Source organism: Sphingomonas adhaesiva (assembly GCF_036946125.1).
In the GTDB taxonomy this organism is placed as follows: Bacteria; Pseudomonadota; Alphaproteobacteria; order Sphingomonadales; family Sphingomonadaceae; genus Sphingomonas; species Sphingomonas adhaesiva_A.
In genome coordinates, this window is record NZ_JAQIJT010000002.1 from 990001 (window position 1) to 1047220 (window position 57220).

At 69.7% G+C, this 57220-nt stretch carries 50 protein-coding genes (2 of these 50 running past the window's edge); 29 read left to right on the plus strand and 21 right to left on the minus strand.

The window, feature by feature from the left end:
• The 5 genes from PGN23_RS10935 to asd all read right to left on the minus strand — a co-directional run.
• On the minus strand, positions 1–1633 hold the 5' portion of the coding sequence (locus PGN23_RS10935; RefSeq protein ID WP_335302900.1) for an N-acyl-D-amino-acid deacylase family protein. Its footprint begins 113 nt before the window's first position; only the first 1633 of its 1746 coding nucleotides appear in the window; it begins with the start codon at positions 1631–1633; its stop codon lies beyond the left edge, outside the window.
• A gap of 27 nt (positions 1634–1660) precedes the next feature.
• Complete coding sequence (locus tag PGN23_RS10940) at positions 1661–2422, minus strand: IclR family transcriptional regulator (protein WP_335302901.1); 762 nt, start codon at positions 2420–2422, stop codon at positions 1661–1663.
• Complete coding sequence (locus tag PGN23_RS10945) at positions 2419–3303, minus strand: 3-keto-5-aminohexanoate cleavage protein (RefSeq protein WP_335302902.1); 885 nt, start codon at positions 3301–3303, stop codon at positions 2419–2421. Before PGN23_RS10945 ends, PGN23_RS10940 begins: the two co-directional genes overlap by 4 nt.
• 2 nt (positions 3304–3305) lie before the next feature.
• The gene (locus PGN23_RS10950; protein ID WP_335302903.1) at positions 3306–5045 is read right to left on the minus strand and encodes an N-acyl-D-amino-acid deacylase family protein; all 1740 of its coding nucleotides are present in this window, start codon (positions 5043–5045) and stop codon (positions 3306–3308) included.
• Between the two features lie 107 nt (positions 5046–5152).
• The gene (asd, locus tag PGN23_RS10955) at positions 5153–6001 is read right to left on the minus strand and encodes an archaetidylserine decarboxylase (RefSeq protein WP_335302904.1); all 849 of its coding nucleotides are present in this window, start codon (positions 5999–6001) and stop codon (positions 5153–5155) included.
• A gap of 145 nt (positions 6002–6146) precedes the next feature.
• On the opposite strand from asd, the gene PGN23_RS10960 reads away from it, so the two are divergent.
• Complete coding sequence (locus PGN23_RS10960; protein ID WP_335302905.1) at positions 6147–6641, plus strand: CinA family protein; 495 nt, start codon at positions 6147–6149, stop codon at positions 6639–6641.
• Here PGN23_RS10960 and PGN23_RS10965 read toward each other — a convergent pair.
• Entirely contained in the window at positions 6638–7288 is a 651-nt protein-coding gene (locus PGN23_RS10965; RefSeq protein WP_335302906.1) for a Crp/Fnr family transcriptional regulator, read from the minus strand. The two genes, PGN23_RS10960 and PGN23_RS10965, sit on opposite strands and share 4 nt — an antisense overlap.
• An 80-nt stretch (positions 7289–7368) precedes the next feature.
• Between PGN23_RS10965 and PGN23_RS10970 the strand changes: the two genes are divergently transcribed.
• Together PGN23_RS10970 and PGN23_RS10975 are read left to right on the plus strand one after the other, a co-directional pair.
• The gene (locus PGN23_RS10970) at positions 7369–8202 is read left to right on the plus strand and encodes a TauD/TfdA dioxygenase family protein (RefSeq protein ID WP_335302907.1); all 834 of its coding nucleotides are present in this window, start codon (positions 7369–7371) and stop codon (positions 8200–8202) included.
• A gap of 125 nt (positions 8203–8327) precedes the next feature.
• Positions 8328–10709, plus strand: coding sequence for a TonB-dependent receptor (locus tag PGN23_RS10975; protein WP_443019767.1), 2382 nt, complete (start codon positions 8328–8330; stop codon positions 10707–10709).
• A 7-nt stretch (positions 10710–10716) separates the two neighbouring features.
• On the opposite strand, the gene PGN23_RS10980 is transcribed toward PGN23_RS10975, so the two are convergent.
• Positions 10717–11988, minus strand: coding sequence for a PQQ-dependent sugar dehydrogenase (locus PGN23_RS10980; RefSeq protein ID WP_335302909.1), 1272 nt, complete (start codon positions 11986–11988; stop codon positions 10717–10719).
• 177 nt (positions 11989–12165) lie between these two features.
• Between PGN23_RS10980 and PGN23_RS10985 the strand changes: the two genes are divergently transcribed.
• Entirely contained in the window at positions 12166–13536 is a 1371-nt protein-coding gene (locus tag PGN23_RS10985) for a methyl-accepting chemotaxis protein (RefSeq protein ID WP_335302910.1), read from the plus strand.
• 7 nt (positions 13537–13543) lie between these two features.
• Here the strand turns inward: PGN23_RS10985 and PGN23_RS10990 are convergent, their stop codons facing one another.
• Entirely contained in the window at positions 13544–14362 is an 819-nt protein-coding gene (locus PGN23_RS10990; protein ID WP_335302911.1) for a D-alanyl-D-alanine carboxypeptidase family protein, read from the minus strand.
• 73 nt (positions 14363–14435) lie between these two features.
• Positions 14436–16094 carry an electron transfer flavoprotein-ubiquinone oxidoreductase gene (locus PGN23_RS10995; protein ID WP_335302912.1) on the minus strand — a complete coding sequence of 553 codons (1659 nt, stop codon included), beginning with the start codon at positions 16092–16094 and terminating at the stop codon, positions 14436–14438.
• 129 nt (positions 16095–16223) lie between these two features.
• Here PGN23_RS10995 and PGN23_RS11000 point away from each other — a divergent pair, with 129 nt between their 5' ends.
• The 9 genes from PGN23_RS11000 to alaS all read left to right on the plus strand — a co-directional run bounded on the left by PGN23_RS11000 (position 16224) and on the right by alaS (position 28687).
• The gene (locus PGN23_RS11000; protein ID WP_335302913.1) at positions 16224–16955 is read left to right on the plus strand and encodes a uracil-DNA glycosylase family protein; all 732 of its coding nucleotides are present in this window, start codon (positions 16224–16226) and stop codon (positions 16953–16955) included.
• A 65-nt stretch (positions 16956–17020) separates the two neighbouring features.
• Positions 17021–18766 carry a lytic transglycosylase domain-containing protein gene (locus PGN23_RS11005; RefSeq protein WP_443019811.1) on the plus strand — a complete coding sequence of 582 codons (1746 nt, stop codon included), beginning with the start codon at positions 17021–17023 and terminating at the stop codon, positions 18764–18766.
• A 75-nt stretch (positions 18767–18841) separates the two neighbouring features.
• Complete coding sequence (locus tag PGN23_RS11010) at positions 18842–20452, plus strand: tetratricopeptide repeat protein (RefSeq protein WP_335302915.1); 1611 nt, start codon at positions 18842–18844, stop codon at positions 20450–20452.
• 2 nt (positions 20453–20454) lie between these two features.
• Complete coding sequence (locus PGN23_RS11015; RefSeq protein WP_335304576.1) at positions 20455–21285, plus strand: 4-(cytidine 5'-diphospho)-2-C-methyl-D-erythritol kinase; 831 nt, start codon at positions 20455–20457, stop codon at positions 21283–21285.
• Positions 21282–21992, plus strand: coding sequence for an enoyl-CoA hydratase/isomerase family protein (locus PGN23_RS11020; RefSeq protein ID WP_335302916.1), 711 nt, complete (start codon positions 21282–21284; stop codon positions 21990–21992). Before PGN23_RS11015 ends, PGN23_RS11020 begins: the two co-directional genes overlap by 4 nt.
• Before the next feature lie 104 nt (positions 21993–22096).
• Positions 22097–23170 carry a recombinase RecA gene (recA, locus tag PGN23_RS11025; protein WP_335302917.1) on the plus strand — a complete coding sequence of 358 codons (1074 nt, stop codon included), beginning with the start codon at positions 22097–22099 and terminating at the stop codon, positions 23168–23170.
• A 1303-nt stretch (positions 23171–24473) separates the two neighbouring features.
• The gene (locus PGN23_RS11030; RefSeq protein WP_335302918.1) at positions 24474–25316 is read left to right on the plus strand and encodes a class I SAM-dependent methyltransferase; all 843 of its coding nucleotides are present in this window, start codon (positions 24474–24476) and stop codon (positions 25314–25316) included.
• Complete coding sequence (locus PGN23_RS11035; protein WP_335302919.1) at positions 25313–25960, plus strand: glutathione S-transferase family protein; 648 nt, start codon at positions 25313–25315, stop codon at positions 25958–25960. Before PGN23_RS11030 ends, PGN23_RS11035 begins: the two co-directional genes overlap by 4 nt.
• Before the next feature lie 60 nt (positions 25961–26020).
• A complete protein-coding gene (gene alaS / locus PGN23_RS11040; RefSeq protein ID WP_335302920.1) occupies positions 26021–28687 on the plus strand; it encodes an alanine--tRNA ligase in 2667 nt (888 codons plus the stop codon).
• Positions 28688–29427: 740 nt separating this feature from the next.
• Here the strand turns inward: alaS and PGN23_RS11045 are convergent.
• Complete coding sequence (locus tag PGN23_RS11045) at positions 29428–30045, minus strand: hypothetical protein (protein WP_335302921.1); 618 nt, start codon at positions 30043–30045, stop codon at positions 29428–29430.
• Positions 30046–30205: 160 nt separating this feature from the next.
• On the opposite strand from PGN23_RS11045, the gene radA reads away from it, so the two are divergent.
• The gene (gene radA / locus PGN23_RS11050) at positions 30206–31579 is read left to right on the plus strand and encodes a DNA repair protein RadA (RefSeq protein WP_335302922.1); all 1374 of its coding nucleotides are present in this window, start codon (positions 30206–30208) and stop codon (positions 31577–31579) included.
• Positions 31580–31615: 36 nt separating this feature from the next.
• A complete protein-coding gene (locus tag PGN23_RS11055; protein WP_335302923.1) occupies positions 31616–31906 on the plus strand; it encodes a DUF2218 domain-containing protein in 291 nt (96 codons plus the stop codon).
• Between the two features lie 234 nt (positions 31907–32140).
• On the opposite strand, the gene PGN23_RS11060 is transcribed toward PGN23_RS11055, so the two are convergent.
• From PGN23_RS11060 to PGN23_RS11070, 3 genes are read right to left on the minus strand one after another with little or no spacing between them, the layout of a single operon-like run.
• Complete coding sequence (locus PGN23_RS11060; RefSeq protein ID WP_335302924.1) at positions 32141–32575, minus strand: cytidine deaminase; 435 nt, start codon at positions 32573–32575, stop codon at positions 32141–32143.
• Positions 32576–32583: 8 nt separating this feature from the next.
• Entirely contained in the window at positions 32584–33258 is a 675-nt protein-coding gene (locus PGN23_RS11065; RefSeq protein ID WP_335302925.1) for a GH25 family lysozyme, read from the minus strand.
• A 7-nt stretch (positions 33259–33265) separates the two neighbouring features.
• Positions 33266–33748 (minus strand): UPF0262 family protein, encoded by a 483-nt coding sequence (locus tag PGN23_RS11070; protein WP_335302926.1) that lies wholly within the window; start codon positions 33746–33748, stop codon positions 33266–33268.
• 92 nt (positions 33749–33840) lie between these two features.
• Between PGN23_RS11070 and PGN23_RS11075 the strand changes: the two genes are divergently transcribed.
• Positions 33841–35328, plus strand: coding sequence for a replicative DNA helicase (locus PGN23_RS11075; RefSeq protein ID WP_335302927.1), 1488 nt, complete (start codon positions 33841–33843; stop codon positions 35326–35328).
• Between the two features lie 224 nt (positions 35329–35552).
• On the opposite strand, the gene PGN23_RS11080 is transcribed toward PGN23_RS11075, so the two are convergent.
• Positions 35553–36020, minus strand: coding sequence for an Hsp20 family protein (locus PGN23_RS11080; RefSeq protein ID WP_335302928.1), 468 nt, complete (start codon positions 36018–36020; stop codon positions 35553–35555).
• 208 nt (positions 36021–36228) lie between these two features.
• On the opposite strand from PGN23_RS11080, the gene PGN23_RS11085 reads away from it, so the two are divergent.
• From PGN23_RS11085 to PGN23_RS11105, 5 genes are all read left to right on the plus strand, one after another.
• On the plus strand, positions 36229–38697 hold the full coding sequence (locus PGN23_RS11085; protein WP_335302929.1) for a TonB-dependent receptor: 2469 nt from the start codon (positions 36229–36231) through the stop codon (positions 38695–38697).
• 657 nt (positions 38698–39354) lie between these two features.
• Entirely contained in the window at positions 39355–40605 is a 1251-nt protein-coding gene (locus PGN23_RS11090; protein WP_335302930.1) for a lipoprotein-releasing ABC transporter permease subunit, read from the plus strand.
• The gene (locus PGN23_RS11095; protein ID WP_335302932.1) at positions 40598–41272 is read left to right on the plus strand and encodes an ABC transporter ATP-binding protein; all 675 of its coding nucleotides are present in this window, start codon (positions 40598–40600) and stop codon (positions 41270–41272) included. The genes PGN23_RS11090 and PGN23_RS11095 overlap by 8 nt, the downstream gene beginning before the upstream one ends.
• The gene (locus PGN23_RS11100) at positions 41269–41859 is read left to right on the plus strand and encodes a GNAT family N-acetyltransferase (protein WP_335302933.1); all 591 of its coding nucleotides are present in this window, start codon (positions 41269–41271) and stop codon (positions 41857–41859) included. Before PGN23_RS11095 ends, PGN23_RS11100 begins: the two co-directional genes overlap by 4 nt.
• On the plus strand, positions 41856–42335 hold the full coding sequence (locus tag PGN23_RS11105) for a glutathione peroxidase (protein WP_335302934.1): 480 nt from the start codon (positions 41856–41858) through the stop codon (positions 42333–42335). The genes PGN23_RS11100 and PGN23_RS11105 overlap by 4 nt, the downstream gene beginning before the upstream one ends.
• Before the next feature lie 37 nt (positions 42336–42372).
• Here PGN23_RS11105 and PGN23_RS11110 read toward each other — a convergent pair whose 3' ends face one another.
• Positions 42373–42936 (minus strand): HdeD family acid-resistance protein, encoded by a 564-nt coding sequence (locus PGN23_RS11110; RefSeq protein WP_335302935.1) that lies wholly within the window; start codon positions 42934–42936, stop codon positions 42373–42375.
• Between the two features lie 95 nt (positions 42937–43031).
• Between PGN23_RS11110 and dnaE the strand changes: the two genes are divergently transcribed.
• Positions 43032–46529, plus strand: coding sequence for a DNA polymerase III subunit alpha (dnaE, locus tag PGN23_RS11115; RefSeq protein WP_335304577.1), 3498 nt, complete (start codon positions 43032–43034; stop codon positions 46527–46529).
• Positions 46530–46582: 53 nt separating this feature from the next.
• On the opposite strand, the gene PGN23_RS11120 is transcribed toward dnaE, so the two are convergent.
• A complete protein-coding gene (locus tag PGN23_RS11120) occupies positions 46583–47665 on the minus strand; it encodes a PA0069 family radical SAM protein (RefSeq protein WP_335302936.1) in 1083 nt (360 codons plus the stop codon).
• Positions 47666–47803: 138 nt separating this feature from the next.
• On the opposite strand from PGN23_RS11120, the gene PGN23_RS11125 reads away from it, so the two are divergent.
• Positions 47804–48304 (plus strand): hypothetical protein, encoded by a 501-nt coding sequence (locus PGN23_RS11125; RefSeq protein ID WP_335302937.1) that lies wholly within the window; start codon positions 47804–47806, stop codon positions 48302–48304.
• On the opposite strand, the gene moaB is transcribed toward PGN23_RS11125, so the two are convergent.
• The 3 genes from moaB to PGN23_RS11140 are packed head-to-tail and all read right to left on the minus strand — an operon-like array spanning position 48279 to position 50563.
• Complete coding sequence (moaB, locus tag PGN23_RS11130) at positions 48279–48806, minus strand: molybdenum cofactor biosynthesis protein B (protein WP_335302939.1); 528 nt, start codon at positions 48804–48806, stop codon at positions 48279–48281. The two genes, PGN23_RS11125 and moaB, sit on opposite strands and share 26 nt — an antisense overlap.
• A gap of 9 nt (positions 48807–48815) precedes the next feature.
• Positions 48816–49580 (minus strand): ABC transporter ATP-binding protein, encoded by a 765-nt coding sequence (locus PGN23_RS11135; protein WP_335302940.1) that lies wholly within the window; start codon positions 49578–49580, stop codon positions 48816–48818.
• Positions 49574–50563 (minus strand): FecCD family ABC transporter permease, encoded by a 990-nt coding sequence (locus tag PGN23_RS11140; protein ID WP_335302941.1) that lies wholly within the window; start codon positions 50561–50563, stop codon positions 49574–49576. The genes PGN23_RS11135 and PGN23_RS11140 overlap by 7 nt, the downstream gene beginning before the upstream one ends.
• A gap of 73 nt (positions 50564–50636) precedes the next feature.
• On the opposite strand from PGN23_RS11140, the gene PGN23_RS11145 reads away from it, so the two are divergent.
• From PGN23_RS11145 to mazG, 6 genes are read left to right on the plus strand one after another with little or no spacing between them, the layout of a single operon-like run.
• Positions 50637–51449 (plus strand): ABC transporter substrate-binding protein, encoded by an 813-nt coding sequence (locus PGN23_RS11145; protein ID WP_335302942.1) that lies wholly within the window; start codon positions 50637–50639, stop codon positions 51447–51449.
• Positions 51450–51496: 47 nt separating this feature from the next.
• Complete coding sequence (gene metG / locus PGN23_RS11150; protein WP_335302943.1) at positions 51497–53047, plus strand: methionine--tRNA ligase; 1551 nt, start codon at positions 51497–51499, stop codon at positions 53045–53047.
• On the plus strand, positions 53047–53823 hold the full coding sequence (locus PGN23_RS11155) for a TatD family hydrolase (protein WP_335302944.1): 777 nt from the start codon (positions 53047–53049) through the stop codon (positions 53821–53823). Before metG ends, PGN23_RS11155 begins: the two co-directional genes overlap by 1 nt.
• Complete coding sequence (locus PGN23_RS11160) at positions 53820–54584, plus strand: MBL fold metallo-hydrolase (RefSeq protein ID WP_335302945.1); 765 nt, start codon at positions 53820–53822, stop codon at positions 54582–54584. The genes PGN23_RS11155 and PGN23_RS11160 overlap by 4 nt, the downstream gene beginning before the upstream one ends.
• Entirely contained in the window at positions 54578–54733 is a 156-nt protein-coding gene (locus PGN23_RS11165; RefSeq protein ID WP_335302946.1) for a hypothetical protein, read from the plus strand. Before PGN23_RS11160 ends, PGN23_RS11165 begins: the two co-directional genes overlap by 7 nt.
• 31 nt (positions 54734–54764) lie before the next feature.
• The gene (gene mazG / locus PGN23_RS11170) at positions 54765–55502 is read left to right on the plus strand and encodes a nucleoside triphosphate pyrophosphohydrolase (protein ID WP_335302948.1); all 738 of its coding nucleotides are present in this window, start codon (positions 54765–54767) and stop codon (positions 55500–55502) included.
• Between the two features lie 5 nt (positions 55503–55507).
• Here the strand turns inward: mazG and hflX are convergent, their stop codons facing one another.
• Positions 55508–56794, minus strand: coding sequence for a GTPase HflX (hflX, locus tag PGN23_RS11175; RefSeq protein ID WP_335302950.1), 1287 nt, complete (start codon positions 56792–56794; stop codon positions 55508–55510).
• Positions 56795–57220, minus strand: the 3' portion of a protein-coding gene (gene hfq / locus PGN23_RS11180) for an RNA chaperone Hfq (protein WP_335304578.1). Its footprint extends 111 nt past the window's final position; the window shows 426 of its 537 coding nt (coding positions 112–537); its start codon lies off the right edge, out of view; the stop codon is at positions 56795–56797.

Here is a 57220-nt window from a genome sequence, read left to right on the forward strand (position 1 = left end):
GCTGCTGGAGGAGGCGGGTGCCGCCGGCGGGCAGATCCTGCACGATCTCCGGCGGGGCGAGCGACAGCTCGTCGAGCGCGATGACGTTCAGGTCGGCGAGATAACCCGGCGCCAGCACGCCGCGATCGTGCCACCCCACGTGCGCGGCATTGCGCTGCGTATAGCCGTGGACCAGCCGTTCGAGCGGGGCGGACAGGCCGGACTTGCTCCCCTTCGACCACAAGGCGATGGTCGTCGTGGGGAAGCTGCCGTCGCAGATCGTGCCGCAATGCGCCCCGCCGTCGGACAGGCCGTACAGCGCATGCGGTCCCGTCATCATCCCGTGCACGTCGTCGAGATTGCCGCGCGCATAGTTGATGAGCGGCATGTAGAGCAGCCGGCGACCGCCCTCTTCCATCAATACATCATAGACATGGGCGGCCGGATCGACCCCGGCCCGTGCCGCTTCCGCCGCGATCGAATGGCTTTCGTGCGGCTCGTAGTCGACCGGGTCGGTCATGCGGAACATGCGGGTGAAGCCGCGGGTGATGAGCGCGATGAACCCCTCGCTGGCGTGGAAGGCGGCATGTTCGGCCAGGATCGCGGCGCGCACCTGCGGGTCCGCCAGCGCGGCGAGCCGGTCGGCGACGGCCGCGCCAGCGGCGATGCGGCGATAGGTCGCGCTGACGACGAAGGGGTTGGTGGTCGAGGCGAAGGACAGGATCGCGCCGATCGGGCGCGGCGCCACCTGCGTACTGACCGGCAGGCCGTCCGCCACCATCCGGTCGACCTCGGCGTAGATGCCCTTCCACCGATCGGGCGCGTCGTCGGTCTGCTGCACCGTGAAGGAGACGCGCCGCCCGCTGGTGGTGGCGAGGCGGCGGATCAGCTGCAGCTCGGCCGCGGCGAAATCGTCATCGGCGGTCAGATAGGCATCGGAAATCAGCTGGATCACGCCCGCCTCGGCATCCCGCAGCGCAGCGGCGATCCCCATCAGCTCGGGATCCTCCGCGGTCAGCGTCCCGATGTTGAGGCCGTCGCGGCTGCGATGCGCATGCGTGCGCGAGGTGGAGAAGCCGAGTGCGCCCGCAGCGATCGCTTCGCGCGTCAGCGTCGCCATCCGCTCCACCTCGCGCGCGCTCGGCCGCGCCAGATGATCGCCGCCGGCATCCCCCATGACATAGGCGCGCAGCGCCGCGTGCGGCAGATGCGCGCCCAGATCGATCGTATATTCGCGCCGGGACAGCGCATCGAGATAGTCGGGGAAGCTTTCCCAATCCCACGTCAGTCCCTCTGCCAAAGCGGAGCCGGGGATGTCCTCGACGCCCTCCAGCAGCTGGATCAGCCAGTCGTGCTTGTCGCTACGCGCGGGTGCGAAGCCGACGCCGCAATTCCCCATCGCGGCGGAGGTGACGCCGTTGATCGACGACGGCGCCAGCACCTGGTCCCAGCTGACCTGACCGTCGTAATGGGTGTGGATGTCGACGAAGCCGGGGGTCACGATGCAACCGTCGGCGTCGATCGTCTCCCGCGCGGGGCCCTGCGCATCGCCGACCGCGACGATCCGCCCGTCCGCCACGCCCACATCGCCGCGGAACCGCGCCGCGCCGGTGCCGTCGACGATGATGCCGTTCTTGATGAGGAGATCGTGCACGGTGAAGTCCTTTCCGTTTCCGGGGCGTCAGGCGTCGGCTGCATCCGCCACGGCGCGCAGGCGCCGCGCGATGGGGGTGGGGTCGGCATGGCTGCCGTTGTCGAACAGGGCGGCCGCGACGACGTGGCGCAGCGGGCCGGTGCGCTCCAGCGGCACCGCCACGCCCAGCATGCCGGCGTTGACGTGTCCGCGGTCGATCCCGACGCCGTCGCGCGCGGCGATGGCGATCTCGTCGCGCCACGCGGCATAATCGGGCGCCTTCGCCCACGGGACCTGCGCAAAGCCTCGTGCCAGCGCCGCTTCGTCCCAGTCGCCACGCGCGGCCACCAGCCGCCCCATCGCGCCCAGGAACATCGGCAGCCGCCGGCCGAGCGTGAAGGCGATCCGGATCGCCGCGCCGCAATCGGCGACATGGACCAGCTCCAGCTCGTCGCCGACCCGCCGCCACAGGCCGATCGTCGCGTGCAATTCCTGCGCGGCGGCCACCATCGCCCGCGCGGCGCGCGTCACCGGATCGTCGCGCTCGATCAGCGGCGCGGCGAGGTCGGCCAGCCCGCCGGCCAGCGCATAGCGTTTGGTGCGGCGGTCGAACGCGACCAGCCCCTCATATTCCAGCGTGCGCAGGATGTTGAGCGCGGTAGAGGGGTTGATCCCTTCCTCGCCGACGATCTCGGTCAGCCGCAGGCTGTCGTCGTGCCGCCCCAGGCAGCGCAGGATCGCGATGGCGGCGGTGACCGCACCGACCGGCTTGGCCGGCTCCGTGCGGGGTAGCGGCGCCGCGCCGTTCACCGCGGCAGGTCCAGCATCTGCGCGGCCTGCGCGGTCGTCGCGACCGGGCGACCCGCGGCGCGGGCGAGGGCGACGACCTCGGCGATCAACTCCAGATTGTGCGGCTGCCGCTCCCCGCCGAAATCCTCCAGGCCGACGCGCACGTGCCCGCCGCGGGCGATCGCGAGCGCGGCGAGGCCGGTATCGACCACATCGTCCCCGATCGCCGCCACCGCCCAGGGCAGCCCGGTGCCCTCCAGCAGCTCCAGATAGGCATCGAGCGCGCGCTCGGTCGGCGGCAGACCGAAGGTGACGGCACTCCGCCTGCCATCGAGGAAATTGTAGCGCCCGCCGAAATACAGCTTCACGAACGCCCCGCGCGGAAGCCTTCCGGCCTGCTGATAGGCCAGCACGGTGCGCAGCCAGCCGGGCTCGTAGATCGCGATGGCGGGCGCCAGCCGCTCCGCGTCGTGCAATGCCGCCAGCCACGCGATGTCCCGGTACGAGGTCGCGTAGACGAACGAGGCGCCCGGCAGGCCGTCGTCGCCATGCGTGCCGAGGTTGACCGATCCGGGATCGAACGCCCCCATCCGCACCCCGGCGCGGGCGAGGCCGCGATAATGGCCGAAGCGCGCCTCCACATCCGCCCCGGTCGCCACCGTGCCCCACAGGATCGCGTCGGGGCGCGCGGCCAGCACCGGCGCATAACCCTCCATATAGCGTGCGACCGCCGCATCGCCGGTCAGGTCCATCCGCTCGATATGCGTGTGGACGATCGCCGCCCCGGCGTCGATGGCCGCCAGCGCGGCGTCCGCGATCTCCGCGGGGGCGACGGGCACGTGCGGGTTGCGCGACCTGGGCGTGGCGCCGTTCAGCGCGGCCTCGATGATGAGCGGTGGCATGGTCAGGCTGCCAGCGCCTCATGCGACGGGGCGGGGGCGGGCTGGCGTCCGCGGATCAGCTTGCCGGGCAGCGCATCGGTAGGCTCGCCGTCCCGGTAGATGACCTCGCCCGACTTGATCGTCGCGACATAGCCGGTCGCCTTCTGCATCAGCCGGCGCGCGCCGGTCGGCAGGTCGTGCACCATGTACGGCCGCCCCAGTTCCAGCGCCTCGAAGTCGATTACGTTCAGGTCCGCGAGATAGCCGGGCGCCAGTACGCCGCGGTCGTGCAATCCCACCGCCATCGCGGTGTCGCGCGTCTGCTGGCGCACCGTGGTGGCGAGGTCGAGGAGCGGCCCGCGCGTGCGGTCGCGGCACCAGTGCGTCAGCATGAAGGTCGGCAGGCTGACGTCGCAGATCGCCCCGACATGCGCGCCGCCGTCGGACAGCCCGGCCAGCGTGTCGGGATGTTCGATCATCGCCTGCACGTTGCCGAGGTCGCCCTCGACGTAATTGTGCATCGGGAAGAACAGGAACGCACGCCCCTCGTCCTCCAGCAGCGCGTCATAGACGAGTTCGTCGGGGTGGACGCCCAGCCGTTCGGCTTCGGCGGCGATGCTGGTCGACGGATCGGGTTCGTAGTCGACGCGCTCGCCGATGCGGAACATCTTGTGCTGCGCGCCCGCGACCGAATTGACGAACGGATGGTCCTTCAGCGGGGCCTCGGCGATCAGCCGCGCGCGCAGCGCCGGGTCGCGCATCGCCGCCACCTTCTCCGCCAGCGGCAGATGCTGGATCGCGGCATAGCTCGGGCGACTGATGAAGGGGTGGACGGATCCCTGCAGCCCCAGCATCAGTCCCACGGGACGCCCCGCGATCTGCGCCTTGATCGGATAGCCCTCGGCCACCGCCTGCTCCAGCCGCCCGGTCAGTTCGCGCCACTGGTTGGGCACGACATCGGCCTGCACCATCGAGAAGCTGAGCGGCTGACCCGCGATCCGGGTCAGGTCGCGCACCAGCGAGAATTCCTCGTCCATTTCCTGAAAGTCGGATACCCACTGGATCACGCCGGACCCCGCATCCGCCAGCCCGCGCGCGATCGCCTCCATCTCCTCGCGCGCGGCGCGGACGGTCGGGGTCAGGTCGCCGTCGGCGGTGCGATGCACCATCGTGCGCGTCGTGGAGAAGCCCAGCGCGCCGTCGCGGATCGCCTCCGCGGTCAGCGCGCGCATCCGCTCGTTCTCCTCCGCGGTCGCCGGCTCGCGCCGGGCGCCGCGCTCCCCCATGACATAGACGCGCAGCGCGCCGTGCGGCACCTGTACCGCGACGTCGATGTCGTGCGGCAGGCGCTCCACCGCATCCATGTAATCGCCGAACGATTCCCACTGCCACGACAGCCCCTCGTGCAGCGCGGCGCCGGGGATGTCCTCCACCCCCTCCATCAGACGGATCAGCGTGTCGTGATCGCTCTCGCGTACCGGCGCGAAGCCGACGCCGCAATTGCCCACCACCACCGTCGTCGCACCGAGCGTCGAGGAGGGGTCGAGCCGCGAGGCCCAGGTGATCTGTCCGTCGTAATGGGTGTGGATGTCGACCCAGCCCGGCGTCACCAGTCTGCCCGTGGCGTCGATCTCGCGCGTCGCCGGGCCGGTGACGGCGCCGACCGCGACGATGCGGTCGCCCCGGATCGCGACATCGCCGCGCCAGGGCGCCGCGCCCGTGCCGTCGACGATCGTGCCGTTGCGAACGATCAGGTCGTACATCGACTCTCTCCCAGCTCCGTCCATTTTGCGGGGAGGGTGACGGCGCAACGTGTTCCGCGCAATGGAAATTCGCTGGAGAGGCTGTTATTCTCCAGCGAGAATTCATGTCACGGGCGGCGACCCATCACCTCGCCCAGGCGGACCTTGCGCTCGGGCGCCCAGTCCTCGTTGAACGTTATCACGCCCGGCTCGAACAGCATGACGATGGTCGAGCCGAGCAGGAAGCGGCCCATTTCCTCGCCCTGCTCCAGCACGACCTCGCCGGGGGCGTAATCCCATTCGGACGGGCGGTTGGTCCGCCGCGGATTGACCACGCCGTGCCACGCCGTCGCCATGCTGCCGACGATCGTCGCGCCGACCAGCACCATGACGAACGTCTTATGGTCCGGGGAGTCGAAGACGCATACCACGCGCTCGTTGCGCGCGAACAGGTTCGGCACGCCGCGCGCGGTCAGCGGGTTCACGGAAAAGAGCGCGCCGGGCACGTAGATCATGCGCCTCAGCTCCCCGTCACAGGGCATATGCAGCCGGTGATAGTCGCGCGGCGACAGATACAGATTGGCGAAGCTGCCGTGGCGGAAGCGTGCGGCCAGCGCCGCATCGCCCCCGACCAGCTGGGTCGTGGTGAAGCGATGGCCCTTCGCCTGAAGGATATGATGATCGTCGATGGCCCCGAACTGGCTGATCGCGCCGTCCACCGGGCACACGAAGTCCGCCGGCGCGATCGGTCGTGCGCCCGGTGCCAGCGCGCGGGTGAAGAAGTCGTTGAAGGTGGCGTAGCCGGCGATGTCCGGCACCGCCGCCTCGCTCATGTCGACGCCGTATCGGGTCACGAACCACCGGATCAGCCGCGTGGTCATCGCGCCGCCCCGCGCGCGCGCGATCCGTCCCGCCAGCGCGGTCAGCCGCTGCTGGGGCAGCAGATACTGGGGCAGGATCTTCAGGCGGTCGGACATGGGCACCTCGAAACGTCGCCCCGACCTTGTACGGGCATCCCGCCGCAGGTCGACCGTTTGTGGCGCGATGGCGCGAGGCGTGCGTTTTCGTGGTGACACGCCGCGGCGATGTCGCGACGGTGTCCCCGAACGGCAGGCGAGGGACATGATGCTCGAAACACTGGCGCCGACCGCCGCCCGGATCGGCGCGATGCTGCTCGCCCGGCGGCAGACGATCGCCGTCGCCGATGGCGCGACCGGGGGGCTCATCCTGGCCGGGCTGGTCACGGTGCCGGGGGCCACGCGCTTCTGCCGCGGCGGCGGGCTCGTCTATTCGCTGAAGGGACGCGATATCCTCCTCGGCCTGCCGCGGGACGATTATGCGGGGATGGAATCGGTGACGGAGGCCTATGCCGCGCTTCAGGCGCGCGCGATCCGCGATCGGTTCGGCGCGGACTGGGGCATCGCGGAAAGCGGCGCGGCGGGACCCGATGCGCATCCGCGCGGTGCCCCCGCCGGCCGGAGTTGCATCGCGATCGCCCGCCCCGGCGGCGAGACCGCGATGACGCTGGACACCGGCACGAGCGATCGCATCGCGAACATGGGCGCGTTCGCGGCGGCGGCGCTTCGCTTCCTCGCGGCAACGCTGGAAGAGGGTTAATCCGCGTCGCGGATACGCCCCAGCAGCCCGGGGTCGAGAAGGCGAATCCGGCCATAGCCGCGTGCGATCGCGCCCGCCGCCTCCAGCGCGGCGAGATGGGCGTTGGCGACCTTGCGCGACACGCCGCAGAGTTCGGCGAGGTCCGATTGCGCGAGCGGCACGATGCCGTCGTCGGCGAACAGCATCAGCCGGGCGGCGATCCGCGCGCGCGGCGGCAGCGCCAGCATCTGCGCCAGTCCGTGGACGCTCGCATCCAGCTGCGCATAGACCAGCTCGCTGACCGCCTGCCACATGGCGGGGAGTGCGGCGCCGATCCGCTCCAGCGCGGCGTCGCTGACCGTCACGACGCGGCTCGCGGGGCCGGCGCGCGCGGTGACGATGCGCGGTCCGCCGCCGCGCCGCTGCGACTGGCCGAACGCGCCTCCGGCCCGCGCCACCCCGACCAGCACCGTCCGCGCCCCGACCGCCGCCTCCAGCCGCAGCCATCCGTCCAATACCATGACCAGCCCGGTGGCGTCGTCGCCCTCGCCATACACCCATTGTCCGGGGGCCAGCGCGATGACGCGTCCCGTACCGGCGATGGCCGACCGAAGCGCCGCGGGTTGCCGCGCGAACCAGCGGTTGGCGAGAAGCTGATCGGGCGACATGATCGATCATTGTAACCTTCGTGACATTCGTCGTCCAGCCACACCATTATCCTCGCCCCATCAGCCAGAGGAGAGGATCGATGACGTCAGTGCAGATGCGCCCGCTGTCCGAACATGTCGGGGTGGAGGCGCGCGGGATCGACGTGAAGACGCTGGACGAGGCCGCCTTCGGGTCGCTGCGCGACGCGGTCGCGCACCACGGCATCCTGTTCGTGCGCGATCAGGAACTGACCCCCGAGCAGCATATCGCCTTCGCGCGGCGCTGGGGCGCGATCGACGTCAACAAATATTTCCCCGCCAACGGCGGCCATCCCGAAATCGCCGAGGTCCGCAAGGCGGAGAACCAGCAGACCAACATCGGCGGGCGCTGGCACACCGATCACAGCTATGATGCGGTGCCCGCGATGGGATCGATCCTGCTGGCCCGCGAAACCCCGCCGAGCGGCGGCGATACGCTGTTCGCCAGCCTGGGCGCGGCGTTCGACAGCCTGTCGGAGGGGATGAAGACCATGTTGCGCGGGCTGCGCGCGGTGCATTCCGCCGACCACATCTACAGCGCGGAGGGCATCTACGCGAAGACCGATCAGGGTGCCGAGCTAAAGGGGCATGACGAACGGACCCGTGCCGTCCATCCGGTGGTCATCCGTCACCCGCGCACCGGGCGCGAGATCCTGTACGTCAATCCCGCCTTCACGCTCCACTTCGACGGCTGGACGCGCGAGGAGAGCGTGCCGCTGCTCACCTATCTCTATCAGGTCGCGATGCAGGACCGCTTCCAGTGCCGCGTCAGCTGGGCGCCGGGCTCGATCGCGATCTGGGACAATCGCTCGACCTGGCATTGCGCGATGAACGATTACCACGGCCACCGCCGGCTGATGCACCGGATCACGATCTCGGGCGAACCGCTGAACTGACGGTGCGCGCGCCATCGCGGATGCCGATCATCCGCTATATACGGCGAAATATATCATCCATATACGCCCGGATATAGCGCGGCGACAGGGGCCGCGCACGGGGGTGTCGGTCGATGGTCGGGCGGATGGCGTTGTTCTTGTGCGCGGGTAGCGCGGCGATGGGCGGCGGGGTGGCTGCGGCGCGCCCCGTCACCCCGGAGGCACCGGCCGGGGTCGCGGACGACGGGGAAAGCGGCGGTCTGCCCGAGGTCGTGGTCACCGCGCGACGCCGGGCGGAGGAGGCGCAGCGCGTCCCCGCCGCGCTGTCCGTCGTGGGCGGCGATCTCATCGACCGCAGCTACACCGTCAACACGCAGGGTCTGACGACGCTGATCCCGACGCTGAACTACAGCTCGGCCAACCCGCGCAACACCGCCTTCACGATCCGCGGGCTGGGGTCGAGCGTGGTCGCGGTCAGCCAGGCCAATGACGGGCTGGAGCCGGGCGTCGGCTTCTACGTCGATCAGGTCTATCACGCGCGCCCCGCCACCGCGGCGTTCGACTTCGCCGATATCGAGCAGGTCGAGGAACTGCGCGGGCCGCAGGGCACGCTGTTCGGCAAGAACACGACCGCGGGCGCGCTCAATATCACCACGCGCGCGCCGACCTTCACCCGCGAGGGCTTCGCCGAACTGTCCTATGGCGATTACAACTTCGTGCAGGCCAGGGGCTGGGCGTCGGGACCGATCACCGACACGATCGCCTACCGGGTCTCGGGCGTCTCGACCCGGCGCGACGGCGTTCTCGACAATGTCCGCACCGGCCGCGCCGCCAACACGATCGGTACGCAGGCGGTGCGCGGGCAGTTGCTGTTCAGGCCCGATGACGCGATCCAGATGCGCGTGATCGCCGACGTCACCAACTTCCAGGCCTATTGCTGCGGGCAGGTGTACCTTCGCACCGGCACGTCCCTGCGCGCCGCCAGCCGCCAGTTCGGGGGGCCGAGCGGTCTGGCCGCGCAGTTCGGCTATGCCCCGCCGAGTACGAACCCGTACGATCGCAAGACCGATATCGACGGCCCGCTCGGCGTCGACACCAACGAAGGCGGCGTCAGCGCGATCACCGACTGGAACCTGGGCCCGGTCACGCTGACGTCGGTGACGGCGTGGCGCTTCTGGAACTGGGATGCGGAGAACGACCGCGACTATACCGGCATTCCCGTCCAGCTGTCGCAGCACATCCCGTCGCGGCAGGATCAGTACAGCCAGGAATTGCGCCTGGCCTCGAACGGCACGGGGCCGCTGTCCTATGTCGTCGGCCTGTATGGCTTCCGCCAGCGGCTGACCGGCCGCCCGATCAGCATCTATGGCCCCGCCGCCGCGCGCTATCTGATCGGGGCGGTGACGGGGGCCAACAATACGCCGGTGCCCTCCGATCTGCTCGACGGCTACGGACAGGACGGCCGTACCGACTTCCGCAGCCTGAGCTATGCCGCGTTCGGCGAGGTCAATTACCGCCTCCTCGACCGCCTGACCGCGACGATCGGCCTGCGCTACACGCAGGAGGACAAGGACGGCTATTACGCCACCACCGTCTCGGGCGGCCCGGCGACCACCAATAGCGCGCTCGTCACCGCCCGCCTCGGCGTATTGCGCCCGCAGGCGTACGAGGCGCATGACAGCGACGGCAGCCTGTCGGGGCGCGGCAATCTGGCGTGGCAGGTGACCGATACGACGATGGCCTATGCCAGCTATGCGCGCGGGTTCAAATCGGGCGGGATCAACATGTCGGGCCTGCCGCTCGACGGCAACAACCGCCCCGTGCTGGCGACCGCCGTGGTGCGGCCCGAACGCAACGAAACCTATGAGATCGGGCTCAAGAACACGCTGTTCGACAAGCGGCTGATCGTCAACATCGACGGTTTCTACACCAACGTCCGCGACTTTCAGGCGACCGTCGTCGAGAACTCGCTGACGCAGACGGTGCAGCTGCGCGGCTATCTGTCCAACATCCCGCAGGTGACGGTGAAGGGCGTCGAGGCGGACGTGACCGCCCTGATCCTGCCGGGGCTGAGCGCACGCACCAGCTTCGCCTGGTCGGACGGCCGATATACCGATTATCCCGCCGGCCCATGCCCGCTGGAGGTGCAGACCGCGGCGACCACGCGGTGCAGCCTGACCGGACGTCGCCTCGCGTCATTGCCGCGCTTCGCGATCACCGCCGGGCTGGATTACCAGCGGCCGGTGGGTGACGGACAGGTGGTCGTCCATGTCGATACCGCCTCGCGCAGCGGCTTCGACGGCGACCCCAGCCTGTCGCGCTTCACCTATATCCGCGGCTACAACCTGACCAATGCCAATATCGGCTATCGATTCGCCAACGGGCTGGAACTCGTCGCGTGGGCGCGCAACCTGTTCGACGCCGATTACATCCAGAACCTGACGATCCAGGCGGGCAATTCCGGGCTGATCGTCGGCACGCCCAGCGATCCACGGACGATCGGAGGGACCGTCCGCGTTCGCCTGTGACCTCGCGTCAGGACGCGCGACGCACCAGCCAGACGGTATCGCCCGCATCGTCGACGACGAAGATCGCGCCATCGCCGCGTGTCTGGATGCTGGCGGGCCGGCCGAAGACGTCGCCCTTCTTCGCATCGGCGACGAAGCCGGTGAGGAACGGCTGCGGCGCGGCGGCGGGGCGCCCCTGCGCGAAGGGGACCGCGAGCACGTCGTATCCGATGAACGACGAGCGGTTCCACGATCCGTGCCGCGCGACATAGGCCATCTGGCCCCCCGCCGCGGTATCCTTCGCGAAGGCCAGCCCCAGCGCGGCGGCATGCGGCCCGACCGCGATGTCGGGGAGCAGCGTGGTCGCGAGCAGGTCGCGCCGCTCGTTGGCGTGACGCGGATCCTGCTTCCCGTAATAGCTGTACGGCCAGCCGTAGAAGCCGCCCTCGCGGACGCCGACGAGATAGTCGGGGGAGACGTCGTCGCCCAGGTGATCGCGCTCGTTCACCGCGGTCCACAGCGTGCCCGTTGTCGGCGCGAAGTCCATCCCCACCGGGTTGCGCAGCCCGCTGGCGTACAGGCGCTCGCGTCCGGTCGCGAGATCGATGGCGAGGATCGCGGCGCGGCGCTTTTCCTCCTCCATGCCGTATTCGGCGACGTTCGAGGCCGAGCCGACCGACACGTAGAGCGTGCGCCCGTCCGGGCTGACGAGCAGGTTGCGCGTCCAATGGTTGTTGTACCCGCCTGCGGGCAGCGTCGCCAGCGTGCGCGGCGCCGCAGTGATGCGCGTCTGCCCCAGCTGATAGGGGAAGCTGACGATGCCGTCGGTGTTGGCGACGTACAGCCGCCCGCCCGCATATTGCATCCCGAAGGGCTGGTTCAGCCCCTCGCGCAGGACGAAGCGCTGCTCGGCCACGCCGTCGCGATCCCGGTCGCGCAGCAGCGTGATGCGGTTCGCGCTATAGCCCGTCGTCTTCGACAGCGCCTGGCCGCGTTCGACCTCCGGCTCGGCATCCAGCTTGGGCTTGGTGCGCGCCTCGGACACCAGCACGTCGCCGTTGGGCAGCAGCAGCGCCTGCCGCGGATAATCGAGGCCGCCGGCGAACTTCACGACCTGATATCCGCGCGGCGCGACCGGGGTGCGCCCCTCCGGCCAGCCGATCGTGCGCGGGTGGTTGACGACCGATCTCGTGGCATAGGGTTCGGCCTGCGTCGGCGCGCCGAGCACGGGCGTCGGTGCGTTCTGCGCGGTGGCGGTGCTGGCCAGCGCGACGAGGCTGACGGCGGCGACGATCTTCATGAACGCTCCTCGATCCCGTGGGTCTGGCACGCGAACCGCCGTGACGGCGTGTCGCTCCGTCAGAAGCAAAACCTTACATCTTCGGTCTAATCCGCCGCCCGCGCGCGCGGGGATTAAACGCGCATTTACGCTGTCGACCCAGGCAGTCGGCCATCGCCCCTGTCGGAAGGCTGTCTCATGCTGACCTGGTTCAAAGAAGTCGCGCCCATCCGCCTGAAGTTCAAGGTGTTGCTGCTCGTCTACGGCGCGCTGTCGGGGTCGCTGGCGGCGCTGGCCTGCACGGCGAGCTACGCACCGGGGTCGCTTCATCCCGCCGCGGTGGCGGGCGTGGCGGCGACGCTGGTCGGTGCGGTGGTGGCGGTGACGATGCTGGCGGCGCATCTGATCTGCACGCCCTATGTCGACACGGTCCTGCGCATGGAGGCGCTGGCCGCGGGGGACATCAACAGCCCCGTGGCCTATACCCAGCACCGCGACTGCGTCGGCCGGATGACCACCGCGATGGAGAGCTTCCGCGAAAGCTCGCTCGCCGCGGCCGAGTGCCACACGCAGCGCGCGATGGCGCTGGCGATGGGGGAGGGGCTGAACGCCATCGCGAACGGCGACCTCGCCTATCGCATCAGCGCGGAGCTGAGCGGGCCGTTCGCCAAGTTGAAGGACGATTTCAACGCCGCCGCCGCGGCGCTGTCGACCGCGCTGGCCACCGTCAACGACGGCGCAGCGGGGATCGCGCAGGGGGCCGGCGACATCCACGGCGCCGCGGACGACCTGTCACGCCGTACCGAACAGCAGGCCGCCAGCCTGGAGCAGGCGGCCGCCGCGATGCAGCAGATCACGACGACGGTGCAGGAGACCGCGGGCAACGCGATCCGCGCCAACGACGTGGTCAGCGAGGCGCGCCGTGACGCCGAGCAATCCGGCGACGTGGTGCACCGCGCGGTGCAGGCGATGACCGGGATCGAACGCGCATCGGCGGAGATCAGCGAGATCATCGCCGTGATCGACGGCATCGCATTCCAGACCAACCTGCTGGCGCTGAATGCCGGGGTCGAGGCGGCGCGGGCGGGCGAGGCGGGCAGGGGCTTCGCGGTGGTCGCCTCCGAGGTCCGCGCGCTGGCGCAGCGCTCGGCCGAGGCGGCGAAGGACGTGAAGGTGAAGATCACCTCGTCCAGCCAGCAGGTCGACGCCGGGGTGAAGCTGGTCGCGGAGGCGGGCGCGTCGCTGGACCGCATCTCGGGGCGGATCGCCGACATCAGCGTGCTGGTCGCCGGCATCGCGTCGGCCGCCGATCAGCAGGCGACCGGGTTGCAGCAGGTCAACGTCGCGGTGGCGGAAATGGACAGCGTCACGCAGCAGAATGCGGCGATGGTCGAGGAGACGATGGCGGCCGTCGCCAGCCTGACCCAGCAGACCGATCGCATGTCGGTGGAGACCGGCCGGTTCCGCGTCGGGGGCGAGACGGTCGCCCCGATGACGACGATGGCGCCGCGGCGCGTCGCCCCTTCCACCATGGTCCAGACGCTGCGGGTCGCCGCGCGCGGCGCGTGACCGGCGGCTATCGCCCGCGGCGGACGCGCGGCGACGAAAAGCCGCTCTCCAGCAGGTTCGACACCAGCAGGTCGCGCGCCTCCGCGGTGCGCGCGCCCAGCACGACGACGATCACGCGCCGCCCGCCGCGCCGGCTCGACGCGGCGAGATTGTAGCCCGCCGGTACCGTATAGCCGGTCTTGACGCCGTCGACCCCGCGCACGCGCCCGAGCAGCCGGTTGTGGTTCGGCCGCGTGCGGCCGTCCCAGCGGATCGAGCGCGCGGCGAACATCGTGTAGCGGGCCGGATGGCTGCGGACGATGTACCGCGCGAGCGTCGCCATGTCGCGCGCGGTCGTCATGCCGCCCGTTGGCCCCAGCCCGCTGGCGTTGTCGAAGCGGGTGCCGGTCATTCCGAGCTGTCGTGCGCGGCGGTTCATCGCGCGCACGAACGCCGGCTCGCTGCCCGCGATCCGCTCGGCGAGGGCCACCGCGACGTCGTTGGCGGAGATGACCGCGACCGTCCGCATCGCGGCGCGCACGCCGATCGTCCGCCCTGCGGCGAGCCCCAGCTTCGACGGCGCCTGGCGCGCGGCGCGGCGCGACATCGTGATCGAACCGTCGAGCCGCAGCTTGCCCGCGTCGATCGCCTCGAACGTCAGCAGCAGCGTCATCATCTTCGTCAGCGACGCGGGCGGCCGCCGCCGCGTCGCCTGCGCCGCATACAGCGTCCGCCCGGTGCCGGCGTCGACGACGATTTCGGACACCGGCGTGGCCGCGGCCGCCGGCGAAGCGGCCACGGCCCCCAGCATCAGGAAGAGCGTCGCAAGGTGATGTCGCAGCGTCATTGGGCGTGCTTAGACCGCATCGTCCCGTCATGAAACGGTGCGCCGCGGTGTCGGCGGCAGCGCGCGTGCGGGATCACATGTTCGGGTAGTTCGGGCCGCCGCCGCCCTCCGGCACGACCCAGTTGATGTTCTGCGTCGGGTCCTTGATGTCGCAGGTCTTGCAGTGGACGCAATTCTGCGCGTTGATGACGAACTTCGGGTCGCCCGTTTCCTCGCCCACGATCTCGTAGACGCCGGCCGGGCAATAGCGCTGTGCCGGTTCGTCGAACATGGGCAGGTCGTATTCGACCGGGATCGACGGGTCCTTCAGCGTCAGATGGACCGGCTGGTCCTCCTCGTGGTTGGTGTTCGACAGGAACACCGACGACAGCCGGTCGAACGTCAGCACGCCATCGGGCTTCGGATAGTCGATCTTCGACACTAGGTCCTTGCGCCACAGGCTCTCGTGATCGGGGTGATGCTTGAGCGTGAAGGGCATCTTGAGCCCCAGATATTCCGCCCACATCGTCACGCCCGCCAGGCCGGAGCCCAGGAAGTCGCCGAACTTCTTCACCAGTGGTACGACGTTGCGGACGATCGACAGCTCCTTCTTGACCCAGGATGCCTCGAACGCCTGCGGATAGGCGGCGAGCTCGTCGTGCTGGCGCTGCGATACGATCGCGTCGACCGCGGCGTCCGCGGCCATCATCCCGCTCTTCATCGCGGTATGCGTGCCCTTGATGCGGGGCACGTTCAGGAAACCCGCGCTGTCGCCGATCAGCGCACCGCCGGGGAAGACCAGCTTCGGGATCGACTGCAACCCGCCGTCGCTGATCGCGCGTGCGCCGTAGCTGACGCGCTTGCCGCCCTTCAGCAGCGCCGCGACCTGCGGGTGCGTCTTCCACTTCTGCATCTCCTGGAACGGGGAGACGTAGGGATTGGAATAGTTGAGCCAGGTGACGAAGCCGATCGACACCTGTCCGTTGGCCTGGTGATAGATCCAGCCGCCGCCGTTGGCGCCGTGTTCGCTCAGCGGCCAGCCCTGGGTGTGGATGACGGTGCCCTGCTCGTGCAGCTCGGGATCGATGTCCCACAGCTCCTTCACGCCCAGGCCGTAGACCTGTGGATCGCTGTCGGCATCCAGCGCGAACTGGCGGATGACCTGCTTCGACAGATGCCCGCGGCACCCCTCCGAGAAGAAGGTGTATTTGGCGTGCAGTTCCAGGCCCGGCTGATAGTCCGCCTTGCGCTCGCCGTCGCGCGCGACGCCCATGTCGCCGGTCGCGACACCCTTCACGCTGCCGTCCTCGTTGTAGAGGATCTCCGCCGCGGCGAAGCCGGGGAAGATCTCGACGCCCAGTTCCTCGGCCTTGCCCGCCAGCCAGCGGCACAGGTTGCCCAGCGAGCCGGTGTAGGTGCCCTTGTTGTGCAGGAACGGCGGGGTCCACAGGTGCGGCAGGTCGAACTTGCCCTTCTTCGTCAGCACCCAGTGCAGGTTCTTCGTCACCGGCACCTCGGCCAGCGGACATCCGTCGTCGCGCCACGTCGGCAGCAGCTCGTCGAGCGACTGCGGATCGATCGTCGCGCCGGACAGGATATGGGCGCCGACCTCGGAGCCCTTTTCCAGCACGCAGACCGACACGTCCGCCTCCCGCTCGGCGGCCATCTGTTTGATGCGGATCGCCGCCGACAGGCCGGCCGGGCCGGCGCCGACGATCACCACGTCATAGGGCATGGATTCGCGATCGCTCACTTCGTCTTCTCCTCTCGAACGCGGGTGGCGGCCGCTGGCGGGGCGCTCGTCGCGTCGGTGCAACGTCTGGTCCGTGCCGCGGTGCCAGCAAGTTGACCCTCGCGTCAACCTCGCATCCTAATACGCGCGATGGGGGCTGACCAAAATCTCGACTGGGCCGCGGCGGCGGCGAGCGCGCTCGACTGGTGGCACGATGCCGGCGTCGACGTGCTGGTGGAGGACGAACGCTTCGACTGGCTGGCCGCTCCGGTGGCGCATTCGATCCCGCAGCACCCGGCACCTGCGCCCGACGCGGCGCCCGCACCGGCGGCGATGCCCGACAGCTGGGACGCCTTCGTCGCGTGGCGGACCGGCGACACCGCGCCGGAGGCGAAATGGGGCGGCGCGGCGATCGCGGCGAGCGGGGCGGCGGGGGCGGACCTGCTGTTCTTCGTCGATTGCCCGGAGCGGGGCGATCGCGAGACGTTGATGGAGGGCGAGGTCGGGCGGCTGTTCGACCGCATGCTCGCCGCGATCGGCCGCTCGCGCGCGGACGTCGCGATCGCGTCGGTCTGCACCCGCCGCCCGACCACCGGCCGCGTGCCGCGCGAGATCGAGGAGCGATTGGCCGACATCGCGCGCCATCACGTCGCGCTGGCGCGGCCGAAGCGCGTGATGGCGATGGGCGATGCGGCGACCCGTGCGCTTCTGGCGACGAACGTCGCGGAGGCGCGTGGCCGTTTACAGCCACTTAACCATAAAAACGCGACAATTGCCGAGGTCGTGGCGACCCACCATCCGCGCTTCCTGCTGGATCGGCCCGCCGCCAAGGCCGAGGCATGGAGAGATCTGTTGATGCTGACGGGGACGGAGCGCACGTGACGAAGGGGTGGGGAATCGCGGCGGCGCTGCTGGCCATGACGGTCGCGCCCGCATCGGCGGAGCCGATGGCGCCCCCCGCGCCGCCGGCCGCCGGTCCGGGCGCCGGTTCTGGCGCCAGCCCCGGCGTCCCCGCGCAACTCTCGCCCGAACAGCGCACCGGCTACCGCACCGTCTTCGCCGCGCTGCGCGAGGGGCGCTGGGCGGATGCGCAGATCGCGCTCGACACGATGGCTCCGGGGCCGCTCCACGCCTATGCGCGCGCCGAGCTCTACACCGCGAAGGGCAGTCCGAGGGTCGAGGCCGATCCGGTGCTGAAGCTGCTGGCGGAGGCGCCCGAGCTGCCGCAGGCGGAGGCGCTGGTGCGCGTCGCGAAGGCGCGCGGCGTGGTCGAGGTGCCGGTGCTGCCCGCGCAGCAGCGGCTGGTCTGGAACGACGGTGCCCCGGTCCGCGCGCGCGCCAGGGCGACGAAGAGCGACCTGATCGCCGCCGACCTCGCGACGAGGATGCAGCCGCTGGTGAAGGCGGACATGGGGGCCGAGGCGCAGGCGCTGCTGGAGGCGACGCCGGGACTGACCCCGGAGGCGCAGACCGAGTGGCAGGCGCGGATCGCGTGGATCTATTTCCTCCAGGGCTATGACCGCCAGGCGCGCGACCTGGCGGATCGCGCCGCCGCCGGTGTGGGCGACTGGACGGTGCAGGCGCGCTGGACGTCCGCGCTTTCGGCGTGGCGACAGAAGGATTGCGCCGCGGTCCAGCCGGCGTTCGAGAATGTCGCCGCGCGCGCGACCGACACCGACCTGCGCGCCACCGCGCTCTATTGGGCGGCGCGTGCCGACATGATGTGCGGCCGCCCCGACCGGGTCGAGGGGCGGCTGAAGAACGCCGCGCAATATAAGGAAACCTTCTACGGCCTGCTCGCGCGGCAGGCGCTCGGGCTGCCGATCGACCGGCTGCGCCCGCAGCGCGTGACCAGCGACTGGGCGCGGCTGGAGCGCCGCCCGAATGTCCGCGTCGCCGCCGCGCTGGCGGAGATCGGCGAGAACGACGCCGCCGATGGCGTGCTGCGCCAGCAGGCGCGGATCGGCGATCCGTCCGACTATGCCAGCCTGATCCGCTTTACCGAGACGCTCGACCTGCCCGCGACGGTCGTCTGGATGGCGCACAACATGCCGCAGGGGGTCAGCGCGACCCCCGACACGCGCTATCCGATGCCGAACTGGACCCCCGACACCGGGTGGCGGATCGACCGTGCGCTCGTCTACGCGCACACGCTCCAGGAATCGGGCTTCCGTTCGAAGGTGCGCAGCCCCGCGGGCGCCTATGGCCTGATGCAGATCATGCCCGCCGCCGCGACCGACTATATGCGCGAGCGCGGGCTGACCGTCGATCAGGCGGCGCTGACGCGGCCGTCGACCAACATCGACATCGGCCAGCGCCATATCGAGAAGCTGCGCGACATGGGGCTGACCGGCGGGCTGCTGCCCAAGGTCATCGCCGCCTATAACGCCGGGCCGAAGCCGGTCGGCGAGTGGAACGGCATCGTCCGCGACGGCGGCGACCCGCTGCTCTATATCGAGAGCATCCCCTATTGGGAGACGCGCGGCTATGTCGTGACGGTGCTGCGCAACTATTGGATGTACGAGGCGCAGGGCGGCAAGACGCAGAGCCCCAGCCGCGTCGCGCTGGCGCAGGGGATGTGGCCGCGCTTCCCCGGCTTGCCGGGTGCCACCGCGGTGCGGATGACGGGCCAGTCGACCAACACCGCGCTCGCCTCCAACGCAACCGTGCCGGTGCGCGCCACCGCCGACTGATCGGCGCGCCCCGATCGGCGCGCCCCGATCGGCACGCCCTTGCCGCATGGGAAGCCGTGCCGCATAGGTCCGGCGATGACCCGATCCGCCCCGTTGTTCGCCGCCGCGCTGGCTGTCGCGGCGGTTTCGCCAGGTGCCGCACCGGCCTTCGCCGCCGCCGGCGCGGACATCGCCGCCGCCTATGCCCGCGCGCGGATCGCGGAGGCGGCGGGCGACCTGTCCACCTCCACCCGCGCCTATGCGACCGCGCTCGATGCGGCGCCCGCGGATGTCGCGCTCGCGCTGCGTGCCTATCGCGAGGGCGTCCGCGGCGGCGACATGGCGCTGGCGGATCGCGCCGCCGCGATCCTGACCGCGCGCGGCGTCGCGCCGAACGATGCCGGGCTGCTGGCGGTGGCGAAGGCCGCGCAGGCCGGCGACCTGCCCGCTGCGCGCACCGCGGTCGCCGCGCTCGGCACCGGCCCGATGCGCATCTTCGCGCCGTCGCTGAAGGCCTGGATCGCGGTAGAGGCGAGGCAGGCCGATCCGCTGTCGCCGCTGGATGCTCCCGGGAACGACGTGGTCGCGCGACGCCTGGCGCGGGAGACGCGGGCGCTGGTCCTGCTCGCCACCGGGCAGACCGCGCCGGGCCTCGCCGCCCTGCGCGCGGTGCTCGGCAACGACCAGGCGGCGCAGGACAACCGCCTAGCCGCGGCACGGCTGCTCGTGGCGCGGGGCGAGAGTGCCGCGGCGGAGACGCTGCTGACGGGTGACGCCCCCGCGATCGTCGCGCTTCGCGCCCGGCCGGAGGGGCGCGACGCGTCGCTGGCGTTCGGTACGTCGCATCTGTTCGCGCGCGTCGCCTCGGACCTGGCGCTGGGTGCGCCCGGACCGATGTCGTTCGCGCTCACCCGCGCCGCCTTGCGCGCCGATCCGCGCAACGACCGCGCCCGACTGTTGCTGGCGGGTGCGCTGGCGAAGGACGGCGCGCTCGATGCCGCTTTGGCGACGCTGGCGGAGATCCCGGGCGACAGCATCCACGCGCGCGCCGCGGCGGCCGGACGCGCGCAGCTGCTGGCGGAGGCCGATCGTCCGGTCGACGCGCTGGCGGCCGCGCGCGCCGCCGCCGCGGCCCCGGACGCGACGCCCTCCGACATCCGGCGGCTGGCCGATCTGTATCTGGCGGCGGGAGAGGGCGCCGCCGCCGTTCCGCTGTACCGCAGCCTGGTCGAGCGGGCCGGGGACGCCGCCGATGGCACCGACTGGCTCCAGCTCGGCGCCGCGCTCGATCGCGCCGGGCGCTGGCCCGAGGCGCGCGCCGCGCTGGACCGTGCGCACGCGCTGTCTCCGGACGATCCGCTCGTGCTCAACTATCTCGGCTATTCGCTGGTCGATCACGGCGAGCGGCTGGCCGAGGCGCAGGCGATGCTGGAGCGGGCCGCCGCCAGGCGCCCCGACGATCCCGCGATCATCGATTCGCTCGGCTGGGCGCTCCATCGCCGGGGGCAATCCGCGCGCGCGCTGCCGCTGCTCGAACGCGCCGCGGCCGCCAGCCCCGGCGATCCCGAGGTCGGCGAGCATCTGGGCGACCTGTATTGGCAGGCGGGCCGGCGCTACGAGGCGCGATACGCCTGGAGGGCCGCACGCGTGGAGGCCGAGGGTGACGTGGCGGCGCGGCTCGATCGCAAGATCGCGGACGGGCTGTGACGATGCTGGTAGAGGCGGCGCCCGCCAAGCTGAACCTGGCGCTTCACGTGAGAGGCCGTCGCGGCGACGGCTATCACGAGCTGGAGACGCTGTTCGTCTTCGCACGCGACGGGGACGTCGTGACCGTGGTGCGGGCCGATCGGCCATCCTTCGCGATCGCGGGGCCGTTCGCCGCCGGGCTGGCGGCGGAGGACGACAATCTCGTCCTGCGCGCGCGTGACGGATTTGCAGCGGCCTTCGGTGTCGACGCGGCCCATGCGATCACGCTCGACAAGCGGCTGCCGGTCGCCTCCGGGATCGGCGGCGGGTCGGCGGATGCCGCGGCGACGCTGCGCGCGCTGGCCCGGCTGCACGGGGTCGCGGGCGACGACCCGCGGCTGGTGGCGCTGGCGGCGTCGCTGGGCGCGGATGTGCCGGCCTGCCTGTTCGGGCGCGCCGCCTTCGGCAGCGGACGCGGCGACGCGCTGGAGCCGCTTGCCGGGCTGGGCGACATGCCCTCGCTGCTGGTCAATCCGCTCGTCGGCGTATCCACCGCCGCGGTGTTCGCGCGCTGGGACGGCGTCGATCGCGGCGGGATCGGCGCGGGCGACACGCTGGCGCGCGGGCGGGCGGGGCGCAACGACCTGCAAGCGGCCGCGGAGGCGATCGCGCCCGAGGTGCGCGGGCTGATCGAGGTGCTCGCCGCGCAGCCCGGCGTGGTGCTGGCGCGCATGTCCGGCTCGGGCGCGACCTGCTTTGCGCTGTTCGACGACATGGCCGCGCGCGACGCCGCCGATCGTGCGGTCGCGCTGGCGCATCCGGGCTGGTGGCGGCTCGCCACGACGATCGCATGATCGCGCTGTCGCTGGACGACGACGGCGTCGCGACCGTCACGCTCGACCGCGCCGCCGCGCGCAACGCCTTGCCGACGACGGCCTGGCGCACGCTGGCGCAGATCGTCGCGGACGTGCCGGATACGGCGCGGGTGCTCGTCATCGCCTCGCGGGTGCCCGGCATCTTCAGCGCGGGCGCGGACCTCGCGGATCTCGCTCGGCTGGTCGAGGATGTCCCCGCGCGCGCCGCCTTCCGCTGCGCGATGGCGGCGGCGATGGAGGCGATCCGCGCGCGCGCGATGCCGGTGGTGGCCTGGGTCGACGGCGGCTGCTTCGGCGCCGGGGTGGCGCTGGCATTGGCGTGCGACCTGATCGTCGCCTCGCCCGCGGCGCATTTCGCGATCCCGCCGGCGCGGCTCGGGATCGGCTATCCCGCGCCCGATGTCGCCCGGCTGGCGGCGCGCCTGGGCCAGGGGCAGGCGGCGCGCCTTCTTTTCACCGCCGCGCCGATCGACGCGGGCGAGGCCTGGCGCATCGGTCTCGTCGATATGATCGCGGACGGTGCCGACATCGCGCGTTCGATCGCGCAAAACGACGCCGCGGCGCTCCGTTTGCTCAAGCGGACGCTGCGCGACGCGTCCGCACCTGCGCTAAATGACGCGTTCGAATCGTCGTTTTCGTCCCCCGCCTTCGCCGCCGGCGTCGCGCGCTATCGCCGAACCCCTTGATTCGCGCGCAATGTTGCCCACTTGTTCTCTTGGAACAAATGGAATACACACTCTCCACGCGTTGATTGGTCCGCGCGGGTGCTCTAGCGAAAGGTTTCACGGCAATGGCCGCCAAACTTCAGGTGATCGATACCGGCATGGCAACCGCGAATACAGACCGTCAGAAGGCGCTCGACGCCGCGCTCGCGCAGATCGACCGCGCCTTCGGCAAGGGCTCGGCGATGAAACTGGGGCAGAAAGAGGCGATGCAGGTGGAGGCGATCTCCACGGGATCGCTCGGTCTCGACATCGCGCTCGGCGTCGGCGGTCTGCCGCGCGGCCGCGTGATCGAGGTGTATGGCCCTGAATCCTCGGGCAAGACCACGCTCGCGCTCCATGTCATCGCAGAGGCGCAGAAGAACGGCGGCACCGCCGCGTTCGTCGACGCCGAGCACGCGCTGGACCCGGTCTATGCGCGCAAGCTGGGCGTCAACATCGACGAACTGATCGTATCGCAGCCCGACACGGGCGAGCAGGCGCTGGAGATCACCGACACGCTGGTGCGCTCGAACGCGATCGACGTGCTGGTGGTCGATTCGGTCGCCGCGCTGGTGCCGCGCGCCGAGATCGAGGGCGAGATGGGCGACAGCCACGTCGGTCTTCAGGCGCGGCTGATGTCGCAGTCGCTGCGCAAGCTGACCGGGTCGATCAGCCGCTCGCGCTGCATGGTGATCTTCATCAACCAGCTGCGCATGAAGATCGGCGTGATGTACGGCAACCCGGAGACGACGACGGGGGGCAATGCGCTGAAGTTCTACGCCTCGGTCCGTCTCGACATCCGTCGCACCGGCGCGATCAAGGACCGCGACGAGGTGACCGGCAACGCGACGCGCGTGAAGGTGGTGAAGAACAAGGTCGCGCCGCCGTTCAAGCAGGTCGAGTTCGACATCATGTACGGGGAGGGCATCTCGAAGATCGGCGAGATCCTCGACCTGGGCGTGAAGGCCGGGCTGGTGGAGAAGTCCGGCGCGTGGTTCTCCTACGATTCGGTGCGGATCGGTCAGGGGCGTGAGAATGCCAAGACCTTCCTGCGCGAGAACCCGGAAATGGCGGAGCGTCTGGAGAAGGCGATCCGCGCCCGTACCGCTCAGGTAGCCGACGAGATGATGGCCGGCCCGAGCGAGGAAGACGACCTCTGAAGCCGGACCGCCTGCCGCGGAATGGATGATGAGCGGCCCGCCGGGAACGGCGGGCCTTATCGTGTCCGTCGGCATCGTGTGAGAGGCTCCGCCGCGACTGGGTGGAGGCGTAAGGGGCGCGGAGCGTCGGACGGCGTTTGCGGCGTCCGTGATGGCCCCTTTACAGCGCGCGGCGATGCATTGCGTCGTTCGATACTTGGCGATGGCGTTCTTCCAGCCAGGAAGACTTTCCGGATAGACCCGCCCCGCGGCATCTCGCTCACCCCAGCGTCGCGACGATCGGGCGGCGGATGGTGCGGCGTTCCGTCATGCGCTGGCCATATGCGTCGTATCTCCGGTCGACGCGTCTGGCATCGTCTTCGCCGGCGGAGAGTCGTCCATCGCGCTGTGCCACGCTCGCGCTATCGATGACACGGGTTGAGGTGGTGCTCGGTGGACGGCGTCGCTCGCGCCCTCGACGCGTTTCAGGTCGCCTCGATCGGAGAGCCCGTGTTCGCCACGACGTAGTGACGGTCGCGCTGCCGCTTGCCAGGGCTTTCTTCGCGCTCGCAAGAGGGAGTCGTTCGCGGCCTCGACGCGCTTCAGATTGCGCCGGTCGGCAACCTGTTATCCGCTGCAACGCAGCAACGGTCGCGCAGTCACTCGCGTGCGCTCTATTCGCGCTCCGAGAGGCGTCGCTTCCGCCCTCGACGCGTTTAAGCTCTCCTCCCTCGGCGACCTGTTCTCCGCCACATCGCAGTGACGATCGCGCGGCCGCTCGCCCGGGCTTTCTTTGTGCTTGGGGTACGGCGTCGCTCGCGCCCCTTGCGCGTTTCAGGTCGCCTCGATCGGAGAGCCCGTGTTCGCGCTGACGTCGTAACGGTCGTGCCGCCGATCACCCTGGTTCAGGTGAGACGTTTGCAAAACGGGTGCAACAGCACCGAATCCATTCCGTGCTCCTGCGCAGGCAGGAGCCCAGGGTTGCATGCCCCACGAGGCGTTGCTCTGCCTGGCCCTGGGCTCCTGCCTGCGCAGGAGCACGGAGTAGCCTTTTGCAAGGGTTTCGCTCACGTCGTGCTCGGACGATGATGTCGTTTTTGCCGTCGATGCATCTCGGGTCGCCCGGAACGGCGGCCCGGTTCGCCGCCTCCGCGCCCATAGTGCATTGACCGCTCACGCCGGCTTTTGTGGCTCAAAACCAGCGGCATCTCTCCCGACATCCCGTCGCCTGCGCCCGAGCGGCAGGACCGGCCTCCCGATGGCACTGGCGCGTCATGCACCGATCGGACATCTCTGGCGATCGCAAAGAGCGACGAGGTGAGCGATGACGGGCGCGGCGGACTGGAGCGGGCGGGTGGGACGTGCGTGGGCCGACGAATGGCGCCGCACCGAGCGCGCCTTCGCCGGGATCGCGGCCGCTCTGGATCGCGCGGTCGCGGAGATAGCGCCCTCGTCCGGCCGCGCACTCGACATCGGATGCGGGGTGGGCAGCACGACGCTGGCGCTGGCCGACGCGCGTCCGGGGATGGAGGTGACCGGGGTCGATCTCGCCGCCGCGCTGATCGCAGTAGCACGCGTGCGGCGCGCGGCGGTGTCGGGGGACGCCCGCCCGGTGTTCGAAGTCGGCGATGCCGTCGCGGTCGCGTCGTCGCTGGCGCCGGTCGACCTGATGATCTCGCGCCACGGCGTGATGTTCTTCGACGATCCCGTCGCAGGCTTTGCCGCGCTGCGGGGGGCGGCGGCGCCCGGCGCGCCGCTGGTCTTCTCCTGCTTTCGCGCGCGGGTCGAAAACGACTGGTCGCACGCCGTGGACCGGGTCCTGGGCGTCCAGCCTGCCGGCACCGGCTATGCGCCGGGGCCTTATGCGCTTGCCGACCCCGCCGCGACGGCGGATATCCTGCGGCGGGCCGGGTGGGTCGACGCGGCGGCGGTCCCGCACGACGTCCCCTATGTCGTCGGCGCGGGGGACGATCCCGTGGCGGACGCGCTCGCCTTCTACCGCCGCATCGGCTCGGCCGCCGCGATCCTCGCCGCCGCCGCATCGGACGAACGCGCATCGCTGGAGGCCAGGCTGGGGGAGATGCTCGCCACGCGGATACACGGCGGCGCGGTGACGTTCAGTGCTGCGATCTGGATCTGGACCGCACGCGCAGGGGAAGCCGCATGACCATCACCGTCCATCACCTGGAAAACTCACGCTCGCAGCGCGTGCTGTGGATGCTGGAGGAACTGGACCTGCCGTACCGCGTCACCCGCTACGAGCGCGACAGGAAGACGATGCAGGCCCCGCCGGAGTTGCGCCGCGTCCACCCGCTCGGCAAGTCGCCGGTGATCGAGGATGACGAGGAGCAGGGCGCGTCCGGTGCGCGCGTCGTGGCGGAGACCGGCGCGATCGTCGAATATCTGGTCGACAAGGCGGACGGCCGGCTCGGTGCGCCGCCGCGCCGGGACGAGGCGCTCGCCTACCGCTTCTGGCTGCACTATGCCGAGGGGTCGCTGATGCCGCCGCTGCTGCTGAAGCTGGTGCTGGGACGCATCCCGCTGATGGGCCGCGCCGCGACGAAGCGGGTCCAGCCGATGATCGACCGTCACCTCGATTTCGTCGAGCAGTCGCTGGCGGCGAAGCCGTGGTTCGCGGGCGACGCCTTCAGCGCGGCGGACGTGATGATGAGCTTCCCGCTGGAGGCCGCCCGCAGCCGTGCCGGGCTGGACGCGTCGCGGCCGAACACGATCGGCTGGCTGGAGCGTATCCACGCGCGCCCGGCGTATCAGCGCGCGCTGGAGAAGGGCGGCCCCTACGCCTATGCCTGAGAGCGGGTAACGAAACGACACGGATTGTGGCGCGCGGCGACTTTGCCTAAGCCGCAGCGCATGACCATCTCGACCAACGACATCCGGCGCTCGTTCCTCGATTATTTCGGCAGTGCCGGGCACCGCATCGTGCCCAGCGCGCCGTTGGTGCCGCAGAACGACCCGACGCTGATGTTCGTCAACGCCGGGATGGTGCCGTTCAAGAACGTGTTCACCGGGCTGGAGACGCGCCCCTATTCCACCGCCACCTCGTCGCAGAAGTGCGTGCGCGCCGGCGGCAAGCACAACGACCTCGACAATGTCGGCTATACCGCGCGGCACCACACCTTCTTCGAGATGCTGGGGAATTTCAGCTTCGGCGACTATTTCAAGGAGCAGGCGATCACGCATGCGTGGACGCTGCTGACGAAGGAATGGGGGCTGTCGCCGGACAAGCTGACCGCGACCGTCTTCCATACCGACGATCAGGCGTTCGATCTGTGGAGGAAGATCGCCGGGCTGCCCGAGCACCGCATCATCCGCATTGCGACCAAGGACAATTTCTGGGCGATGGGGGCCGATGGGCCGTGCGGGCCGTGCTCCGAAATCTTCTACGATCACGGCGATCACATCCCCGGTGGCCCCCCGGGCAGCCCGGACGAGGACGGCGACCGCTTCGTCGAGATCTGGAACCTCGTCTTCATGCAGCACGTGCAGGAGGCCGATGCGATCGTCGGCGACCTGCCGCGGCCGTCGATCGACACCGGCATGGGGCTGGAGCGTATCGCGGCGGTGCTGCAGGGCGTCCACGACAATTACGATACCGACACGTTCAAGGCGCTGATCGCGGCGTCGGGCGCGCTGACGCAGACCGCCACCGACGGCGCCAACCAGGCGAGCCACCGTGTGATCGCGGACCATCTGCGCTGCGCCGGCTTCCTGGTGGCGGATGGCGTGCTGCCCGCCAACGACGGTCGCGGCTATGTGCTGCGCCGGATCATGCGTCGCGCGATGCGCCACGCGCATATCCTGGGCGCAAAGGAGCCGTTGATGCACCGGCTGGTGCCTGCGCTGGTGGCGGAGATGGGCGCGGCCTATCCCGAACTGCTGCGTGCGCAGCCGCTGATCGAGGCGACGCTGGGCCAGGAGGAGACGCGCTTCCGCCAGACGCTCGACAAGGGGCTGCGGCTGCTGGATGACGCCACGACGGGCATGAAGTCGGGTGACGTGCTGAAGGGCGAGACCGCGTTCAAGCTCTATGACACGTACGGCTTCCCCTATGACCTGACCGAGGATGCGCTGCGGGTTCAGGGCCTGCGCGTCGATCGGGCCGGGTTCGATGCCGCGATGGCGGAGCAGAAGCGGGCCGCGCGGGCCGCGTGGAAGGGGTCGGGCGCGAAGGCATCGGACGAATTGTGGTTCGACCTGGCCGAGGAAGTCGGCGCGACCGAGTTCACCGGCTATGCCAGCGACACCGGGCAGGGCGTGGTGCTGGCGCTGGTCAGGGACGGCGCGCGCGTCACCTCGGCCCGGGCGGGCGAGCAGGTCGACGTGATCGTCAACCAGACGCCTTTCTACGGCGAGAGCGGTGGGCAGGTCGGCGACGCCGGGAGAATCGCGAGCGACGCCGGGCTGGCGGCGGAGGTGAGCGACACCTCCAAGCAGCTCGGCAAATTATGGGTGCATCATGCGCGGATCGACGCGGGCGAGATCAAGGTCGGCGACACGGTGACGCTGGCGATCGACGTCGCGCGCCGCGCCGCGATCCGCGCCAATCACTCCGCGACGCATCTGCTGCACGAGGCGCTGCGGCAGAAGCTGGGCGGCCATGTCGCGCAGAAGGGCTCGCTGGTCGCGCCGGAGCGGCTGCGCTTCGACGTATCGCACCCCCATGCGATGTCGGCGGAGGAGCTCGGCGTCGCGGAGGCCGCGGTCAACGCGCAGATCCGCGGCAACGGCAACGTCGAGACGCGGCTGATGACCCCCGACGACGCGATCGAGATGGGGGCGATGGCGCTCTTCGGCGAGAAATACGGCGACGAAGTCCGCGTCGTGTCGATGGGCAGCGAGGATGACGGCACGACCTATTCGATCGAGCTGTGCGGCGGAACGCATGTGAAGGCGCTGGGCGACATCGGCGTCTTCAAGATCGTCGGCGAAAGCGCGGTGTCGAGCGGGGTCCGGCGGGTCGAGGCGCTGACCGGCGAGGCGGCGCGGGCCTATCTGAACGCGCGCGACGAGAAGCTGCGCGAGGCCGCGGCGACGCTGAAGACCGCACCCGACGATGTGCCGGCGCGGGTCGCCGCGCTGGTCGAGGAGCGCCGGCGGCTGGAGCGCGAACTGGCCGAGGCGAAGAAGGCGCTGGCGCTGGGCGGCGGCGCCGGTGGCGCGGCGGCGCAGGGGCCCGAGACGGTGGCCGGCATCGCCTTTTCGGCGCAGGTTCTGGACGGCTTCGATGCCAAGGGGCTGCGCGGCGCGGTCGACGAGACGAAGGCGCGGATCGGATCGGGCGTCGCGATGCTGGTCGCGGTCAACGACGGCCGCGCCTCGGTCGCGGTCGGCGTGACCGACGATCTGGTCGCGCGGTTCAACGCGGTCGACCTGCTCAAGCGTGCCGTGGCCGCGCTGGGCGGGCAGGGCGGTGGTGGCCGTCCCGACATGGCGCAGGGCGGTGGCCCCGACGGGACCCGGGCGGCGGCGGCGGTCGATGCGGTGCGCGCGGGTCTGGAAGAAGTCGCCGCGGTCTAGAGCGTGATGACGTGATGTTGACCCATCGTGATTGTCCTGAGCCGTTCGTCGGCGAGGAGCGACGTGCAGCGCGGGCTGGTAGCCCGTGCCAGCGGCGCGACGTCGTCCGGCGGGCGGCTCAGGACAACCGCTTTGCGGCGGGCGGAATGTCGTTCGTGGCGTCGTCCCTCGTCAGTCACGGGGGCAAAGCCCCGTTCCCTCCTCGCTCCTATCCACGAACGACATTCCGCTCCGTCCCGACGGGTCAACATCACGTCATCACGCTCTAGCTGCGGTCCTGCGAAGATAGGAGCTCGGGGCCGGGTAGGACAATGCCCTACGCGACCGGCAACGTGGCCGTCCCTACTGGGGCTCGGCCTTCGCGAAACCCTCGCAAAAGCGCCTTTTCTGCGCCCCGGCGAAGGCCGGGACCCAGCATCGGTACGCTCGTATGATGCTGAAACCGGGTCCCAACTGTTCCTCGGCCTTTGCGGGACCCTTGCAAAACAGGTGCGACGGCACCGAGCCCACGCCGTGCTCCTGCGCAGGCAGGAGCCCAGGGCCCAGCACGTCACCGCCTTATGGGACCTGCATCCCTGGGCTCCTGCCTACGCAGGAGCACGGTGTAGCCCTTTTGCAGAGGTCCCACCTTCGCCGGTGAGGCGAAGATCGTTGGCGTCAACCGGATGTTTTCAGCCGCGCGGCAAATCAAGGCCGCGCAAGGCAGAGGAGCGGGCCCCGCGGCCCGCCCCCCATCCGGATCACTTCTTCTTCTTGGCCGGCGCCGCGGTATCGGTCGCCGCCGTGGCGGTCGCCTCCGTCGCGGCCGTCGCCGAGGCGGTCGGGGCGGTTGCCGCGGCGCCACCCATGGCGGCCTTCAGCTGATCCGCCGTCATCCCGAGGGTCACACCCTGCGGTCCGGGGCCGAACCCCGCGACCGGCAGCTTCGCGTCGCCCGAGGTCGTCGTCACCGTCACGAAGCTGGCGTCGGCCGACTTGATCGTGCCGAGCTGTGCCCCGCCGGTGCCGTAGACGGCGGCGCCGGGAACCAGCTTCGCCTTGAAATCGGCGCTGGCCTGCGCCTGCTGCTGGCTGGCGGCGGCCTCCAGCTGCGCCTTGGTCATGGCGAGAACCGGGCCCTTTTCGCCCTTGCCGAGCGAGGAGAGCGGGATCGCCGCCTTGACGGTGCCGGTATTCACCACGGCATTGGTGCCGTCGGTGGTATCGACGGTGCCGACGACCCCGCCCGAGGTGTCGTAGACGGTCGCCCCGACCGACACGCCGGCGCTGGCCTGTGCCGCGGGCGCGGCGGTTTGCGCCGATGCCAGCGCGGGCAGCGCAATGGTGGACGCGAGGGCGAAAACGGCAAAGCTCTTCACAGAGGATCTCCTTTTGTCGTTTGTTGATCTGCTGGGCAGGCCAACGGACCAGTAACGATCACGGTTCCCCGATAGTGCCCGCGCCAGTCTGCACGCTGCATGAACCGGCGGTACGTCAGCTTGATGTTCCCTTATCGTTCTTGGCTTGCTAAGGGGCGATATGGCAAAGATCCAGAAGCGTTTCGTGTGTCAGTCCTGCGGATCGGTAAGCCACCGCTGGCAGGGACAATGCGCGGACTGTGCGGAGTGGAACACGCTGGTGGAGGAGGCGAGCGCCGCGGCGACGCCGTTCCAGGCGCGGCACAACCTTCAGGGCGGCGGGCGCACCATCGCGATGATCGGCCTGGACGCGGAGGTCGCGCTGCCGCCGCGCACCGCCTTCGGGATCGCCGAGCTCGACCGCGCGCTGGGCGGCGGACTGGTGAGCGGATCGGCGACGCTGATCGGCGGCGATCCGGGAATTGGCAAGTCGACCCTGCTGTTGCAGGCAGCGGCCGCGCTGGCGCGGCAGGGGCACGACGTCGCCTATGTCTCCGGCGAGGAGGCTGCGGATCAGGTACGGCTGCGCGCACGGCGCCTGGGGCTGGGGGATGCGCCGGTGCGGCTCGCCTCGGCGACCTCGACCCGCGACATCCTGACGACCATGAGCATGGGCACACCGCCGCGGCTGCTGGTGATCGATTCGATCCAGACGATGCATTCCGATCTGATCGAGGGCGCCCCCGGGACCGTCAGCCAGGTGCGCGCGAGTGCGCAGGAGCTGATCCGCTTCGCCAAGGAGCGCGGCACCGCGGTGGTACTGGTCGGGCACGTGACCAAGGACGGGTCGATCGCGGGGCCGCGCGTGCTGGAGCATATGGTCGATACCGTGCTGAGCTTCGAGGGCGAGCGCAGCCATCAGTATCGTATCCTGCGCGCGATCAAGAACCGCTTCGGCGGCACCGACGAGATCGGCGTGTTCTCGATGGTGGCGGAGGGACTGGTGGAGGTGACCAACCCGTCGGCGCTGTTCCTGACGCAGCGTGACGAAGGGGTCACCGGCGCCACCGTCTTCCCCGCGCTGGAGGGCACGCGGCCGGTACTGGTCGAGATCCAGGCGCTGGTGGTGCGCGTCGCGAGCGGCGCGACCCCGCGGCGCTCGGTGGTCGGGTGGGATTCGGCCCGGCTGGCGATGATCCTGGCGGTGCTGGAGGCGCGCTGCGGGCTGAGTTTTTCGACCTGCGAGGTCTATCTGAACGTCGCCGGGGGCTACCGCGTGCAGGATCCGGCGGCGGATCTGGCGGTCGCGGCGGCGCTGGTGTCTGCGCTGAGCGAGCGGCCGGTGCCGGCCGACGCGGTCGCATTCGGCGAAATCGCGCTGTCGGGGGAGCTGCGTCCGGTCGCGCATGCGCCGCTGCGGCTCAAGGAAGCGGCGAAACTGGGGTTCGAGCGGGTTCTGCTGCCGGTGGCGGCCAGGGCGGAGGCCGACGCGATGCGGGTGTCGGCGTTCCGGACGCTGGGACAGTTCGTGGATCACATGCTGGGCCGCGGATGATATGCCGGCGGACACGGACGAAGTGAGGAGTTCGACATGAGTACATCCGTGGCACGTGTGCCGACCGCCTCGGCCAGCCGCTATCTCCAGCAGCTGGCCAAGCATTGGAGCCACAAGATGACGGTCACCTTTTCGGAAGAGGAGGGGCGGATCGCGTTTCCGAACGGATCGGTGCTGGAAATGCGGGCCGACAGCGCGACGCTCGACGTGGTGCTGACCGTGCCGGAGGGCGAGGACGTGTCCCGGATGCGCGAGGTGGTGGCGAGCCATCTCGACCGCTTTGCCTTCCGCGAGGCGCCGCTGACGTTCGACTGGCAGGAGGGATAAGAGGATCGTTTGGCAATTCCGCCGTTCCCCGGCGAAGGCGGGACCTTTGCAAAACTTCACCGTGCTCCTGCGAAGGCAGTTCCGCGTACAACGGCGGGCAAGGCGCGCGGAACCCTGGATGCCGGAACAAGGCTCTCCTGAGCTTGTCGAAGGGTCCGGCATGACGGGGGTGATTATGTGCGTTCCCAACAACCGTCATTCCCGCCTCCGCGGGGATGACGCGCCGACCTCAGCTTACGAAATCCCCAGATCACCCGGCCCGAACGCGTCCGGCAGCAGCTCCGACAACCGATAGCTCGCCACCGCTTCGCCCTCAGCGCCGGCGCAATGCACCGCCAGGTCGCGCCCGCCCAGCTGCGCCGCCTCGTTCAGCACCTGCCGGCAGCGGCCGCACGGGCGCACCGGATCGCTCCCGATGGCGCGCCCGTCGGCGTCCATCGCGCCGCCGATGACCCCCACCGCCACCACCTCGCGTAGCCGCCCCTGCGCGCTCACCGTCGCGATCGCGACCGTCTCCGCGCAGAGCGACAGGCCGTAGCTGGCATTCTCCACATTCGCGCCCGTGACGATGCTGCCGTCGCTCAGGAGCACCGCCGCCCCGACCGCGAAGCGCGAATAGGGTGCGTGCGCATGGACCGCAGCGGCGCGCGCGGCCTCGATCAATCGCATTGCCTCAGTCATTTCGCTGCCACGTCCCAGTTCACCGGCCCCTCGACCCCATCGACGCGGCGAATGTCGCTCGCGCGCCACATCCGCCAGCCCCGCGCACCGTAGGTCGGCGACAGGAAATTGCCGGTCGCCCACAGGCTGCGATGGAAGGATTCGGTCAGATGGTACTCCTTCTCCACGCTTTTCGTCACCTGCAGCAGCACGGGCTTGCCGGTGTGCGATTCGATCCGCTCGATCATGTCCTTCACCCCGTCGATCAAATGCCCACGGTCCGGGCGATCGGCGCAGCCCTCGTCGAAGGCGAAGGCGATCGCCGCGGGCAGCGCGGTATCGTCGCGCGGGACGACCGTGTTGAACGCATCGGCCTGCGCCGCGGGCGGCTGGCAGAAGGAGAAGACGTGGATCGCGCCGCGCCGGACCCCGGCGGCGGCCATCGCGGCCCAGTGCGACTGGAACGCGCGGTCGCGCGCGGTCGCGCCGACGGTCGCGACCGCATAGCCGAACTCCGCGCCCGCCCCCTTCAGCACCGGCCATTCGATCGCGCCCGTCGCCTCCGACACGTCGACGCCCTGCGACGGATAGCGCTCGACCGGCGGATGCCAGCGGATCGCCATGCGCCACGCCGCCACGCCGGACAGCGCCAGCGCCGCCGCGAACAGCACGAAGCGTCCCAAACCCCACATAATGTTCTCAAGCCTTGATGTGCAGCACGCAGATGAGGGTGAAGAGGCGGCGCGCGGTGTCGAAGTCGATCTCGATCTTGCCCGCCAGCCGTTCCTGCAACAGCTCGGCCGCCTCGTTGTGGATACCGCGGCGCGCCATGTCGACGGTTTCGATCTGCTGCGGGGTCGACTGACGTATCGCCTGGAAGTAGCTGTCGCATATCGCGAAATAGTCTCTGATCGGCCGGCGGAAACGCGCCAGCCCCAGCACCAGCGTCTCCAGCGGCGTCCCGTCCTCGCGCCGGATCTCGATCGCCAGCCGCCCTTCCTCGACCGACAGCCGCACGCGGTACGGCCCGGCATAGCCATCGGCCTGTTCGCGCTGCGGGGCGAAGTGATTGCCCTCGATCAGGTCGAAGATCGCGATCCGCCGTTCCTGCTCGATATCGGCCGAGCGCCACAGGATGGTGCGCTCGTCCAGTTCGATATCGATGATCCGCGGATCGGCCATCCGGGAGCCGATAGTGCCGAAGCGGCGCGCTATCCACAGCTTTCGTCGCATGCGGGCTACAACCCGCCCGATCGCACGGTCTATAGGACGGCATGGCGACTCTGGCATTCCCCGCACCGGCCCCGGCCGAACCCGTTCAGCTGCCCCGCAACGTGGAGGCGGAGGCGGCGATGCTGGGCGCGATGATGATCGACAACCGGCTCGCCGACGACATCGTCGACCGGCTGGAGCCGCTCCATTTCTTCGAGCCGGTCCACGGCCGCATCTTCGCCGCGATCAAGAATTTGCGGGCGCAGGACATGCTGGCGACGCCGGTGACGCTGCGCCCGATGTTCGAGGCGGACGAGGGGATGCGCGAGCTGGGCGGCGTGGCCTATCTCGCCAGCCTGACGGGCTCCGGCGCCGGGCTGATCGGTGCGCGGCAGTTCGCGCAGCAGATCTACGACCTCGCCATGCTGCGCGCGCTCGTCTCGGTCGGGCATACGATGGTCGACCGCGCGATGGACACCAGCGAGGAGGTGAACCCGCGCGCGCAGATCGAGGCGGCGGAGGAGGAGCTGTTCCGCGTCTCCGCGGAGGGCGCGACCGAGAGCAGCGTGAAGAGCTTCGCGCAGGCCAGCACCATGGCAGTGAAGATGGCGGAGAAGGCGCTCAACTGGGGCGGCAACCTGTCGGGCGTCACCACCGGGCTGGACAGCGTCAATTCCAAGATCGGCGGCATGCACCATTCCGACCTCATGATCCTGGCGGGGCGACCCGGCATGGGCAAGACGTCGCTCGCCACCAACATCGCGTTCAACGCGGCGCAGCGCTGGATGCGCGACATGCGCGACGGCATCCCGCCGTCGAAGTCGGTCGGCGCGAAGGTCGCCTTCTTCAGCCTGGAAATGAGCGCGGACCAGCTCGCCACGCGTATCCTGGCGGAACAGTCGCGGATCAGCTCCGAGGCGCTGCGCATGGGCAAGATCAGCAAGGCCGAGTTCGAGCAGCTGGCCGCCGCCGCGGCGGAGCTGGAGAATTTGCCGTTCTTCATCGACGACACCGGCGGCCTGACGATCGCCTCGCTCCACACCCGCGTGCGCCGGCTCCAGCGGCGCCACAACAACGAGATCGGGCTGGTCGTGGTGGATTACCTCCAGCTGCTGACGGGCTCGGGGAAGGGCGACGGCAACCGCGTGCAGGAAATCTCCGAGATTTCACGCGGGCTCAAGACGCTGGCGAAGGATATGAACGTCCCCGTGCTGGCGCTGTCGCAGCTGAGCCGTGCGGTCGAAAGCCGCGAGGACAAGCGCCCGATGCTGTCCGACCTGCGCGAATCGGGCTCGATCGAGCAGGACGCCGACATGGTCTGGTTCGTGTTCCGCGAGGATTATTACATCGCGCAGCGCGAACCGAAGCGACCGATGGAGGGCGATTCGGCGAACGTGTTCGAGGATCACGCGCGCTGGGCGGCGGACATGGAGCGGGTGTTCGGGCTCGCCGAGCTGATCGTCGCCAAGCAGCGCCACGGCGCGACCGGCAAGGTGGTGCTGAAGTTCGATCCCACGATCACGCGGTTCTCGGATTACGCGGGGTTCTGATCCGAAGCTCCGTTCGTGCTGAGCGAAGTCGAAGCACGGCCACCGTCGCGCATGGCCTTCGACGTCGCTCAGGCCGAACGGACCTTGGACGACGAGGCTGAACGGACGCGCTAAAAAAGGAAAGGCGCCCGGGCCGTTTCCAGCCCGGGCGCCCCCATCGGCGCCTCGAAAAGGGAGCAAAGAGACGCCAATTCCTCGACGCGGCCCCTTGCCCGGGTGTCGCGTCAGGCGGCCTTCGACTCGTCGGCCGAGCTGTCCTCGACCGCGGTCAGCGGGGCGCCGGTCTTGATCGCGATCGTCTTCGGCTTCATCGCCTCGGGCACCTCGCGGACGAGGTCGATCACCAGCAGGCCGTCGTTCAGCCGTGCGTCCTCCACCAGCACGAAGTCGGCGAGCTCGAACCGCCGCTCGAAGCTGCGGTTGGCGATGCCGAGGTGCAGGAAGTGGCCGTTGTCCGCCTTGTCATCCTTGCGGCCCGCGACGACCAGCAGGTTCTGCTGCGCGACGATCTCGATCTCGCCACGGCTGAACCCGGCGACCGCGAGCGTGATGCGATAGCGGTCGTCCGCCACGCGCTCCAGGTTGAAGGGCGGATAATTTTCGGACGTACCGCGCGCATTCTGCTCGATCATGTCGAACAGCCGGTCGAAACCGATGGCGGAGCGGCGATACGGGGTCAGGTCGAAACGCATGTCAAATCCTCCGATGAGCTATCTGAAGCGGGCGCCCGGTCATCCGCGGCACCCTGGTTCCCGTGCGGCCCGTCCAGCGGCACCGCACACCGAAAAGATGGGGCCGGTGTGAAGCGTTTCAAGGGGTCGCTGAAACTCCTACTTTCTTGATCGGGTATCGCGGCTCCAGCATCTTCCGCGGCAACGAAAGACCGATCCAGGGGGACAGATGTCGATCACGCTTGCCTTGTTGCTGGCCGCGCAGGCCGGGACTGCCGCCACCCCGCCCACGACGCCGTCCGAGCCGACCCCGGCGCAGGTCGTGGTGGGGGCGAGCACCCCCGGCTCGCCGACGCGTACCGAGGAGGAGGTGCAGCGCAGCTCCGCCGCGGCGGACGTGGTCGTGACCGCGCGCCGCCGCTCGGAGCAGGTGCAGAACGTGCCGATCCCGATCTCCGTCGTCGGGGTGAAGGAGCTGGACAATACCGGCAGCTTCAACGTGGCGCGGTTGCAGCAGCTGCAACCGACGCTGCAATTCTACTCCACCAACCCGCGCAATTCCTCGGTCAACATCCGCGGGCTGGGCGCGCCGCTGGGGCTGACCAACGACGGGATCGAGCAGGGCGTGGGCGTCTATATCGATCAGGTCTATCTCAGCCGCGTGGCGGCGGCGACGCTCGACTTCCTCGACGTCCAGCAGATCGAGACGCTGCGCGGCCCGCAGGGAACGCTCTACGGCAAGAACACCGTCGCGGGCGCGATCAGCATCACCAGCAAGGCGCCCAGCTTCACCTTCGAAGGCCGGGCCGAGGTGACCGCGGGCAATCTGGCGTTCAAGCAGGCGAAGGCGTCGATTTCCGGCCCGCTGGGCGACACGGTCGCGGTGCGGCTGGGCCTGTCGACCACCGACCGGCGCGGCACGATCTACAACGTGCGCACCGGCACCTACGTCAATTCGCAGGACAATCTGGGCGTGCGCGGCGCACTGCTGTGGAAGGCGAGCGATACGCTCAACGTCACGCTGTCGGGCGACTACAGCCGGCAGGACCCGCAATGCTGCGCGCAGATCTTCGTCCGCGTCGGCAGCACGCAGCGCCCGGTCAACCGCCAGTTCGATGCGCTGGCGGCCGCGCTCAATTACGAACCGCCCAGCCGCAACGCCTTCGACCGCGTGACCGACCTCGATGCGCAGCTTCAGGCGCGCAACGTGCTGGGCGGCGTGTCGCTGCGCGGCGAATTGCAGCTGGGGGAGGGGACGCTGACCTCCGTCACCGCGTGGCGCTTCTGGGACTGGCTGCCCGCGAACGACCGCGATTTCACCGGGCTGCCGATCACCACCCTGTCGCAGAATCCGACGCGGCAGGACCAGTTTACGCAGGAATTCCGCTACGCGGGCGAGGGCGAGGGGTTCAATTACGTCGCCGGGCTATTCGCTTTCTATCAGGACATCCACACCACCGGCACCCAGCGGCAGGGGTCGGCGGCGAGCCGCTGGCTCATCAATCCCTCCAGTGCGCTGGCGAACGATCCCTCGGTGCTCGACGGGCTGACCGCGAGCAACGACATCCGGCTGAAGAACTTCTCCGGCGCGGCGTTCGGCAAGCTCAACTGGGACGTGACCGATCAGGTCACGCTCTCGCCGGGCGTTCGCCTCAACTACGACGACAAGGTCGGCAGCTATGTCAGCATCGTGCGCGATGCGCAGGGCAACCTCGTCCCCGCCACCGGCGGCACCGCGCGGCAGGCGGCGCAGCGCGACGCGATCCAGCCGCAGGCGTTCGAGGGCGAGGCGTATCGCGCATGGAACGTCACGTACGACGTTACCGCGTCCTACAAGCCGTCGCGCGATATCCTGATCTACGGCACCTATGCCCACACCTTCAAATCGGGTGGGCTGAACCTGAACGGCGTGCCGGTCGTGAACGGCGTGGTGCAGACCCAGCTGGCACAGATCGCGCCGGAAAAGGTCGATCATTTCGAGATCGGCGCGAAGTCGCAATTCTGGGACCGGCGGATCACGCTGAACGTCACCGGCTTCTGGACGCAGATCAAGGACTATCAGGCGGTCGTCAACAACCAGTCCACCTCGACGCTGCGCGGCTATCTGGCGAATGCGGGTAAGGTACGGGTGCGCGGGGTGGAGGCCGATGTCTCGGTCCGTCCCAGCGACCGGCTGAACGTGTACGTCAACAGCGCGATCACCGATGGCCGCTATCTCGACTTCAGGAATGCGCCGTGCCCGCCGGAATTGTCCGGCGGCCCCGCGGCGCCGATCGGAAGCGCCGGGGGGGCCGCGGGCGTGCCGGGCGCGGCGAGCCCGGTGGTGTGCGACATCTCGGGCCAGTGGCTGCCGGGCATCTCGCGCGCGGCCTTCTCCTACGGCGGCGAATATAACGTCCCCGCCGCGCTCTTCGGGCAGCAGGGTGAGGCCTATGTCGGGGTCGACGCCAATTCGCGCAGCAAATTCTCGTCCAACGCCTCGCGGTCGATCTACACCGACATCGACGGTTATACGCTCGCCAACTTCCGTCTGGGCTATCGCACCGACAGCGGGGTCAACGTCTTCGGCTGGGTCCGCAATGCGTTCGACAACAAATATTACGAGGTGCTGGCGACGACTCCGGGCAACACCGGGTTGATTGCGGGCAATGTCGGCGACCCGCGGACCTATGGCATCACGATCGGAGCGAGCTTCTGAGGGGCCGCCCCCGCCGTCACCCCGGCCTTGAGCCGGGGTGACGCTTCCGGCGACGACTACGAAAGAAGAAGCGGGATGCCGGATCAAGTCCGGCATGACGGAGGGAGGAGGGAAAGGCCGCCGACGTTCCGCGGACTCCCGTCATTCCCGCGCAGGCGGGAATCCAGACGCGCTGCCGTTCGTGATGGAGGCTCGTCGTCGGCCTATCTGATTTCCCGCCTGCGCGGGAATAACGAAGGGAGGGACCGCCGACGGCGAAGCCGCCGGCTTGACGTCGGACGGGTCCGGCGTTGCCGGCCCGCCGGCCGATCGGGGCGCTGCGCCGCTGGCGCACCGTCCGGCTTGCCGGACTGCGCCCCAACGCAAACGCCCGGGCCGTTTTCACGACCCGGGCGCCTGCGTGACGATCGCTCGTCAGCCCCCTAATCCAGTCCTCCGCCCGCACGCCTCGTGAAACGAAGCGGGGCTGGAAGACATTCCCCGAACCACGGCCTGTTTGCCTGTGTGCCAGTAGCGATCGTATGCGCCGCGCATGGTGACGCTGTCGATACAAATGAACGGGAGCTAAACCGAATGTGGCGCGGCTGTGGCGAAATCGCCACAGCACCTCGATCGGCCCCGTTGCACCTCGCGGGCGCCCGGCCTAGAGCCTGGTCCATGTTATTGTCGCGCTATGAAAGCATGATCGCGCGGCGCTATCTGCTGCCGGGCCGGGGCGAGCGGTTCATCGTGCTGGTGGCGGGGTTCTCGCTCGGCGCGGTGATGCTGGGCGTCGCGGCACTCGTCATCGTGATGAGCGTCATGAACGGGTTCCGCGCCGAGCTGTTCGACAAGATCGTCGGGCTGAACGGTCATGCGGTGGTGCAGGGATTCAACGGCCGCCTGCCCGACTGGCGCCGTGTGGTCGCCGAGGCGAAGGCGACCCCCGGCGTCACCAGCGCGGTGCCGATGATCGAGCAGCCGCTGTTCGCCACCTACAACGGGCGCGCCGAATTCATCCTGCTGAGGGGCATGCGGGTGCAGGACATCCGCGGCAACCCCGCGATCCGCAGCAAGGTGGTGGCCGGCAATCTCGACGCGGTGACCCCCGGCAGCGACAACGTGGCGATCGGCGCGCGGCTGGCGGAGGCGCTGGGTGCCACGATCGGCTCCGAAATCTCGCTGGTCAGCCCGCAGGGGCAGACGACGCCGTTCGGCACCGTGCCGCGCATCGTCAACTACACCGTGGCCGCGGTGTTCGAGGTCGGCATCTACGATTACGACAAGGCCTATGTCATGATGCCGCTGCCCGATGCGCAGACGTTCCTGCTGATGGGGGACAGCGTCGGCATGGTGGAGATCCAGACCGTCGACCCCGACCGCGTCGGCCCGATCCTGGCTCCCTTGTCGGCGAAGGTGCAGGGTTACGGCGTCGTCGCCGACTGGCGGCGGCTGAACGCGGAGCTGTTCGACGCGCTGGCGGTGGAGCGCGTGGCGATGTTCGTCGTGCTGTGCATCATCATCCTGGTCGCGGCGTTCAACATCGCCAGTTCGCTCATCATGCTGGTCCGCTCCAAGACGCGCGACATCGCGATCCTGCGGACGATGGGGGCGAGCCGGGGGGCGATGCTGCGGATCTTCATGACGGTCGGCACCACGATCGGGGTGCTCGGCACGATCGCGGGGCTCATCCTGGGCGCTGTGTTCCTGTTCTTCCGTCAGGCCGTCGTCGATTTCGTCCAGCTGGTGACGGGGCAGAACCTGTGGGACCCCTCGATCCGCTACCTGACGCATCTGCCGTCCAAGCCCAATCCGGTCGAGATCACGCTGATCGTGATCGTCACGCTCGTCATGACGTTCCTCGCGACCGTCTACCCGGCGTACAAGGCGGCGAGTACGGACCCGGTGCAGGTGCTTCGCTATGAGTGACGCGGTCCTGGAGACGCGCGGCCTCGCGCGCAGCTTCACGCAGGGCGAGACGACGATCCACGTCCTGCGCGGCGTCGACCTGGCGATCGCGCCGGGTGAGATCGTGGCGCTGGTCGGCCCGTCCGGCTCGGGCAAGTCGACGCTGCTTCAGGCGGTGGGGCTGCTCGAGGGCGGCTTCTCCGGCTCGATCCGCATCGCGGGTACGGAAGCGGCGCAGCTGGACGCCGCGGGGCGCACCGATCTGCGGCGGGACCGGCTGGGCTTCATCTACCAGTTCCACCACCTGCTGCCCGATTTCAGCGCGATCGAGAATGTCGTCCTGCCGCAGCTGATCCAGGGCGGCACCCGGGCCGTCGCGGAGGAGCGCGCCACCACGCTGCTCACTGCGCTGGGCGTGGGCCACCGCCTGACCCACCGCCCGTCGCAGCTCTCCGGCGGCGAGCAGCAGCGCGTCGCGGTGGCACGGGCGCTCGCCAACCGGCCCGCGCTGGTGCTGGCCGACGAGCCCACCGGCAACCTCGACGAGCATACCGCCGATGTCGTGCTCGCCGAATTCCTGCGGCTGGTCCGCGGCGAGGGCTCGGCCGCGCTGGTGGCCACCCACAACGAGCGGCTGGCCGCGCGGATGGACCGCGTCGTGCGCCTGCACGAGGGGCAGTTGCAATGACGCGCTGGCGCGAGACGCCGACGCTCATCGGGCGTCACGTGACCTTGCGCCCGCTGACCGTCGACGATGCCCCCGCGCTGGCCGCCGCGGCGGGCGACGGCGACCTGACCGAGCTGTTCTTCGCGAACGTGGCGGGGCTGACCGATCCCGCCGCCTTCGTCGCCGCCGCGCTCAGGGAACGCGACTATGGCCGCGCGCTGCCGCTCGCGGTCGAGACGCCCGATGGCCGCGTCGTCGGCCTCACCCGGCTGATGCGGATGAGCGAGGCGCATCGCCGCGTGGAGATCGGCGGCACCTTCTACGCCCGCTCGGTCCAGCGCAGCGGCGTGAACACGGAGGCCAAGCTGCTGCTGCTCACTCATGCCTTCGACGTGCTGGGGTGCAACGTGGTGCAGATCCGCACCGACTGGTTCAACAAGCGGTCGCAGGCGGCGATCGAGCGGCTCGGCGCCAAGCGCGACGGCGTGCTGCGCGCGCACCAGGTGATGAACGGCCGGGTCCGCGATATCGTCGTCTATTCGATCATCGCGGGCGAATGGCCCGGGGTGCGCACGAATATCGAATTCCTGCTGAGGAGAGCGCGATGACCGCCATCACCGACTTCACCGTGAAGGCCGCCGACGGCAGCCCCGCCTCGCTGGCGCCTTATCGCGGCAAGGTGCTGCTGATCGTCAACACCGCCTCCAAATGCGGCTTCACCCCGCAATATCAGGGGCTGGAGGCGCTCCACCGCAAGTACGGCGAGCGCGGGTTCGAGGTGCTGGCCTTCCCCTGCAACCAGTTCGGCGCGCAGGAGCCGGGCGATGCGGCGGAGATCGCGAATTTCTGCTCGCTGACCTATGACGTGACCTTCCCGGTCTTCGCGAAGATCGACGTCAACGGCGACGGCACCGACCCGCTGTTCGCGCAGCTGAAGTCGGATGCGCCGGGCGTGCTGGGGTCGAAGGCGATCAAGTGGAACTTCACCAAGTTCCTGATCGACCGCGAGGGCCGCACCGTGGAGCGCTACGCCCCCACGACCAAGCCGGTAGATATCGAGAAGGATATCGAAGCGCTGCTGTGACGGGGGCAGGCTACACGCTCGCCATGACGGGAGTAGCCTACGCCGGCACGCCGAACGGCTTCGCCCCGCTGCGGTGGTCCCACGCCGCGGCGATGGCGGTGACACCGCCCATCAGGAAGCTGATGCCCAGGATGAAGCCCGGCAGCGTCAGCGCCGACCACGGCACGGTCGCGACGATGAACACCGCGAGCAGCAGGTTCACCGCGCCCAGCGCGATCATCAGCCCGCGCCGCCGCCGCGCCTTGATGCCCCAGTAGACCTCCAGCGCGCCGCGCACCGCCAGCCACACCGCGACCATCAGCGTCAGCGAGATCGCGCCGGTCATCGGCTCCATCACCATGATCGCGCCGACGATCACGGAGACGAGCCCGAAGACGACCGAATAGGCGCGGCTCTCATGCCCGTGCCCGAACAGCCCGGCGGCGATTGCGAAGACGCCGGAGATGAAGAAGAACGCCCCGATCGTCACCGTCGCGGCATAGGTCGCGGCGAACGGCCAGGCGAAGGCGGCGATGCCGACCAGCGACGACACCACGCCATATGCCATGATCCAGCCCCAACCGGCGCCCATCACCGGCGTATCGGATCGCACATCGTCCATCGTCTTCCACCTTCCTTTCGTCGATGCGGCGAACGGGTGGGGCATGGGGGGGTTCCGTGCTGGTCGAATCGGCGTGGCGGGCCTATCCTGGGTTGATGGCGCATTCCGGGTTCGTACCGCTCCGCATCTTTTCCTCCTACACGATGCTCGATGGCGCGATCGAGCCGAAGGCGATCGCGAAGCGCGCCGCGAAGCTGGGCTTTCCCGCCGCCGGCCTGACCGACCGCAACGGCCTGTACGCCGCGATGGCCTTTTCCGACGCCGCGGCGGGCGCGGGCGTCCAGCCGGTGATCGGGACGATGCTGGGCCTCGCGCGCCCCGACATGCCCGACGGCGCGCCGCCGGTGATCGACTGGATCGCGCTCTATGCGCAGGACGCAACCGGCTACGACAATCTGTGCGCGCTGGTCAGCCACGCGCATCTCGACCGCCCGCTGGAACTGGCGCCGCACGTCGGGTTCGACGTGCTGAGGCGACATGCCGCCGGCCTGATCGCGCTGACCGCGGGCGGGGAAGGGGGCGTCGCGCGCCTGTTCGCGGAGGATCAGCCCGCGCGCGCCGCGGCCTATGCCGACCGGCTCCACGCGATCTTCCCCGATCGCCTCTATATCGAGCTGTCGCGCCGCGACGATGCGGTGGAGGAGAAGGCGGAGGAGCATCTGCTCGACCTCGCCTACGACCGCGGCTGGCCGATCGTCGCGACCAACCCCAGCTGCTTCGAGGAGGCGAGCTTCGGCGACGCGCACGACGCCATGCTGTGCATCGCGCATTCCACCTATGTCGAGAGCGAGGATCGCCCGCGCAGCTGCGGCCATGCGTGGATGAAGCCTGCCGAGCAGATGATCGCGCTCTTTCACGACCTGCCCGAGGCGATCGCGAACACGCTGGTCGTGGCGCAGCGCTGCGCCGTCGCCGCGCCCAAGCGCAAGCCGATCCTGCCCAGCCTCGCGGGCGACCGCGAGGGCGAGGCGACGATGCTGCGCGACCGCGCGCGCGCGGGGCTCGCGGCGCGGCTCCGGCGGATCGAGGAGCTGGGCCAGGCGGGCGACGCGGGGTGGCAGGACGCGTACAAGGATCGCCTGGAGTTCGAGCTCGACGTCATCATCCAGATGGGCTTTCCCGGCTACTTCCTGATCGTCGCCGACTTCATCCAATGGGCGAAACAGCATGATATCCCGGTCGGGCCGGGGCGCGGATCGGGCGCGGGTTCGGCGGTCGCCTGGGCGCTGACGATCACCGATCTCGACCCGCTCCAGCTCGGGCTGCTGTTCGAACGTTTCCTGAACCCGGAACGCGTGTCGATGCCCGACTTCGACATCGACTTCTGCGAAACCCGCCGCGGCGAGGTCATCCGCTACGTGCAGGAGAAGTACGGCCGCGATCAGGTCGCGCAGATCATCACCTTCGGAAAGCTGAAGGCGCGCGCGGTGCTGAAGGACACCGGGCGCGTGCTCCAGATGAGCTACGGCCAGATCGACCGGCTGGCGAAGCTGGTGCCCAACCACCCGACCGATCCGTGGGACCTGAAGCGCGCGCTGAACGGCGTGCCGGAGCTGGCGAAGGAATATTCCAACGACAATCAGGTCCGCCACCTGTGGGATCTGGCGACCAAGCTGGAGGGGCTGCCGCGCCACTCGTCGACCCACGCGGCGGGCGTGGTGATCGGCGACCGCCCGCTGGCGCAGCTGGTTCCGCTCTACCGCGATCCGCGCTCCGACATGCCCGTCACGCAGTTCGACATGAAATATGTCGAGGGCGCGGGGCTGGTGAAGTTCGACTTCCTCGGCCTCAAGACGCTGTCGGTGCTCAAGAAGGCGATCCAGCTGCTCGCCAAGCGCGGGATCGCGGTCGATCTCGACGCGCTGCCGTGGAACGACGAGGGCGTCTACAAACTGCTTCAGCGCGGCGACACGGTCGGCGTGTTCCAGCTGGAATCGGAGGGGATGCGCCGCACGCTGTCGGCCGTCCGCCCGTCCAATTTCGGCGACATCATCGCGCTCGTGTCGCTCTACCGCCCGGGCCCGATGGACAACATCCCCTCGTTCGGCAGGCGTAAGCAGGGGCAGGAGGAGATCACCTATCCCCACCCGCTGCTGGAGCCGATCCTGAACGAGACCTACGGAATCTTCGTCTATCAGGAACAGGTCATGCAGGCCGCGCAGGTGCTGGCGGGCTATTCGCTCGGCGGCGCGGACCTGTTGCGGCGCGCCATGGGCAAGAAGATCAAGGCGGAGATGGACGCGCAGCGCGCCACCTTCGTCGCGGGCTGTGCCGAGCATAACGGGATCAAGGCGGATTACGCCAACCAGCTGTTCGACCTGATCGACAAGTTCGCGGGCTACGGCTTCAACAAGAGCCACGCCGCGGCCTATGCGCTGCTGGCGTACCAGACCGCGTGGCTGAAGGCGCATCATCCGGCCGAATTCTTCGCCGCGTCGATGTGCTACGACATCCATCTCACCGACAAGCTCGCGATCTTCGTCGACGACATGCGCCGGCTGGGGGTGCCATTGCTGGCACCGTGCATCAACGCCAGCGACGCCGAGTTCGACGTGCAGCCGGCCGGCGACGAGCAGGCATATGGCGTCCGCTATGCGCTCGCCGGGCTCAAGTCGGTCGGCGAAGGCGCGATGGAGAAACTGATCGAGGAGCGCGCCAACGGGGCGTTCCGCAGCCTCGACGACTTCGCAAGCCGGGTCGACCCGCGCCTGCTCAACAAGCGCCAGCTGGAGACGCTGGCCGCGGCGGGCGCGTTCGACGCGCTGGAGACGAACCGCGCGGGTGTCCACACGGTCGCGGAGACGATCCTGGCGATCGCCGCCAGCACCCACCACGGCCGCACCAGCGGGCAGGGCGGGCTGTTCGGCGACGATGCGGGCGGGGCGGGTGACGTCATCAAGCTGCCCGCGACCGCGCGCTGGAGCCTGGCCGAGCGGATGGAGCAGGAGAAGGAAGCGTTCGGCTTCTACTTCTCCGCGCACCCGGTCGACCGCTACCGCCACCTGGCGAAGATGCACGGCGCGCGCAGCTATGTCGCGCTCGGCGAGCTGCCGATCCCGGAGGGCGCGCGGGTGATGGCGACGATGGCGGTGATGGTGGAGGACGCCCGCTGGCGCACGTCCGCGCGCGGGCGCCGCTACCTGATGGCGACGCTGTCGGACGCCTCCGGGCAGTTCGTCGCGACCTGTTTCGAGGACGGCACCTCCACCGATCTGGAGGAGGCGGCGAAGAACGGCGGCTGCGGGCTGATGACGGTCGAGCTGGATCGCCGCCCGGGCGAGGAAACGCCGCGCGTCTCGATCAAGGCGATCCGCCCGTTCGAGGGACTGGCGACGACCACCCGCTTCGCGCTGGAGGTGACGGTCGACGACCCCGCCGCCGTCACCGCGCTCGCCGCGCTGATCGGCCCGCTGCGCGGCGCGCGCGGCAAGGTGACGCTGAAGGTGCCGCTCGCATCGGACGAGGTGGCGGTGGTGATCCTCGACCGCGACTTCGCGCTGGATGCGGAGCTGGCGGAGCGGATCGAATCGTTGCCGGGCGTGACCAAGGTCGAGTTCGATATCGAGGAAACCCGCCTCCGCTCGGTGGGGTGACGCACCGACAACGTCATTGCTTCGCTACGCTCGCAATGACGAATACTCGTCCATCAAAACAACTCCCCCTGCGCCCCCGCCGGCGGGCGGAACAGGTCGCAGCGCAGGTCCAGTTTGCGCCGCTCGTCGCTGAACCCCGCCCGCGTCCGCGCGATCCGGAACCGGGTGCGCAGCAGGTCCGCCCACGGCCCTTCGCCCTTCATCCGCGAGCCGAAGCGGGGGTCGTTGTCGCGCCCGCCGCGCAGCGACTGGACGATCGCCATCACCTTGCCCGCACGGTCCGGGAAATGTTCGTCCAGCCATGCGCGAAACAGCGGCGCCACCTCCCACGGCAGCCGCACCGGGATGAAGGAGACGCCCCGCGCCCCCGCCGCCGCGGCGCGCGCGACGATCGCCTCCACCTCGCCATCGGTGATCGCGGGGATCACCGGCGCCATGTTGACATAGGTCGGCACCCCCGCGCTCGCCAGCCGCGCCACCGCCGCCAGCCGCCGTTCGGGCGTGGGCGCGCGCGGCTCCACCGTCATCGCGATGCGCGGATCGAGCGACGTGACCGAGATCGCGACCGCCACCAGCCCCTTCGCCGCCATCGGCGCCAGCAGGTCCAGGTCGCGCACGACGCGGTCGGACTTGGTGGTGATGACCAGCGGATGATCGCACGCCGCCAGCACCTCGACCACGCGCCGCGTCACCTGCCACTCGCGCTCGATCGGCTGATAGGGATCGGTATTGGTCCCCATCGCGATCGGCTGGCACGCATATCCCGGCCTGGCCAGTTCGGCGCGGAGCAGCGCCGCGGCATCGGGCTTGGCGAACAGTCTGGTCTCGAAATCCAGCCCCGGCGACAGGTCGTGATACGCGTGGCTCGGCCGCGCGAAGCAATAGATGCAGCCATGCTCGCAGCCGCGATACGGGTTGATCGAACGGTCGAACGGCACGTCGGGCGAGCGGTTGCGGGTGATGATCGTGCGCGCATGCTCGACCGTCACCGTCGTCCGCAGCGCCGGCGCGGCGCCATCGACCGCTTCGCGCGCGTCCAGCCAGTCGCCGTCCGCGACGGCCTGCGGCAGGTTGAGGCGCCGGCTCTCGGCGTTCAGCGTGGCCCCGCGGACCGCTCGATTCTTCGGCGTCGGCATGGTCCGATCGTATCGCGCCCATCGGAACGGATCAAGAACATAGGCGCCCGCGGCAAACTTCATCCGAATCGGATCAATGCGACGCCGGCCGCCGATCCGCATGATCTAAGACGGTGGCGTATCAGGGGGAGAAGTCGGTTGCTCATCAAGAATCGCGCGCAGGCGGAACGTGTCCGCAGCGAATGCTACAAGCTGGTCACGCGGCGCGCGATCGTCTCGGCGGCGACCGGCGCGATCCCCTTTGCCGCGGCGGGTGCGACCAGCGACGTCCTCAACCTCACCACGCTGCTGCCCAAGATCAACGCGAAGTTCGGGCTGGATCCCGATCAGATCGACGGTCTTGACGAACAGGTGAAGGAACAGATCGCGGTCATCGCCGGGCGGATCGGCACCCAGCTGATCGGCAAGCTGATAACCGAAACCGCGATCGTCGCGATCCTGAGGCAGGTCGGCGTCCGCGTCGCGGTCAAAAGCGCGGCGTCGTTCGTCCCGGTCGTCGGCAACACCGTGTCCGCGGGCATGAGCTTCGGGATGATGAAGCTGGTCGGCAACAGGCACGTCGACGACTGCTTCCGCTTGGTCACCGAGTTGCTGGACGATCAGGAGAGCATAGTCAGCGTTCCAGCAGCCGGGGCATGAGCTCGACGAAGTTGCAGGGGCGGTGGCGGCTGTCGAGCTGGTCCTTCAGGATGCCGTCCCACGCATCCTTCACCGCGCCGGTCGATCCGGGCAGCGCGAAGATATAGGTGCCGCGCGCCACGCAGGCGCAGGCGCGGCTCTGTACCGTCGAGGTGCCGATCGTCCGGTAGCTCAGCCAGCGGAACAACTCGCCGAAGCCGGGGATCATCTTGTCGGCGACGCGCTCGACCGCCTCGGGGGTGACGTCGCGCCCGGTCACGCCGGTGCCCCCGGTGGTGATGATGCAGTCGATGCCCGTGTCGTCGATCCAGCGGTCGAGCTGATCGGCGATCGCCGCCATGTCGTCGCGCAGGATCAGCCGCGCGGCGAGCTCGTGCCCCGCCCCGGTCAGCCGCGCGACGAGCGTGTCGCCGGAGCGATCCTCCGCCGGCCCGCGCGTGTCGGACACGGTCAGCACCGCGATACGGATCGGCTGGAACGTGCGGCTTTCGTCGATCGGCATCGCGCGACCCTAGCGGATGCGATCGTGCGGGACCAGCAGGCCCTGTTCGCCGCGCCAGGCGGTGATGCCATAGACCCGCGCGAGCAGATCCGCCGTCAGCACCGCGCCCGGCGCGCCATCCGCCGCGACCCCGCCGTCTGCGAGCACCAGCACCCGGTCGCAGAAGCGCGCCGCCAGCGTCAGGTCGTGGAGCACCGCCACCACCAGCCCGCCCGCATCGGCCTGCGCGCGCAACAGTTCCATCCCCTCGATCTGATGCGCGGGGTCCAGGCTGGCGAGCGGCTCGTCCGCGATCAGCGCGGGCGCCCCCACCGCCAGCGCCCGCGCCAGCAGCACCCGCGCACGCTCGCCCCCCGACAATTCAGTCGCGGTGCGCGTCGCGAGATGCATGACATCGGCGCGCGCCATCGCCTCGGCGACCGCGGCATGGTCGGCGGGCGACAGGCGCGAGAAGGGGGCGAGGTGCGGCAGCCGCCCCAGCGCCACCAGCCGCTCGACCGTCATCGGCCAATGCAGCGTCTGCCCCTGCGGCAGATAGGCGATCCGCCGCGCCAGCGCCGCCCGCGTCAGCGTCCGGCGCGGCGCACCGTCGACAGTCACCGCGCCGCGGTGCGGCAGCAGCGCCAGCAGCGCGCGTACCAGCGTCGACTTGCCCGCGCCGTTGGGGCCCAGCACCCCGACCAGCGTACCGGGCGTCCAGTCGAACGACACGTCGTCCAGCACCTGCCGCTGGCCGAGCGAGACGCCCAGCCCCTGCGCGACGATGCTCACCACAGCCGCCGCTCCCGCATCAGGTGCAGCAGGAAGACCGGCACCCCCAGGAAGGCGGTGACCACCCCCAGCTTCAGTTCGTTGGTGGTCGGGATGACGCGCACCGCGACATCGGCCAGCGTCAGCAGCGCCGCCCCCGCCAGCGCGCTGGGCCACAGGATCGCGGAGGGTGTACGGTCGGTCAGCGGCCGGATCAGATGCGGCACGATCAGCCCGACGAAGCCGATCGCGCCCGACACCGCGACCGCGCCGCCCACGCCGATCGCGACGCCCAGCAGCAGCCGTATCCGCGTGCGCGCCAGATCGACGCCCAGCGCCGCCGCGCCGTCCTCGCCCAGCGTCAGCGCGTCGAGCGCGCGCCCCTGTCCGGCCAGCAGTGCGGCGCCTGACGCGATGCACGGCAGGGCCAGCGCGACGTGGCGGAACGAGCGATCCTCCAGGCTCCCCATCAGCCATGTCATGATCTCCATCGCCGCAAAGGGATTGGGCGACAGGTTCAGCGCCAGGCTGGTCCCCGCGACCGACAGCGTGGAGATCGCGATCCCCGCCAGGATCAGCGTCAGCGCGCTGTCGGAGCGTCGCGCCAGCGCCAGCAGGACGCCCAGCGCCACCAGCGCACCGACGATCGCCAGGACCGGCAGCGCGATCTCCTGCGCGGTCGCCAGCCCGAAATACAGCGCCACCACCGCGCCCAATGCCGCGCCGTTCGACGCCCCCAGCACCGACGGCTCCGCCAGCGGGTTGCGCAGATAGCCCTGCAGCGCCGCCCCGGCGAGCCCCAGGATCGCACCCACCGCCAGCCCCAGGATCGCCCGCGGCAATCGCAGCTCGATCAGGATCGCACGCTCCACCGGGTCGCCATGCCCAACCAGCGCCGCCAGCGCGCGCGCGGGCGGGATACTGGCGCTGCCGACGCCCACGCTCAGCGTCAGCGCGATCAGCGTGGTCAGGATCAGGGCCGGCCACAGCCAGCGGCGATAGGTCACGGATGGAGAAGCCTTCTCGTGGCGGTCGACGCGCCGCCTAGCGCGAAAGGGGCAGGGGAGGCAAAGGGCGATCATGCGTCTCCTGCTCCTCCTGCCCCTCCTACTTGGCGTCACCGCGGCGGCGCCCGTCGCGGCTCCGCGGCGGATCGTGTCGCTGAACCTGTGCGCGGACCAGTATCTCCTGGCGCTGGCGGACCGCGCACAGATCGTCGCGCTGACGCAGTTCGCCACCGATCCGCAGATGTCGGCCGCGGCGGCGCAGGCGCGCGGGCTTCGAGCGACCCGCGGATCGGCGGAGGACGTGCTGGCGCTTCGCCCCGATCTCGTGCTCGCCTCGCCGTGGCAGGACCCGCTGGTGACGACCCATCTGGCGGCGCGCCATATCCCCGTGGTCGCGCTCCCCCCCGCCGCGGATCGCGCGGCGATCGTGGCGCAGGTGCAGCAGGTCGCGGACGCGGTCGGGCATCCCGCCCGCGGAGCCGCGCTGATCGCGGCGATGGACCGCGCGCTGGCGACGTTGCCCCGCACCGCCGGCCGCGGCCGCACCGCCGCTTATTATCAGCGTCGCGGGTTCCTGACCGGCACCGGAACGCTCGTCGACGACCTCATGCGGCGCGTGGGGCTGCGCAATCTCGCCACGCGTCTGGGAAAGCCTGCGCTGGCGCACGTCGGGCTGGAGGAGATGGCGCTGGCGAGGCCCGACTATCTCATCGTGGAAACCGATGCGGAACGCGTCGCCGATCGTGGGACCGAGATGCTTCACCATCCGCTGCTGGAGCGTATCCCGCGGCTGCGCCTGCCCCAGGCATGGACGGTGTGCGGCGGCCCGGCCTATGTGAAGGCGGCGGTGTCGCTGGCGCGGCAGCTGCGCGCGCAACCGCGCTGATGCGTGCCACGTTGTCCTGACGCCGATTGCCTCGTAGAGACGCGCGCATGGCCGATCCGTTCTACATCACCACCGCCATCAGCTACCCCAATGGCCGCCCGCATATCGGCCACGCCTATGAGGCGATCGCCGCCGATGCGATCGCCCGGTTCCAGCGGCAGGCCGGGCGCGACGTGCGCTTCCAGACCGGCACCGACGAGCACGGGCTGAAGATGGTGCAGACCGCACGCGACAAGGGCGTGGAGGTGCGCGCGCTGGCCGACGAAATGTCCGGCTATTTCAGGGCGATGTGCGACGCGCTTGGGATCGGCTACGATCGCTTCATCCGCACCACCGACGCCGATCACCACCGCGCCAGCCAGGCGATCTGGCAGGCGATGGCGGATGCCGGCGACCTGTACCTCGACCGCTACGAGGGCTGGTATTCGGTCCGTGACGAGGCCTTCTACGACGAAAAGGAACTGGTCGAGGGGGAAGGGGACGCAAAGCTCTCGCCGCAAGGAACGCCCGTGACATGGACCGCGGAGGAGACATGGTTCTTCCGCCTGTCGAAATACCAGCAGCCGCTGCTCGATCTCTACGCCGGCAGCCCCGATTTCATCCGGCCCGAGGCGCGGCGGAACGAGATCCTGCGCTTCGTCGAGGGCGGGCTGTCCGACCTGTCGGTGTCGCGGACCAGCTTCGACTGGGGCGTGCCGGTGCCGGGCAGCCCCGGGCACGTGATGTACGTGTGGGTCGATGCGCTGACCAACTATCTGACCGGCGCGGGCTATCCGGACGGCGACATGCCGTACTGGCCCGCCGACCTGCACCTGATCGGCAAGGACATCGTCCGCTTCCACGCGGTCTATTGGCCCGCTTTCCTGATGTCGGCGGGTATCCCCCTGCCGAAGACGGTGTTCGGGCACGGCTTCCTGCTGCATCGCGGGGAGAAGATGTCGAAGAGTCTCGGCAACGTCGTCGATCCGCTTGATCTGGCCCGTGCTTTCTCCGTCGACGGCCTGCGCTACTTTCTCCTGCGCGAGGTCAGCTTCGGGCAGGACGGCAGCTATTCGGCGGAGGCGATCGTCACCCGCGTCAACGCCGAACTCGCCAACGCCTTCGGCAATCTGGCACAGCGCACGCTGTCGTTCGTCGCCAAGAACCTGGGCGGCGCCTTGCCCGGCATCGGTCGCGCCGACGCCGCCGATGGCGCGCTGATCGAGGAGGTCGTCGTCGCCTGCGCCGGGCTGAAGACCGCGTTCGGCGACCTGATGCTCAGCCAGGGGGTCGAGGCATGGCTGCGCGGCGTGTTCGCCTGCAACCAGTATATCGACGCGCAGGCGCCCTGGGCGCTGCGCAAGACCGACCCGGAGCGGATGCACGCGGTATTGCGCACGCTGGTCCGCGCGATCCGGATGCTGGCGATCGCGATCCTTCCGGTCGTGCCGGAGGGGGCGGGCAAGGTGCTCGACCTGCTCGGCGTCGAGGCGCGCGACCACGCCGCGATCGACGACGACGGCTGGTATGAGCGCGCGGAGGCGGCGGGCTTCGTCCTCGCCGCGCCCACGCCCGCCTTCCCGCGGCTGGAGATGCCGGTCGAGGCGGAGCCCGCCTGATGCTCGCCGACAGCCATTGCCACCTGAATTACAAGGGGTTGGCGGAGGAACAGCAGGCGGTGCTCGAACGCGCCCGCGCGCGCGGCGTCACCGCGATGCTCAACATCGCGACGCGTGAGAGCGAATGGGACGCGGTGCTGGCGACCGCCGAGCGCGAGGCCGATGTCTGGGCCACCGTCGGCATCCACCCGCACGAAGCGGATCGGCATCCCCACGTCGATACCGCGAAACTGATCGCTCGCGCGCGGCATCCGCGCGTCGTGGGAATCGGCGAGAGCGGGCTCGATTACTTCTACGACCATTCCGATCGCGCCCGGCAACAGGCCAGTTTCCGCGCGCACATCGCCGCGGCGCGCACCGCGGGCGTGCCGATCGTGGTCCATACGCGCGATGCCGAGGACGACACCGCCGCGATCATGCGCGAGGAGATGGAGGAGGGGGCCTATGCGGGCGTCATCCACTGCTTCACCGCCAGCGGCGCGTTCGCCGACACGGCGCTCGACATGGGGCTTTACATCTCGATTTCGGGCATCGTGACGTTCAAGAACGCCACCGACCTCCAGCAAACCGCCGCCCGGCTGCCGCGCGAGCGCCTCCTGATCGAGACCGATGCGCCCTTCCTCGCCCCCGTACCGCATCGCGGCAAGACCGGCGAACCTGCGTTCGTCGCCGATACGGCGGCGTTCCTCGCCCGTCTGCGCGACGAGGATGTTGAGGAATTGCAGCACTATACCGCCGACAATTTCCACCGGCTCTTCGCCAAGACGGTGGCATGAAGGTCCGCATCCTCGGCTCGGGCACGTCGTCGGGGGTGCCGCGCATCGGCAACGACTGGGGTGATTGCGACCCTGACGAACCCCGCAACCGCCGCACCCGTTCGTCCCTGCTCGTCGAGCACGGCGGCACGCGCATCCTGATCGACACCAGCCCCGACATGCGCGCGCAGCTGCTGGACGCGGACGTGGCCACGGTCGATGCGGTGATCTGGACCCACCAGCACGCGGATCACGTCTTCGGCGTCGACGATCTGCGTCAGCTCTTCCACGCTCTCGGCCGCCCGGTCGCGGGCTATGCACGCCCCGCCACCGCGGCCGCGCTTCAGCAGCAGTTCGGCTACGTCTTTCGCGGCCATCAGGGCTATCCGCCGACCGTTTCGCTGTCACCCTTGCCCGACCGGCTCACGATCGGCGACATCGCCATCACCGTCACCGATCAGCCGCATGGCGCGATCACCTCGGCCGGGCTCCGCTTCGAGGCGGACGGGCGCGCCGTTGGATATGCCACCGATTTCAACGTCATGACCGACGACATGTGGACGATCTATCAGGGACTGGACCTGTGGATCGTCGATGCGCTGCGCCGGCGCCCGCATCCGACGCACCCCGATCTGGCATCCGCGCTCCGCTGGATCGGCGAGCTTCGTCCGAAGAAGGCCGCCCTGGTACATATGGATCAGACGATGGACTATGCCGGCCTCGTCGCCGAACTGCCGCGCGGGATCGAGCCGGGCTACGACGGCTGGGAAGCCGCATGGTAGCGCAGACGCTGATCCTGCTGCTCGTGCTCATCCTGCCGTTATCGGCGCTCATGTCGCGCCGGCTGCCGTGGCGGACGGTCGCGGTCTATGCCGGCGCCTGGATCGCCATCTTCGTGATCGGGTGGATCATGGTCCGCAGTTTTACATAATGCATATTATCGATTTAGGGGATGAGAACGGATGATCGACCGACTGGTCGCGATCATGGCGCGGCTGCGTGGCCCCGGCGGCTGCGAATGGGATCGCGCGCAGACGTGGCAGACGATCGCCCCCTATACGATCGAGGAAGCCTATGAGGTCGCCGATGCGATCGCGCGCGACGACGTCGCCGACATCAGGGACGAACTCGGCGACCTGCTGCTACAGGTGGTCTTCCACAGCCGCATCGCCGAGGAGCGCGGCGCCTTCACGCTGGCCGATGTCGTCGCCGGCATCAGCGACAAGATGGAACGTCGCCACCCGCACATCTTCGGCGAAGCGACCTCCGGCGGCCGCCATATGTGGGAGGAGATCAAGGCCGCAGAGCGCGCCGAGCGCGGCGCCGCCAGCGCGGTGGACGGCGTCGCCGTCGGCCTGCCCGCGCTGATGCGCGCCGAAAAGCTCCAGAAGCGCGCCGCGCGCACCGGCTTCGACTGGCCCGACGCCAGCGGGCCCCGCGCGAAGGTGGACGAGGAACTGGCCGAGGTCGAGGCCGCGACCACGCATGAGGAACGCGTCGACGAGATCGGCGACCTGCTGCAAGCGGTCGTGAATTGGGCCCGGCACCTGGGCGTCGACGCCGAAGCCGCGCTGCGCCAGGCGAACGCGAAATTCGAACGCCGCTTCCGCGCGATCGAGACCGCCGGCGGCGAGGCCTTCGCCGCCATGTCGCTGGAGGAGAAGGAGCACCTCTGGCAGACGGTCGCCAAGGCGCGCTGACCGCGTCAGCGCGACGCGAAGCGCTCGTAATCCGCCGGCGCCATCCGGACTTCGTAGACGATGCGATCGCCGTCGACCTCCTGATCCAGCACCTCGCCGTGCGCGTGGAGCCATGCCGCCCCTGCGCCGTCGCCGGCATCCAGCGTCACGGCGTAGCGCTGATGCCCCGCCGTCAGCAGGTCGCCGATACGGCGGATGAGCGCCTCCACCCCCTCACCCGTCAACGCGGAGATCGCCATGACGTCGTCGCGCCGCGCCGCCTCCGCCAGCAGGTCGTCGCGGGCGTCGCCGTGGAGCAGGTCCAGCTTGTTCCACGCCTCGATTCGCGGCGTCGTCTCGGACACGCCGACCTCCGCCAGCACCGCCTCGACATCGGCCTTCTGCGCCGCGGTGTCGGGATGCGCCACGTCGCGGACATGGATCAGCAGATCGGCCGACACCACCTCCTCCAGCGTCGCCTTGAACGCGGCGACCAGCTGCGTCGGCAGTTCGGAGACGAAGCCGACCGTGTCGGACAGGATCGCCTTGTCGATTCCCGGCAGCGTCACCTGACGCAGCGTCGGGTCCAGCGTCGCGAACAGCAGGTCCTCGGCCATCACGTGCGCGCCGGTCACGCGGTTGAACAGCGTCGACTTGCCCGCGTTGGTATAGCCGACCAGCGCGATCACCGGCCAGGGCGCGCGCTGCCGCCGCTCGCGGTGCAGCCCGCGCGTCCGCGTCACCTGCTCCAGCTCCCGCCGCAGCCGCGCCATGCGGTCGCGGATCAGGCGGCGGTCGGCCTCGATCTGCGTTTCACCCGGACCGCCCAGGAAGCCGAAGCCGCCACGCTGCCGCTCCAGGTGGGTCCAGCTGCGCACCAGTCGACCGGATTGATAGTCGAGATGCGCGAGCTCGACCTGCAACCGCCCCTCGGCGGTCGCGGCGCGCTCGCCGAAGATTTCCAGGATCAACCCCGTCCGGTCGATCACCTTGGCCTCCAGCGCGGTCTCCAGGTTGCGCTGCTGGATCGGCGTCAGGCTGCCGTCGACGACGATCAGCGCCGCCTCCTCCATCCGCGCCCGCGTCGCCAGATCCTCGATCTGGCCCGACCCGATCAGCGTCGCGGCGCGCGGGGTGCGGACGCGGAACGCGACACGGTCCACCACCGCGACGCCGATCGCCTCGGCGAGGCCGGCGGTTTCCTCCAGCCGCGCCTCGGCATCGCGCGACGATCCGCCCAGATCGGGGTAGACCACCACCGCGCGCGCGCCGCGGGTCACATCGTCACGATCGCGGTCGAACCCGGTGCTCACTCAGTCGTCATCCTCATCGACGCCCTGTTCCTCGGCGAGGTTGAGCGGTCGCGACGGCTGGATCGTCGACACGGCGTGCTTGTAGACCAGCTGCGCCATGCCGTCGCGCTGGAGCAGCATGCAGAACAGGTCGAAGCCGGCGATCGCTCCCTGCAGCATCACGCCGTTGACGAGGAACATCGTCACCGGATCCTCGCTCTTGCGCACCGCGGACAGGAAAATGTCCTGGAGCAGCGGCTGCTTCTTGGGCGCGTCGCTCAACTGCCCGACGATGCCGGGCACGTCGATCGGCCCCGCGGGCATGATCGTGGAGATGGCGTGCTTGTAGATCAGCTGCGACTGGCCGTCGCGGCGCAGCAGCACGGAGAAATTGTCGAACCAGGTGACGATGCCCTGGAGCTTCACGCCCTTCACCAGGAACATGGT

Excerpts from the sequence above, each read along its gene's own strand:
- PGN23_RS10970 (WP_335302907.1), top strand. The coding sequence starts at position 7,369 with ATGACGTCAGTGCAGATGCGCCCGCTGTCCGAACATGTCGGGGTGGAG.
- PGN23_RS11090 (WP_335302930.1), top strand. The coding sequence starts at position 39,355 with ATGTTATTGTCGCGCTATGAAAGCATGATCGCGCGGCGCTATCTGCTG.
- PGN23_RS11075 (WP_335302927.1), top strand. The coding sequence starts at position 33,841 with ATGGCGACTCTGGCATTCCCCGCACCGGCCCCGGCCGAACCCGTTCAG.
- PGN23_RS11070 (WP_335302926.1), bottom strand. The coding sequence starts at position 33,748 with ATGGCCGATCCGCGGATCATCGATATCGAACTGGACGAGCGCACCATC.
- PGN23_RS11165 (WP_335302946.1), top strand. The coding sequence starts at position 54,578 with ATGGTAGCGCAGACGCTGATCCTGCTGCTCGTGCTCATCCTGCCGTTA.
- asd (WP_335302904.1), bottom strand. The coding sequence starts at position 6,001 with ATGTCCGACCGCCTGAAGATCCTGCCCCAGTATCTGCTGCCCCAGCAG.
- dnaE (WP_335304577.1), top strand. The coding sequence starts at position 43,032 with ATGGCGCATTCCGGGTTCGTACCGCTCCGCATCTTTTCCTCCTACACG.
- PGN23_RS11005 (WP_443019811.1), top strand. The coding sequence starts at position 17,021 with ATGGCGCCCCCCGCGCCGCCGGCCGCCGGTCCGGGCGCCGGTTCTGGC.
- PGN23_RS11160 (WP_335302945.1), top strand. The coding sequence starts at position 53,820 with ATGAAGGTCCGCATCCTCGGCTCGGGCACGTCGTCGGGGGTGCCGCGC.
- PGN23_RS11000 (WP_335302913.1), top strand. The coding sequence starts at position 16,224 with ATGGGGGCTGACCAAAATCTCGACTGGGCCGCGGCGGCGGCGAGCGCG.
- PGN23_RS11145 (WP_335302942.1), top strand. The coding sequence starts at position 50,637 with ATGCGTCTCCTGCTCCTCCTGCCCCTCCTACTTGGCGTCACCGCGGCG.
- PGN23_RS11080 (WP_335302928.1), bottom strand. The coding sequence starts at position 36,020 with ATGCGTTTCGACCTGACCCCGTATCGCCGCTCCGCCATCGGTTTCGAC.
- PGN23_RS11120 (WP_335302936.1), bottom strand. The coding sequence starts at position 47,665 with ATGCCGACGCCGAAGAATCGAGCGGTCCGCGGGGCCACGCTGAACGCC.
- PGN23_RS11085 (WP_335302929.1), top strand. The coding sequence starts at position 36,229 with ATGTCGATCACGCTTGCCTTGTTGCTGGCCGCGCAGGCCGGGACTGCC.
- PGN23_RS11020 (WP_335302916.1), top strand. The coding sequence starts at position 21,282 with ATGATCGCGCTGTCGCTGGACGACGACGGCGTCGCGACCGTCACGCTC.
- recA (WP_335302917.1), top strand. The coding sequence starts at position 22,097 with ATGGCCGCCAAACTTCAGGTGATCGATACCGGCATGGCAACCGCGAAT.
- alaS (WP_335302920.1), top strand. The coding sequence starts at position 26,021 with ATGACCATCTCGACCAACGACATCCGGCGCTCGTTCCTCGATTATTTC.
- PGN23_RS10960 (WP_335302905.1), top strand. The coding sequence starts at position 6,147 with ATGATGCTCGAAACACTGGCGCCGACCGCCGCCCGGATCGGCGCGATG.
- PGN23_RS10985 (WP_335302910.1), top strand. The coding sequence starts at position 12,166 with ATGCTGACCTGGTTCAAAGAAGTCGCGCCCATCCGCCTGAAGTTCAAG.
- PGN23_RS10975 (WP_443019767.1), top strand. The coding sequence starts at position 8,328 with ATGGCGTTGTTCTTGTGCGCGGGTAGCGCGGCGATGGGCGGCGGGGTG.
- PGN23_RS10980 (WP_335302909.1), bottom strand. The coding sequence starts at position 11,988 with ATGAAGATCGTCGCCGCCGTCAGCCTCGTCGCGCTGGCCAGCACCGCC.
- metG (WP_335302943.1), top strand. The coding sequence starts at position 51,497 with ATGGCCGATCCGTTCTACATCACCACCGCCATCAGCTACCCCAATGGC.
- PGN23_RS10945 (WP_335302902.1), bottom strand. The coding sequence starts at position 3,303 with ATGCCACCGCTCATCATCGAGGCCGCGCTGAACGGCGCCACGCCCAGG.
- PGN23_RS11105 (WP_335302934.1), top strand. The coding sequence starts at position 41,856 with ATGACCGCCATCACCGACTTCACCGTGAAGGCCGCCGACGGCAGCCCC.
- mazG (WP_335302948.1), top strand. The coding sequence starts at position 54,765 with ATGATCGACCGACTGGTCGCGATCATGGCGCGGCTGCGTGGCCCCGGC.
- moaB (WP_335302939.1), bottom strand. The coding sequence starts at position 48,806 with ATGCCGATCGACGAAAGCCGCACGTTCCAGCCGATCCGTATCGCGGTG.
- PGN23_RS11065 (WP_335302925.1), bottom strand. The coding sequence starts at position 33,258 with ATGTGGGGTTTGGGACGCTTCGTGCTGTTCGCGGCGGCGCTGGCGCTG.
- PGN23_RS11155 (WP_335302944.1), top strand. The coding sequence starts at position 53,047 with ATGCTCGCCGACAGCCATTGCCACCTGAATTACAAGGGGTTGGCGGAG.
- PGN23_RS11035 (WP_335302919.1), top strand. The coding sequence starts at position 25,313 with ATGACCATCACCGTCCATCACCTGGAAAACTCACGCTCGCAGCGCGTG.
- PGN23_RS11095 (WP_335302932.1), top strand. The coding sequence starts at position 40,598 with ATGAGTGACGCGGTCCTGGAGACGCGCGGCCTCGCGCGCAGCTTCACG.
- PGN23_RS11110 (WP_335302935.1), bottom strand. The coding sequence starts at position 42,936 with ATGGACGATGTGCGATCCGATACGCCGGTGATGGGCGCCGGTTGGGGC.
- PGN23_RS10950 (WP_335302903.1), bottom strand. The coding sequence starts at position 5,045 with ATGTACGACCTGATCGTTCGCAACGGCACGATCGTCGACGGCACGGGC.
- PGN23_RS10990 (WP_335302911.1), bottom strand. The coding sequence starts at position 14,362 with ATGACGCTGCGACATCACCTTGCGACGCTCTTCCTGATGCTGGGGGCC.
- radA (WP_335302922.1), top strand. The coding sequence starts at position 30,206 with ATGGCAAAGATCCAGAAGCGTTTCGTGTGTCAGTCCTGCGGATCGGTA.
- PGN23_RS11010 (WP_335302915.1), top strand. The coding sequence starts at position 18,842 with ATGACCCGATCCGCCCCGTTGTTCGCCGCCGCGCTGGCTGTCGCGGCG.
- PGN23_RS11015 (WP_335304576.1), top strand. The coding sequence starts at position 20,455 with ATGCTGGTAGAGGCGGCGCCCGCCAAGCTGAACCTGGCGCTTCACGTG.
- PGN23_RS11100 (WP_335302933.1), top strand. The coding sequence starts at position 41,269 with ATGACGCGCTGGCGCGAGACGCCGACGCTCATCGGGCGTCACGTGACC.
- PGN23_RS11060 (WP_335302924.1), bottom strand. The coding sequence starts at position 32,575 with ATGCGATTGATCGAGGCCGCGCGCGCCGCTGCGGTCCATGCGCACGCA.
- PGN23_RS10965 (WP_335302906.1), bottom strand. The coding sequence starts at position 7,288 with ATGTCGCCCGATCAGCTTCTCGCCAACCGCTGGTTCGCGCGGCAACCC.
- PGN23_RS11055 (WP_335302923.1), top strand. The coding sequence starts at position 31,616 with ATGAGTACATCCGTGGCACGTGTGCCGACCGCCTCGGCCAGCCGCTAT.
- PGN23_RS11030 (WP_335302918.1), top strand. The coding sequence starts at position 24,474 with ATGACGGGCGCGGCGGACTGGAGCGGGCGGGTGGGACGTGCGTGGGCC.